This is a genomic window from Rhodococcus sp. HNM0569 (genome assembly GCF_012726205.1).
In the GTDB taxonomy this organism is placed as follows: domain Bacteria; phylum Actinomycetota; class Actinomycetes; order Mycobacteriales; family Mycobacteriaceae; genus Rhodococcus_F.
Genome location: NZ_JAASAE010000020.1, coordinates 1 through 53,793, shown reverse-complemented (window position 1 = coordinate 53,793; position 53,793 = coordinate 1). Strand labels below are relative to the sequence as shown.

Genomic DNA, 53,793 nt, shown 5'->3' with positions numbered 1-53,793 from the left:
ATCTCGCCGGATTCGGCGTCCAGGTCACCGCGCAGCGCGTATCGGCCGGTGAGCGTGCGTGAGAGGTCGAACCGGTTGAGGTCGGTGCGTTCACTGTGCCGGACTTCGCCGGTGTCGAACGTCGCGTCCAGGGTGTCCTTCACCCGCCGCATCCCACCCACGGTGCCGCGTACCCCGGAGGCGAGGAAAAACGCCTCGCGGCATTCCCGCCGCGCCTGCGCGAATGCCTCTGGCTCGTCCACCGCATTGGGGAACCCATCGGGTAGGTGTTCGAAGAACGAACACATGATCTGTGCGTGCCGCGTCGACACCGAGCCGGTGGCGACCGCGTCCGCGATCTCCGGCTCCCGCAACAGGCTCGCTGCAAGACTCACGATTGCGCGTGCTTCCCCGATCTCCAACAGGGTGTGCGCTGCCAACCACGCCGCACCGTCGCGATACCCGGCCTCGACCGCCGCGCGGCGGACCTCGACCTCCCCCATCACCGCAACACGCCGCGCCTGCAACCCCGCAATCACCCGCGACAACTCGACCGCCTCCGCGAGCAAGTCACCGTCGCTCAACTGCCACGGCTCACCGCCAGATGTGTCTACTACTGATTCCCCCGGCCCCATGAACAGAGTCTAGTTCGAATGAATGTTCGAAGTCAATGAATATCTCGTCTGGAATCTGCCCGAGTCACCTTGCCGGACCGTCGGTCTCATGATCGAGCGCCCACTCACCGTCGACGTCAGACGACGTCGACCTCTGCGTCGAACTCGAGGACGTCACGTGCTTCGGGACGGATCCGCCGCGTGCCCGGCGAGCCGAGTGCCTCACTGAGCGAACCGGTGCCGTACTCGGTGTCGAGTCCTTCACCGGTCCAGACGACGAGCAGTGCGCTCACGGCATGCTCGGCGGCGGAATGCGACAGCGAGTAGTGCGCGCACGCAGGCACTTCGGGGCTCGTGACCCACAGGTCGTAGCCCGTCATGAACAGGTCGAGGTCGAATTGCACGCTCAGACCGAGCAGTTCGGTGCGGCCGTTCTCGTCGACGCCTGCGAAGGCCTCGTCGAGCGCGAGTAGTCGCGGCGCGTGCGGGTCGGCGGAGTCGAGCATGACGTGTGCCGCCGCGAACAGCGGAAGATGCAGGGACACGGACTGCTCGCCGCCCGACAACGCGCTGTGTCGTGCGACGGTGAGCCGCTCCTCTTCGCCGTTCGAGTCGACGATCGCGAACGTGAACGTGCGCCACGTGCGGTAGTCGAGAGCACTCGACAGGATTTCGGGATACGACCGTTCCGGGTGTGCGGCGCGCTCGGTGCGGATCCGCGACGCGAAGTACGCGCGCATCGCCGCGAGGTCGTCCCCGCCGAGCGACGACGCGTCCCTGTCGAGCAGCTTCGCGACAGCGCGGCCACCGTCGTCGAGTCCGTCGGCGAGCGTCCATCGCAACCCGATCGTGGCGCCCGAGGACATGCGGCGCTCACGCATCTCCGATGCCATCTGGGCGATGAGCGACCGGGCGTCGACGGTCCGTTCGTGGATCTGCTGCGCGAGGCCGGTGAGCAGAGCGTCCTCGAGAATGCGCCGCTCGGAGTCGGTGAGCAGCAGTTCCTGATCGGCCCGGGCACGGGCGATGCGTGCTGCGAAGTCCGCGACCGACGACACCCCTTGTTCGTCACGGACTTCCGCGACGATCACCCCGTCGGGGGTGTCCCACGACAGCTGGTAGCCCTGGCCTGTCGACGACAGGTCCGACTCGAACTCCTGCAGTGCCGTGACGACATTGGTGCGGGTCGACTTCGCCGCGGACTCGCTGTGCCGGACGCCGTCGGTCGCCGCGGTCAGCGAGGCGTACAGCGCGGCGACGACATCCGGCAGGACCGGGTGGGTGTCCACGGGGCTGTCGGTGGCCCGCGAATTCTCGTCGGAAAGGTCGGTCTCGACGCGGTACGCGAGTTGTTCGGGCGTCAGCCACGCCTCCTCGCGTTCGGGCCAGTCGGCGACCGGCGTCGCGTCGAGCAGCGCGAGCACGTCGCGACGCGCGTAGGGGCGCAGCAGTTGTGCAGCCTTGTGCGCCTCGACGAACGCGGTGAGCAGCGTTGTCGCGGCCGAATCGCGTGCCTGCTCGGCGCTGCCGACGCGTTTCGCTGCGCTCCCGGTCGCGTCGCGCGCGGCACGCTCGACCGCCTGGCATTCGTCGATCCGCTGCCGTGCCCGCGCGAGGTCGGCCTCGATCTGTTCGGCATCGGCGCCGAGGTTCTCGCGCAGCGTGTCCAGGTGGGCGGCGCGGGTCGCGTGATTGCGTTCCGCGTCAGCGGTGTCGGACGCCGCTGCCTCGGCATCCCGCTCGGCCTCGGCGGCCAACATGCCCGCGCGCTCGGCGCGTTCGACGGCATTGGCGGTCTCCCTGCGGGCGGTGACCCAGGTGTCGGCACTGTGCGTGAAATGGGTGAGTGCGGCCCGTACGGCGTCGAGGGCTGTCGGATCGGGTGCGATGCCGCGGCCGCTCGCGACGCGGCGCACGTGCTCGTCCTGTGCGTTCGCGTCGACAACCGACCGGTCGTGGTCCTGGGCCGCGGCGTCGGCGCTCTCCGTGCGTGAACGCAGCGCGCCCGCGGCTTCCGCGACGCTCGCGAGCGCGGTGGACACCGGCGCTGCCCGTGGGAGCTCCTTCGCGGCACTCGCCAGAGCGGACAGCAGTTCGGCGGCTTCGGCGGCGGTGTGGTCCGCGCGGTCGCGTACCGCGCTCGCGTCGTCGATGTCCGCGTCGAGTTGCGCGAGCCGCGCGCGCCGCCGCCGTTCGCGTGCGGTGGCCCCGATGTACTCGGCGTCGGTCTTGTCGTGGCGTCCCGACAGCAACCCGTGCCGGAAGCGCCCGTCCACCGCGGTCGCGACGCCGTCGGCCTCGAGCGACAGGGCCACCGACTCGAGCACCGCCTGTACCCGTGGAACGTCCACGCCCGCTGTGTCGTCGCGGTTCGCTGTGCCCTCGGGCTCGAGCACGTCGGCGAGCGACGGTCCCTCGGCGCGCCGGCCCGGAGCGAGGAAGCGGTCCGCAACCTCGGACGGTATGTCGTGTCCCTCGGGAAGCACCCATGCGTCGAGCAGACCGGCCGACTCGAGGGCGGCCTCGACGCCGCCCGCGTCCGTGGGATCGATGTCGTCGCGGAACCGCACGAGCCGCCACAGCGGCGCCCCGGGGAGTACGTCACGCTCCGGGGAGTGCGGCACCGTGGTGGGCGGTGCATCGTCGTGTTCGCCTGCGACGCGTGCGCGTTCGGCCGTGAGCGTGTCGAGCCGTTCCTGCGCGAGACGGCTGTCGGCACGGGCGTCGTGCTCGCGGCGACGGATCGCATCGGCTGTCGACGCGGTGTGTTCGTGCACGATCGAGGTGAGCGTCGGTGCCTCCGACTGGCCGAGGCGCCGGGCGCCCTCGCACAGCACATCGAACATCTCCACCCCGACGTCGACCGAGGCGTACAGGCCGACTCGGCCGCTCCACCAGTCGCGCAACGCCCGCAGGACGCGTGAACGCGCGGCCTCGACGTCCGCCTCGGCCGCCGCGAGCGCGGCTTCCGCGTCCGTGCGTGCGGCGACGGCACGTTCGGCGAACTCGCCTGCGCGGACACGTTCGGCGTGTGCTTTCGCTTGCGCGTCGAGCGCTGCGGCGACGACCCGCACATCCTCGGACCGCTGCTCGGCCAGGGCACGGGCGCGGGTGGCGACGGCCTCGGCGCCGCTCCCGCGCGCCGGGTGCCGGTCGTCTCCTGCTGATTCCCACTCGAGACCGGCGTCCCGCGCGCTGTCGCGCAATGCGGCGTGCGCGCGCTCGGCTGCCGCGGTGGCCGATTCGGCGGCCGCGGTGGCCTCGTCGAGCTCGCTGCCGCGGCGCTCGGCCGCGGCGCGGGCGTCGTCCTCGCGTCGCGCGAGACCTTCGGCACCTCGACGGAGGTCGTCGACAACTCGTGCGAGAGCGTCGATCTGCTGTTTGTCCTCGTACGCGCCGGACTGGGCGAGCGCCTCGTGGTTCGCGCGTGCCGCGTCCAGCGCCGCGTCGGCCGCCTCGGCCTGCGCTCGCGCGCTGTCGTGCGCAGCGGTCGCCGCTGCGGTCTCGGCTGCCGCCGCCCGGACCGCGGCGACGGCCGACTCGACGGCCGTGAGGCGTTCGGCGACCTGGTCGACGGCGCCACGGGCGTGCTGGCGTAGGTACTTGCGGTAGACGTCGACGAAGGAGGCCGCGGCGGTGTCGGCGGCCGTGAGCGCGTCGAGTGCGCGCCCTACCTCCTCCATGTCGCTGAACGAGCGCGCGGCCTCGAGTACGAGTGCATCGTCGAGGGGACGCAGGCCGTCGGTGAGCGCCCGGGACAGTCCTTTGGGGTCGAGATTCTTCGCGAGCTGTGGTCGGCGCAACGTCAGCACGAGGTTGATCAGCTGGTCGTAGCGCTGCAGGCCGAGCCCGAACAGCCGGGCGTCGACCGCGGCCCGGTAGTCGATCGGCCGGTCGACCACGCTGTCCGTGCCGACCTCGTCGACGAGTTGCTTACGTGTGAACGGCCGGTCGTCGTCGCCGAGCAGCGAGAAGTCGATGCCGACCCGGCCGTCGACGACGAAATACCAGCGGCTCACCTTGTCGGTGCCGCGGCTCGCCCGCATCCCGATTCCGACGGTGACGGCCTCGGGATCGTCGTTGTCGCCACGGCAGAACTCCATCCACACGTACGAGTACGCCGTCTCCTGTCCGCGGTAGAGCAGGTTCGACTTCATCGTCCGCTCCTCGCCGGCGAACGGATTGAGCCGCCGCGGTTCGATGCGCCCGTCGAAGACGAAGGGGAACAGCACCTCGAGTGCCTTCGTCTTACCGGAGCCGTTGGGCCCGCGCAGCACGAGCCGGCCGTCGGCGAACGAGAATTCCTGATCGCGGTAGTCCCACAGGTTCACGATCCCGGCTCGGGTGGGCCGGAAGCGGGCGTTGGTCATGCGGTTCCTACCTGTTGCGTGTCGGGAGCGTGGGCAGCGGGTGTCTCACTGGTCGCCTCCTCGTTGCCTGGAGGCGGATCTTCCAGTGGCAGTTCGGCATCCGCGAGGGTGCGGACGTCGACGACGACCCCGCGGTAACGCGCGAGTGCGGGCAGTGCCACCACACCGTCGTGGGTGAACCGTACGAGCGAGAGCCGATCGAGCAGCGCGAGTGCCTCGCGTCGCAGGCCCGGCCCGTCGGCCTGCCAACGGGACGCGAAAGTGGTGCCGTAGCGGTCCGCGATGCGCTCGACAGTCTCGGCCAGCCACGCGTCGTCGACGAACGGATGACCAGGATCGTCGTGGGTCTCCACACCGGCGACCGGTTCCGTCGGTGCGGGATGCGCACCGCCCGGCAATGCCGCGTCGAGCGCACAGGCGAGCGCTGGGCCCGATGCCGTGGGCATCGGGCGCCGAGGCATGTCGTCGGCGCCGAGGACGCGCTCGGCGATTTCGCCTGCGAGCAGCAGAGCGACCTGCGCGACGGTGCCGGTCGCGGGGAACCGGACGTCGGTGAAACGTGCGGTGGGATCGATCATCGCGACGCCCTCGCGGCGCCGTTCGGGCACGAGGCCGGTGAGCGCGCGCACCGCATCGGCCGTGGCCGGCTTCGCGAGCACCAGGCGATCGGCGTCGTCGAGCTCGTCCGCATGGACGACAGGGCGCTCGACGAGCGCCCGCCGCACCCGCCGGGTCCGCGCCGTGGAGTCGTCGCGGGCGGTACGGACGTCACCCCTCGCGAGGAAGGTGTGCACGCCGTCGAACCGGTCGAGCAGGCGAGGTGGCCGGAACACGGCGACCACGACCGACCGGTCGACGTCGTACAGGGCCTCGCCGGTGTCCGGGTCGGCAGCCCACCCGGCGGCGTCGCCGTCGGCGAGAGTGAGCGCGCCCCGGTCGGTGAGCCAGCCCACCGCGTCGACGAAGGCGTCGCGGTGGGCGGCGCGTGCGGTGTCGAGCTCGAGGCCTTGCACGCGCCCCGCCTCGGACGACACCCGACGAGCGAGTTCACCGAGCACGATCTGACCACCGGCGCGGCCGAGTACCGCGAGACACAATGCGAGGTAGGCATACCGCCGCCGGTCGAACACGCGGTCGGTGGCGGTGCGCGCGGGCACGCCTGCGCCGACCTCGTCGCGCACCGTGAACAGTCGCGCCGTGGTCTCGGTGATCTCGAGGCGGTAGCCGAACAGTTCGGCGAGGTCGTCGCGCAACTCGGTCGCCCAGCGGCGGACGAGGGGGAACGCGACACGATCCGGATGGCCGGCCGTCACGAGATGGTGCGTGAGGATCGTGCGCGCGGCACGCTGGTAGGAGTCGAGATCGAGCGAGGAGCCGCGGTTCATCGCGCCACCGCCCGAGTCGGTCGCTCGCGCGTGACCGCGAGCTCCATGCCGTCGAGGTGCATGCGCCCCCGCGCCGTGTCGACCACCGTCGACGACCCGCCCAGTTGCACCGTCACCCGAATGCCGTCCGCGGTACCCGAGATCGACGGTGTACCGGGCCCCGTACGCACCGACATCGCGGTGTCCAGCAGGCGCAACAGGACGCCCGTCTCGGCGTCGTCGAGCGTGCGGTTGTACACGCCGTCGCCCGCGAGCGACGCGGCCGCGTCGGCGCGCACCTTCTGTTCCGCGAGCTGCCGCTCGCGCAGTCGCCGGATTCCGGCGTCGTCGCGGCCGAGCTTCGCGGGCGCGCCGGGCGACGGCGGCTTCCCGGACTCGGCCAGCGTGCGTGACAGCGCCACTGGCGGTGCGCTCCACCATGATTCGGTGTCCGACACCAGATCGGCCTGCGGGTGCACCGCGCCGAGATGGCGGGGCCTGCCGAGGTCGAAGGCCGCGTCGAACAGCGCGTGCGCGGCGTCGTCGGACGGGGCGGCCGCGAACCACGCGGCGAGGCTGCGCAACTGGGTCTCGCGACTCACCCCACCGCGACGCGCCTCGGTGACGCGGCGCAACAACCCGAGCACCGCGGTGATCGCGCTCATCGTGGCCTCGCGCAGACGCTCCGCCTCGCCCGGTGCGTCCGCGGACCCCGCGAACCAGTGCGTCACCGCATGCCATCGCGCGCGCCACGACGCCGCACGCTCGTCGGCCGCCAGCAGGACGCGTTCGTCACTCGCCGCCGCGAGTGCGACCATGCGGTCGAGGCCGTGCCGCTCGACCTCCTCGATCGCGGACGCGAGCTTGGGCGCGTAGCGGGTGAGATCGAAGGTGAACTCGCGCATGTGTGTGAGCAGCGCGTCTTTGTGTGCGAGAAACGACTCGGGCGTCGCCTCCGTGGTGCGCATCGTGTTGCCGATCGACAGATAGAAGCGCGCTGCGCGCTCGGCGAGTTCCTCGAGCGTCGCGTCGAGCCGTGTCAGTTTGCGGTACACGAGTTCGCCGTCGCCGGTGCGGACGGCCTCGGCGAGCTCGGTGAGATCGGTGAGCAGGTCCGGCAGCGCGAGGCGCGCGAGGGACACGTCGTCGGTGCGCACGTGCAGCACGTCGTCGACCGCGCGGTACGCGTGGTAGCCGATCTGGCTGAACTGGTACACGAAGTGCCGGTTGCGGTACTCGGCGAGCGTGAGCGCCCGTGTGCCGTCGTAACTGCGTTCGAGGACGCCCCACGCGTGCAACTGTTCGAGGAGGGGTGCGAGTTCGGTGGGTGAGAGCGTCGCGTCCGGGTCGCCGTCGCCGATCTCGGCGAGAATGCGGGTGAGCTCGCCCGCATGCAGGAGAACCGTGTAGTTGGACCGTGCGTGGTCGAAGGCACGCAGCACCCACAGGTATTCGAGCCGCTTGTCGGCGGTGGTGAACGCGAACGCCCGCAGCCGATCGGGTGCGGGCTCGGCCGGGGACCGCGGCGGTGCGGGTGCGGAATCGTTCACCGTGACAGGGTAGGCGGTGCCGCGTTACAGCAGGGCCACGGCCAGGACGATCACGACGATCACCGCCACGACGCTCGCCGCGGCGACCAGCGCCGTGCGGGGCGCCGCCGTGCCGCCGTCGGCGTTCGCGCCGGTGGGGTCCGCGGCGGCGGGGGCGGACTCGCGCGTGAGCACCGCCGAGCCCGTGCGATCGGCGGCAACCGCGCTCGCCTCGGCCGCACGTGCCGTCTGCACCGACGGTGCCGCCTGCGCCGAGCCTGGTTCGACATCGACGACGGCGTCGATGATCTCCGTGATGTCGTACGAAGGCGGCAGACCGATCGGGGTCTGCCGATGGGTCGTCGGATTGAAGCCGGTCGCACGGATCGCGGCGCCGAGGGCCGCGGTCTGTTCCGGGCCGGGGCCGATGACGCAGTGCACCGCGAGCCGAGTGCTCACCGCCTCCGCAACGGCACGGATCGCGGGTGCGTCACGCGCGATGAGGCCGTCGGCCGTGACGACGACGGCGTCGAGATTCTCGGGCAGCCAGCCGAATGCGCCGAGCGCGGTCGCGAGTTGCGATGCGGGAGACCCACCCGAACCGGGGAAGCGGAATGCCTTGCCCGCCGCGACACCCGAGCGGATCAGCGCGACCGTCGAGACCGTGTCGTCGATGTGGTAGATGCCGACCAGCTGCCCCGGCTTCTCCGCGATCTCCGACTCGAACCACGCGGACGTCGCCTCCGCGTCGGACACCAGCGACACCGACGACATCCCGGAGTAGTCGAGTGCGTCGCGCAGAGCAGCGACGGAATGGGTGTCCCATTTCGTGGGATAGGCGACCATGACGTCGGGCCTGCCGCCACCGGCTCCGCCGCGGTCGGGCAGCGGCTCGCAGTCGCGGAGAAGGCATCGGATCGATCCTGCGACAAGGTCTTCCGCCCGGTACATCGTGTCGCCGACGGGCACGCCTTCGGGTTCGCCCACGCGCGCGAGATAGCCGGACACGGATGCGACGTCGGGATTGCCCGTCGGCGCGGCGCCGCCGAAGAGTGCGGTGCCGTCGGGCGACATGTGCAGGACGGTGTCGCGCACGATCACGACGGGGTCGGGTGAGCCTGGATCGTTGGACGCCACGACGGCCGTCGACACGATTCCGCCGATTCTCAGTCCGACTCCGATGGTCATGAGCGCACCCCGTCTTCCTCCGACTGTCGTGTGCCGGGACCGGTCGAATCCCGGGCGCGGACAACCCTAGTCGGTGCCGGGGAGAGGGTCCGCCCGGTGGAAGGTCGACCCGCCTCGATGGCGGCGGCCGAGAGCGAAAAAGCGGTCACGCGACGGGGATTCGCCACTGCTGTTCGTGCTCGGCAAGCCACGCGAGCAGGTGGGCTGCTTCGTCGGGCTGTCGTCCGCCGCCGCTCAGAAGATCCGCGCACGCCTGCGCGGGCGCGACGGCGCGCGCACCCGAGTGTGTGCCGGTGCGCTCGAACACGACGGGGGAGCGGGGAGTGGCGATCACGACGTTCGCGCCGTCCTCGACGGGGCGCAGGCCGAGCGCGTCGCCGAGCGCTTCCGCATCGTCGGCGTAGATCTGGAGGGACTGCAACGGTGCGTACTCGGTGAAGGCTGCGGCCGCGGCCGAGCCGGTGACCGCGTACACGAGATCCTGCTGGCGCGCGAGTGCGTCGAGCACGGCGTCGATGCCCCCGGGGGAGTGGAACGACAGGGCCTGGCAGTCGCGGAAGGACGAGTCGCTGCTCCAGGCGCGGAGCATCGCCTGCCAGCGCACGCGGGTGATCGGGCCGCGCGGGATCCGTTCGAGCAGTTCGCGTTCGGCGAGAGTCTCGACCACGCGGTAGGTCGCGCCGGTGGACGCGCCGGACAGCTTCACGAGCTCGGGGACGGTGAGCTGCCCGGAGAAGTCGGCGAGCGCGCGCACGACGCGGGCCGCGGGGTCGCCGGTCAGCTGGGCGGGCGGACGGCCCGGGCCGCGCCACGGGTCGGCGTCGGCACCGCGGTCACGTACCCAGATCGCCGGGCGCGGCGCCGAGAGTGCGGCGTTGCCGGTGGCATCGGCATACGACAGGCCGCGCGCGTCGAGCTGGCGGCGTACGGGCTCGGACAGGTAGCGGGCGCACACGAATGCGAGGTCGGAGTCGGACAGTGAGTCCGCGAAGCGTGCGACGTCGCCGGCAAGAACCCCGCGGGCGGTGATGACCGAGAACGACGCGACCTCGCCGCTCGGTGCGGTGACCGTGAGCCGCTCGGGTGCGTCGACGAGCGTGCGTGCCTTGGCAGATGCGATCGTCCAGCCCGGGGGGAGTGCGGCGCGCAGTGTGCCGACCGCGCGGCGATAGAGGTCGATGTCGCGTTCGGGGCGCGGCGCGGCGTTCTGGGGAGCGAGGCGGGCGGGCTGGTCGACGGTCACGGGCAGGACGTTACGAGTCGGTCCAGTACGGAACCCGGAATTGCCCGATCCTCGGCGTGTTTCGGTAGATCGACTCCGAAGCAGACGGAACAGCGAGAAATCACGAATTCAGCGCCGTCCGCCGGACCGCCCACGGGTTCTCGGCATCGCCATCGGTGCCGCAACCGCCAGGAGCACGGCAGGCAGTACGAAACTCGCCGCGGGCGACCACCCGTACACCGGCGTGAGGGCGAGTGGGGCGAGAGCGTTGCCCGAGAAGCGGAACGCCTGTACGACCGAGACTGCGCCGCTGCTGTTGCGCGCCCCCGAGCCGAGCACCGCAGCGTTGACCGCGACGAGGACGAACTGCGCCGACATTCCCGCGAGGAACCACCCGGCGGCGAGTGCCGCGACACTCGGTACCGTGCCGACGACGGTCACGAGAGCCGCGCCGCTCAGTGCGCCGATCACGATCGCGCGATACGAGCCGACGCGATCGATCGCGCCGCCCACCGCGCGGGCCGTCACGATGCCCGCGATGCCGAACCCGGTGAGGACGAGGCCGCGTGTCGTGGGCGAGAGGCCGAAGACGTCCTCGGCGCGGAATGCGACGAGGAAGTTCAGGCCGCCGAGTGCGCCCCACCCGAGCAACGCGACGACGCCGGTGCGCAAGACCGGCAGGGTGAGCGCGTCGCGCAGGCGGGGAGTGGACGCCGCGCCCGGCTCGCGTGGCGTCGGCAGGCCGATCGCGCCCATCACCGCCGCGACGACCGCGATCACGGCGAACGCCAGCCGCCAGTCGATCTCGGCGGCGAGGCCGCCGACGAGTGGCGCGCAGGCCTGCCCCGCCGCCTGGAACGCGCCGAACACACCCAATGCGCGGCCGAGCCGCGCGCGTGGCGTCACGGCCGCGAGCGACGCCATCAGTAGCGGCGTCGTGAACGAATTCGCGGAGCCCTGCACCACGCGCGCCACCATGAACACCGCGAACGTCGGTGCGAGGACGCACGCCGCCGACGCTGCGAAGTACACGCCGTACGCGATGCGGACGGTGCGCACACGGCCCCACCGCGCACCGAGCGTGCCGGAAAACAACATGAGCGCCGCGAACGGCAGAAGGTACGCGGTGAGGCTCGACGCGGCGGCCGACGGTGATACCCCCAGATCGTCGCCGATCTCGGGCAGCACCGAGGCGACGACACTGCCGCCGAACGGGCCGAGGAACCCGCCGCCGTAGAGAACTGCACGCTGCAACCGGCCACGCATCCCGCGGCGTCGGTCCGCCCCGTCGCGCCCGGTGAGTGCACCGAGGCGGTGGCCGTTCGAGCGGAAGCCGGGATCGGATTCGGTCACGAACCGAAGCTGCCGGGACCGCGCCTGCGCAGGTACCGTTCGAACTCCGCGGCGATCGCGTCGCCGTCGATCTTCGCGATGACATCGGAGATGTCGGTCTCGGCATCGCCGCGCTCCTCGAGCGAGCGCACGTAGTCGCCGACCTCGTCGTCCTCGGCGGTCATCTCGCTGACCGCCTCCTCCCAGTCCTCGGCCTGCGCCGGCAACTCGCCGAGTGGAACCTCGATGTCGAGGACGTCCTCGACGCGGCGGAGCAGTGCCACCGTGGCCTTGGGATTGGGCGGTTGCGACACGTAGTGGGGGACTGCCGCCCAGAACGAGATGGCGGGAACGCCCGCCTTGACGCACTCGTCCTGCAACACTCCGGTGATGCCGGTGGGGCCTTCGTACCGGGTCTGTTCGAGGTGGAAGCGTGACGCGGCGTCGCTGCTGTACGCCGAGCCCGTGACCGGGACCGGCCGGGTGTGCGGAGTGTCCGCGAGCAATGCCCCGAGGATCACGACCGTGTCGACGGCGAGTTCGTCGATCATCTCGATGAGGGTCGCGCAGAAGCTGCGCCAGCGCATGTTCGGCTCGATGCCGCGGAGCAGCACGATGTCGCGCGGCGCGCCGGGCGGCGAACACACCGACAGGCGCGTCGCGGGCCACACGATCTCGCGCGTGACGCCCTCGACCTGCCGCACGGTGGGCCGGTTGACCTGGTAGTCGTAGTAGTCCTCGGAATCGAGTTCGGCGAGCGGTTGCGCGTCCCACACGAGCTCGAGGTGTTCGATCGCATCGCTCGCGGCGTCGCCCGCGTCGTTCCAGCCCTCGAACGCGGCGACGAGGATCGGGTCGCGCAGAGACGGCAATCCGGGCGAGGCGAGCTCCGCGGCGGCCGTGATCTCCGACACGTCCTCGGCGCGCTCGCCGGGCGTCGAGGCGCGATCGGTCGTCGACTCGGCGGCGTCGTCGCTGGTCGCGCGGCTGTTGTCGTCGTCGGGACCTTCGGCCCGGGGCGACGAGGAACGTGGGGAACTCACGACACCAGCCTACGACCAGGCGCGTCCACGCCGCCCGATAGGCTGGAGGGCATGTCTGCCCCATATGATTCGGCCCTGCTCGATGCGTTGAACAAGCGCGTTGTCATCGGCGACGGGGCGATGGGCACGATGCTTCAGGCGGCCGACCTCACGCTCGACGACTTCGCGGGCCTCGAAGGCTGCAACGAGATCCTCAACGACACCCGTCCCGACGTTCTCCGCACGATCCATCGCGCGTACTTCGAGGCCGGCGCCGACGCCGTCGAGACCAACACCTTCGGCTGCAATCTGCCCAACCTCGCCGACTACGACATCGCCGACCGTATCCGCGAGCTCGCCGAGAAGGGCACCGCCCTCGCGCGTGAGGTCGCCGACGAGATGGGGCCGGGCCGCGACGGCATGCCGCGTTTCGTGCTCGGGTCGATGGGGCCGGGTACCAAGTTGCCCACGCTCGGTCACGCGCCGTACGCCGCGCTGCGCGACGCCTACACCGAGGCCGCGAAAGGCATGATCGACGGCGGTGCCGACGCCGTGCTCGTCGAGACGTGCCAGGACCTGCTCCAGGTCAAAGCCGCGGTACTCGGCAGCAGACGCGCGATGGAGGATCTCGGCGTCCGCTTGCCGATCATCACGCACGTCACCGTCGAGACCACCGGCACGATGCTGCTCGGCAGCGAGATCGGTGCGGCACTCACCGCGATCGAACCTCTCGGTATCGACCTCGTCGGCCTCAACTGCGCCACCGGGCCGGACGAGATGAGCGAGCACCTGCGGCATCTGTCGAAGCATTCGGTGCTCCCGGTGTCCGTCATGCCCAATGCCGGTCTGCCGCAGCTCGGCGCCAACGGTGCCGAATACCCGCTCACCCCGGAGGAGCTCGCGGAGGCGCTCAGCGGCTTCGTCGGCGAGTTCGGCCTCTCGCTCGTCGGCGGGTGCTGTGGCACCACCCCCGAGCACATCCGTCAGGTCGCCGAGGCGGTCGCGCACGCCGAGCGTGCCGTGCGCCGCCCGCAGCCGGAGCCTGCGACGTCGTCGCTGTACACGGCGGTGCCGTTCGAGCAGGACGCGAGCATCCTGATGATCGGCGAGCGCACCAACTCGAACGGGTCGAAGGCCTTCCGCGAAGCGATGATCGCCGAGGACTACCAGAAGTGCCTCGAGATCGCGAAGGACCAGACCCGCGACGGCGCCCACATGCTCGACCTGAACGTCGACTACGTCGGCCGCGACGGCGCCGCCGACATGAGCGCGCTCGCGAGCCGCCTCGCGACCGCGTCGACGCTGCCCATCATGATCGACTCCACGGAGCCCGCAGTGCTGCAGGCCGGGCTCGAGCATCTCGGCGGCCGGTGCGCGGTCAACTCGGTCAACTTCGAGGACGGCGACGGCCCGAACTCGCGGTACCAGCGCATCATGCGGCTCGTGCGCGAACACGGCGCCGCGGTCGTCGCGCTCACGATCGACGAGGAGGGGCAGGCGCGCACCGCCGAGCACAAGGTGCGCATTGCGGAGCGGCTCATCGACGACATCACCGGAACGTGGGGGCTCTCGGAGTCCGACATCATCGTCGACGCGCTCACCTTCCCGATCTCCACCGGTCAGGAGGAGGTGCGTCGCGACGGTATCGAGACGATCGACGCCATCCGCGAGATCAAACGCCTGCACCCCGACGTGCACTTCACGCTCGGCATCTCCAACATCTCGTTCGGCCTCAATCCCGCTGCGCGACAGGTGCTCAATTCGGTGTTCCTGCACGAATGCACCGAGGCGGGCCTCGACACCGCGATCGTGCACGCATCGAAGATCCTGCCGATGGCGCGCATCCCCGACGAGCAGCGGCAGACCGCGCTCGACCTCGTGTACGACCGCCGCACCGACGACTACGACCCGCTGCAGAAGCTCATGCAGCTGTTCGAGGGTGTGTCGGCGGCGTCGGCCCGAGAGTCGAAGGCGCAGGAACTCGCGGCGCTGCCACTGTTCGAACGCCTCGAACAGCGCATCGTCGACGGCGACCGCAACGGCCTCGACGAGGACCTGACCGCCGCGATGGACGAGAAGCCGCCGCTGCAGATCATCAACGAGACCCTGCTGTCGGGCATGAAGACGGTGGGCGAGTTGTTCGGCTCCGGCCAGATGCAGCTGCCGTTCGTGCTCCAGTCCGCGGAGGTGATGAAGGCGGCCGTCGCCTATCTCGAGCCGCACATGGAAGCCACCGACGAGGACGGCAAGGGCCGCATCGTGCTCGCCACCGTCAAGGGAGATGTGCACGACATCGGCAAGAATCTCGTCGACATCATCCTGTCCAACAACGGGTACGACGTCGTCAATCTCGGTATCAAGCAACCGATCTCGACGATCCTCGACGCCGCCGTGGACAAGAAGGCCGACGTCATCGGCATGTCCGGGCTGCTCGTGAAGTCCACCGTGGTGATGAAGGACAATCTCGAGGAACTCAACGGCCGCGGAGTCGCCGACCAGTTCCCGGTCCTGCTCGGCGGCGCCGCACTCACCCGCTCGTACGTCGAGAACGACCTCGCCGACATCTACGACGGCGAAGTCAGCTATGCGCGCGACGCCTTCGAAGGCCTGCGGTTGATGGACGAGATCATGTCCACCAAGCGCGGCATGGGCCCCGACCCGGACAGTCCCGAGGCGATCGCCGCCCGCGAGAAGAAGGCCGAGCGCAAGGCCCGGCACGACCGCAGCAAGCGCATCGCGGAAAAGCGCAAGGCCGCGGAGACGCCCGTCGAGATCCCCGAGCGCTCGGACGTCGCGGTCGACGTGCCGGTGCCCGCACCGCCGTTCTGGGGCACTCGCATCGTCAAGGGCGTCGCGCTCGCCGACTACGCGGGGCTGCTCGACGAACGTGCACTGTTCCTCGGGCAGTGGGGCCTGCGCGGCCAGCGCAAGGGCGACGGTCCGTCGTACGAGGAGCTCGTCGAGACGGAAGGCCGTCCGCGCCTGCGCTACTGGCTCGACCGGCTCTCCACGGAAGGCATCCTCGCGCACGCCGCCGTGGTGTACGGCTACTTCCCGGTCGTGTCCGAAGGCGACGACGTCGTCGTGCTCGCCGAACCGAATGCCGACGCAGCCCAGCGGTACCGCTTCTCGTTCCCGCGGCAGAGCCGCGGCCGGTTCCTGTGCGTTGCCGACTTCGTCACCTCGCGCGAGCGCGCGCGGGAGACCGGCCGCGTCGACGTGCTCCCGATGCAGCTCGTCACGATGGGTCAGCCGATCGCAGACTTCGCGAACAAGCTGTTCGCCGACAACGCCTACCGCGACTATCTCGAAGTCCACGGGATCGGGGTGCAACTCACCGAGGCGCTCGCCGAGTACTGGCACCGGCGCGTCCGCGAAGAACTCGTGTTCCCCGACGGCCGCAGCGTGGCCGCCGAGGATCCCGACGAGGTCACCGAGTACTTCGACCTCGCCTACCTCGGCGCTCGGTACTCGTTCGGCTACGGCGCGTGCCCCGACCTCGAGGACCGCGGCAAGCTGGTCGCGATGCTCGACGCCGAACGCATCGGCGTCAAACTGTCGGAAGAGCTTCAGCTGCATCCCGAGCAGTCCACCGACGCGTTCGTCCTCCACCACCCGGAAGCGAAGTACTTCAATGTGTGACGGTGTCCTGTGGGACATGGACGGCACATTGCTCGACACCGAGAAGCTGTGGGACGTCGCGGTACGTGAGCTGTCCGAACACCTGGGTGGTCCCATGTCGGACGAGACGCGCGAGGCCACGATCGGCGCGTCGAGTGCGAACGCCCTTGCCGTCGTGTTCGATTCGCTCGGCCTGGACAAGAAGCCGGCTGCCCTCGCGGAGGCGAAGGCGTGGTTGTTCGCGCGGGTCGGTGAGCTCTTCGGCGCCGGACTCGAGTGGCGACCCGGAGCCCGGGACGCGCTGCAGGCCGCACGCGACCTCGGTGCGCGCACCGCACTCGTCACCAACACCGAGCGCGTCCTCACCGAGCCCGCGCTCGACGTCCTCGGTCGCGGCTTCTTCGATGCGACGGTGTGCGGCGACGAAGTGTCCGACGGCAAGCCGTCGCCCGAGCCGTACGCCCGTGGAGCGGCACTGCTCGGGCTGCGACCCGAGCAGTGCCTCGCGATCGAGGACTCGCCGACCGGTGCGGCGTCGGCCACCGCGGCCGGGTGCCGCGTGCTCGTCGTTCCGGGTGTTGCGCTCGTGGACGAAGCCCCGCGGCGGGTGCTCCGGACATCGCTGGTCGGCCTCACGACAGCCGAGTTCGCCCGGGTGTGGGAGTCCGCCGAGGCGGCGCGATGAGCACCCGAAAGGTGGTGCTGTTCTACGTCTTCACCCCGCTCGCCGATCCCGAGGCGATCCGGCTGTGGCAGCTCACGCTCGCCGAGGCCCACGGGCTCACCGGCCGGATCATCGTGTCCGAGCACGGCATCAACGCGACCGTCGGTGGCGACCTCGGGGCCGTCAAGAAGTACGTGCGAGGCACTCGCGCGTACGCGCCGTTCGCGCGGGCCGACGTCAAGTGGTCCGAGGGTGACGGGCACGAGTTCCCGAAACTCAGCGTCAAGGTGCGACCCGAGATCGTGACCTTCGGTGCGGCCGACGAACTGAAGGTCGACGAGCACGGCGTCGTCGGCGGCGGCACGCACCTCTCACCGCGCGAGGTGCACGAGCTCGTCGAAGCCCGCGACGACGTGGTGTTCTTCGACGGCCGCAATGCCTACGAAGCCGCGATCGGCCGCTTCCGCGGGGCGGTCGTGCCCGACGTGCGCACCACCCGCGATTTCGTCGGCGAACTCGACAGCGGCCGCTACGACCACCTCAAGGGCAAAGCCGTCGTCACGTACTGCACGGGCGGTGTCCGGTGCGAGGTGCTGTCGGCGCTCATGAAGGCCCGCGGGTTCGGCGAGGTGTACCAGATCGACGGCGGCATCGTGCGCTACGGCGAGACGTACGGCGACCGGGGGCTGTGGGAAGGCTCGCTGTACGTCTTCGACGGGCGGATGAGCGTCGACTTCGGCCCGCACACGGTGTCGCTCGGCGAGTGCACCGGATGTGGCGCACGGACGTCGCGCTATGTCAACGACGAGACGAACGACCGTGAGCTCGTGCTCGTGTGCGAGGCGTGTAGCTGACATGCGCGGTGCACCGCTGCCGGTCCGAGACGGCCTCGGGCCCGACCGCGTGCGCATGCCCGCGGGCACACACACGAGCACCGTCGCGCGCTTCCTCGACGTCACGTACCCGGGCGAGGACTGGCCGGCGCGGGTGGCGGCAGGCGAGGTCGTCGACGAGCACGGTCGCCGCGTCACGCTCGACACCCACTGCATGCCGACGCGTTTCGTGTACTTCTACCGGGATCCGCCGCCCGAGGTGCCGGTGCCGTTCGCGCTCGACGTGCTGTATCGAGACGACACACTCGTCGTGGTCGACAAGCCGCACTTCCTCGCGACCATCCCGCGTGGCAGGCACATCCGGGAGACGGCCCTCGTGCGGCTGCGCCGCGACCTCGATCTGCCCGACCTGATTCCCGCGCACCGGCTGGACCGGATGACGGCGGGGGTGCTCGTGTGCGTGACGCAACCCCGGCACCGCCGGGCGTACCAGGAGCTCTTCGCCGCCGCGCGCGTCGAGAAGGAGTACGAGGCGACCGCGGCGATCCGCAACGATCTGACGTGGCCTGCCGTCGTGCGCACGCGCATCGTCAAGGAACACGGCGTGATGACGGCCCGCCACGAGCCGGGCGAGCCGAACAGCGAAACCCACATCGAACTCGTCGACGAACTCGGCGACCGTGGCCGGTACCGGCTCCGGCCGGTCACCGGGCGTACTCACCAGTTGCGTCTGCACATGCTCGCGCTGGGTCTGCCGATCGTCGGCGACGACTTCTATCCCGAGTTCCGGTCCCGCAGACCGGACGACTTCACCGACCCGCTGCAGTTGCTCGCGCGCCGGCTTGCCTTCACCGACCCGCTCACCGGACGCGAGCGGGTGTTCGAGTCGCGTCGCGCTCTCGCGCCCGCTCCGTGCAGGGGACCGCGCTGCGGCGAGGGCGCGTCGGCGTGAGACAATGGCAACCCGTGAAGACCTTCGAATCGCTGTTCGCCGAGCTCACCGAGCGTGCCCAGACCCGTCCCGAGGGTTCCGGCACGGTTGCCGCGTTGGATGCCGGCGTCCACGCGCAGGGCAAGAAGGTACTCGAAGAAGCCGGTGAGGTGTGGATCGCCGCCGAGCACGAGACCGACGAGGCGCTGGCCGAGGAGATCTCGCAACTGCTGTACTGGGTGCAGGTGCTGATGGTGGGCAAGGGGCTGAGCCTCGACGACGTGTACCGACATCTGTAGATCGCGTACCGACCGGGCCGGGCACGTCGCCCACGGTTCGTCCCGACTCACTCGTCTCTCCGATCCATCACGCTCCGAAAGGAAGCAGCCGTGCTGCGCGTCGCAGTTCCCAACAAAGGTTCGTTGTCCGAGTCCGCCGCCGAGATCCTGTCGGAGGCGGGATACCGCAGGCGCACCGACTCGCGCGATCTGACCGTCCTCGACTCGGCCAACGACGTCGAGTTCTTCTTCCTCCGTCCCAAGGACATCGCCATCTACGTCGGTTCCGGCGAGCTCGACCTCGGCATCACCGGGCGCGATCTCGCGCGCGACTCGAAGGCGCCCGTCACCGAGCGGCTCGCGCTCGGCTTCGGCCGTTCGACCTTCCGCTACGCGGCCCCGGCAGGCAGGCAGTGGCGCGTCGAGGATCTCGCGGGCAGGCGGATCGCCACGTCCTACCCGAATCTCGTGCGCGACGACCTCTCCGCGCGTGGCCTCGAGGCCGAGGTCATCCGGCTCGACGGCGCGGTCGAGATCTCCATTCAGCTCGGTGTAGCCGACGCGATCGCCGACGTGGTGGGATCGGGACGCACGTTGCGTCAGCACGACCTGGTCGCCTTCGGTGACGTGCTGTGCGATTCGGAAGGCGTGCTCATCGAACAGGCCGGTTCGCGCGCCGACGACTCCGCACGCAACCAGCTCGCCGAGAGACTGCGCGGCATCGTGTTCGCGCAGCAGAACATCATGCTCGACTACGACTGCCCGAAGGAGATCCTCGACGCGGCGCTCGAGGTGACGCCCGGCACCGAGTCGCCCACGCTGTCGCCGATGGCCGACGAGAACTGGGTGGCGGTGCGGGCGCTCGTGCCGCTGCGTGGCCACAACGCCGTGATGGACGCCCTCGCCGACCTGGGCGCGAAGGCGATCCTCGCGTCCAACATCCGCTCGACGCGCGCGCTGTAACCCGCCGGGCAGAAAGGGCCCGCTCGCCGCAACCGGCACGCGGGCCCTTCCGCGTACTTCCTCTTCCTCTGTTCGTGCGACGTCAGCGAGGCCGCACGAGCACCGTCTGGGTGATGCGGCCGACCGCACCCGCCTCGTCGTACAGCACACCGGCGCACATGCCGACCCCGTCGGGACCGACCGACGTGTCGGCCGAGACACCGACCCACTCGCCGGTCGGGATGCGGTGCACGTGCACCGTGAGGTCGGTGTTCATGAACGTCCAGTGCGCCGGATCGAGCTTCGCGCCGATGCCGTTCGACACGTCGGCGACGCAGAAGAGCCGCTCGAGCGCCGTCGGCTCCTCACCTTCCACGAGAGCGGGCGTCGGCCGCGCCCACACCCGGCCCGGCTCGGTGCCTCCGGGCGCGGTGACCCAACTCCAGTCGAGGGTGTCGAGATAGCCCGAACCCCAGCTGGGCCACATGTCGGTGGGTGCACCCGCGCTGCCCGGCGCGAGCGGCGCGTCGACGGTGCGTGCCACCGCACTCGTGTCGAGCGTCGCCATGCGCCACCCGTGGGCGCGGGCGACGGGGCGTGGGTCGTCGCCCACCGTCCAGAGCTCGGCGGTGAGCAGCTCGATCTGCTTGCCCGGCCGCACCGTCCGGCAATGCACGTCGAGCTCGGCCACGGGCACCGCGCCGAGGATCTCGACCACGACGCGCGTGAGCCGAGTGTCGGGACGGGCGTCGTGCCGCTCGAGCGCGCGCACCAGCAGTGCGGACGGTGGTGCGCCGTGCTGCATCGTGTCCGCCCACACGCTGACCGTGGCGGGAGTGGACGCGAAGCGTTCGCCGTCGCCGTGGGCCCCGGGCGGTGCCTGCCGGGTGGGTGCGGGCAGTGGGACGTAGTAGGCGACGTGCGACGTCATGCAGGAAGAACCTCCGTGGGTGTGGACGCGGACGGTGCCGCCTCGCCGCCTGCAGGCCGGCCCGGGTACGGCGGGGGAGTGCCGCCGAACGCCGGGCACAGTGCGCGATGGCTGCACCACCGGCACATTCTGCTCGGCGACGGCTCGTACGCGCCTGTCGCCCCCGTGTCGACGATCGCGGACCACATCGCCGCAAGCGTGCGCTCGACGCGTGCCAGGCGTTCCGCGTCGGGTCGGTATGTGAGGACGGTGCCGGAGCCCAGGTACATCAGCCGCAGTTCGCTCGGCACGGTGCCGCGCGTCCGGGCCAGCATCGCGGCGTAGAACTCGAGCTGGAACAGCGCCGCGGACTCCGCGCGCTCGCTCGGCGCCCGGCCCGTCTTGTAGTCGACGACCCGCACCTCGCCGGTGGGCGAGACGTCGAGCCGGTCGACGATGCCGCGCAACGGCACGGTAGGCAGGTGGCGGGTGACCTCCGATGCCGCGCCGGGTTCGATTCCCGCGACGCGGAGGGACTGTGCCGGGATCTCGGTCTCGACCAGCATCTCGCACAGGGCCGCGTCGACGGCGGTGGGGTCTTCGAGCGTGAAGTAGGTGTCGAGCAGGGTGTGCGCGTCGCGCAGCATGCCCTCGTGCTCGGCGGGCGGCACGCACTCCGCCACCGCGGCGTCCTCGGCCACGATGCGCTGCCACACGTCCACGGCGAGCGCATGCGCGCGTGCCGGGACCCGCTCCTGCGCGGGCAATGCGAACAGCGCCTCCAGCACGGCGTGTACGAGCGTGCCCCGCACCTGCGCGCGGCTGACCGGCTCGGGTAGTCGATCGACGGCACGGAAGCGGTACAGCAGCGCGCACTGCGTGAAGTCTTTGGCCCGCGACGGCGACAGTGCGGGCGTGCGACGCGCCGCCGCCGGCGAGCGTGCCGGATCAGGACGTGACCCGTGACTCGGCCGGGCGGGGCCAGGTGGTCCTGCGATACTCACGCCTGGCACGCTAGGCGAGCGGTGCGACATTCTTCGTGGCACCCGAATCGTGCGGGCCGCTCAGGTGGCACGCACCCGCCGGATCGAGGAGAGGCCCACGTATGCAAGCCCGTGAAGAGCGTCCGAGCGGACCGTTCCGTGTCGGAGACCGCGTCCAACTCACGGACGCGAAGGGGCGCAAGTACACGGTCGTTCTCGAACCCGGCAAGGAGTTCCACACGCACCGCGGCGGCATCCTGCACGACGACCTGATCGGCACGCCCGAGGGCAGCGTCGTCACGTCCACCAACGGCACGCCCTATCTCGCCCTGCGGCCGCTGCTCGTCGACTACGTGATGTCGATGCCGCGCGGCGCCCAGGTCATCTATCCGAAGGACGCCGCGCAGATCGTGCACGAGGGGGACATCTTCCCGGGCGCACGGGTACTCGAGGCAGGCGCCGGATCGGGCGCCCTCACGTGTTCCCTCCTGCGCGCGGTCGGCCCGGGTGGCTCCGTCGCGTCGTGGGAGATCCGCGAAGACCACGCCGAGCACGCGGTGCGCAATGTCGAGACGTTCTTCCGCGAGCGTCCGGCCAATTGGACGTTGACGATCGGGGACGTCGCCGAGTACGACGCCGACGCGCACGGCCAGGTCGATCGCGTCGTCCTGGACATGCTCGCCCCGTGGGACGCTCTGCCCGCAGTGTCGCGTGCGCTCGTCCCCGGCGGTGTGCTCGTCGTCTACGTCGCCACCACCACCCAGCTCTCCCGCGTCGTGGAAGCGATGCGCGAGCAGGAATGCTGGACCGAGCCACGCTCGTGGGAGTCGATGGTCCGTGGGTGGCACGTAGTCGGTCTCGCGGTGCGCCCCGAACACCGCATGCAAGGCCACACGGCCTTCCTCGTGAGTGCGCGACGGCTCGCCGAGGGCACCGTGACGCCGAAGCCGCAGCGCCGTCCGAGCAAGGGCTGACGGGAAAGACGGCACAGACGACGCTGCCCGCTCTTCCTCGGAAGAGCGGGCAGCGTCGTACGACGGAGTGCGACGGGGATCAGCAGGCGGCGCGGGCCATCCCGAGCAGTGCGCATGTGCTGGCGTCGGACAGCTTCCAGGTGCCGTCGACGTTCTCCCACGTCCACGGGGTGGGCGCCGCGGTGCCGTGCGGCGACTGGATCGCGACGTCTGCAGTCGCGGTGGTGCCGTCGACCTGCACATTCGTGACGTCGAAGCCGACCTGGTAGTTCGCCGTCGCGGCCGTCATCGCCTCGATGTTCGGCTGGCGCTGGTCACCCTCGACGACGACGGCCTGCTTCGCGTCCACCGGCTGCGCGGGATCCGCGAGGAGGACGAGCGTGGCCTTCAGGTCGTCGGCAGTGGGGGCGTCGGCTGCCTCGGCGTGATCCGACTCGTGTTCGGTGCCGCCGGACTCGGCCGCACCGGTTTCGGTGGCGGACGCGGCAGTCGCCGACGTCGTGTCGGCCGAGTCGGACGTGGAGTCGTCGTTGCTGCACCCGACGAGGGCGACGAGCAGCGCGGCGGAGACTGCGACCAGTGGCTTGCGAACTTTCACGGAAGTTGCCTTTCTCGCTCCGAGCACGGGGAACGTGCCCTGCATAGGTGAGGCTAACATAATCGAGGTCGGCGTCTGGGTAGTGTCGCGGCCGCCCGAATCGACGGAATCTCGTGTCGAAGCGGCACATCCGTCACCGGGCCGGTAGCGTTGATAGATCTTCACTGGGAGGAGACGCACATGAGCTCGACAGAGAATCCGGATCCCGTGGCAGCAGCAAGAGAGCTCGAGGCGTTGCGTGCAGAAACGCTTGCTCTCCGACGACAACTTGCGGAGTCACCCGAAGAGGTCCGTGAGCTCGAATCGCGTGTCGATTCCCTCACGATCCGCAACACCAAACTCATGGACACGCTCAAGGAAGCGCGTCAGCAACTGGTCGCGCTGCGCGAAGAGGTCGATCGTCTCGGTCAACCACCCAGCGGCTACGGCGTGCTGCTCACGGTGCACGACGACGACACGGTGGACGTGTTCACCTCGGGTCGCAAGATGCGGCTCGCGTGCTCGCCGAATGTCGACGCGGCGGCGATGGAACTCGGGCAGACCGTGCGGCTCAACGAGGCGCTCACGATCGTCGAATCGGGCGGCTTCGAACGTACCGGCGAGATCAGCACGCTGCGCGAGGTCCTCGACGACGGGCTGCGCGCCCTCGTCGTCGGGCACGCGGACGAAGAGCGCATCGTGTGGCTGTCCCAGCCCCTCGCGGCGGGCCACGCCGAGGCGCTGTCCGAGGACACGAGCCTCGAGGAGGACTCGGGCCGCCGCCTGCGGCCGGGTGACTCGCTGCTCGTCGACGCGAAGGCGGGTTTCGCATTCGAACGCATCCCCAAGGCCGAGGTCGAGGACCTCGTCCTCGAGGAGGTGCCGGACGTCGGCTACGAGGACATCGGCGGCCTGGGCCGGCAGATCGAGCAGATCCGGGACGCGGTCGAGTTGCCGTTCCTGCACAAGGACCTGTTCCACGAGTACGCGCTGCGCCCGCCCAAGGGTGTCCTGCTGTACGGCCCGCCCGGGTGCGGCAAGACGCTGATCGCGAAGGCCGTCGCGAACTCGCTCGCGAAGAAGATCGCCGAAGCGCGCGGCGAGGACACGCGCGAAGCGAAATCGTTCTTCCTCAACATCAAGGGCCCCGAGCTGCTGAACAAGTTCGTCGGCGAGACCGAGCGGCACATCCGGCTGATCTTCCAGCGCGCCCGCGAGAAGGCGTCCGAAGGTACCCCGGTGATCGTGTTCTTCGACGAGATGGATTCGATCTTCCGCACCCGCGGATCGGGGGTGTCGTCCGACGTCGAGACCACGGTGGTGCCGCAGCTGCTCGCGGAGATCGACGGCGTCGAGGGGCTCGAGAACGTCATCGTGATCGGCGCGTCCAACCGTGAGGACATGATCGATCCTGCGATCCTCCGTCCCGGCAGGTTGGACGTGAAGATCAAGATCGAGCGCCCCGACGCCGAGTCGGCGCAGGACATCTTCTCGAAGTACCTGACCGATTCGTTGCCGGTGCACGCCGACGACATCGCCGAGTTCGGTGGCGACCGCTCGCTGTGTGTCAAGGCGATGATCGACCGGGTCGTCGCGCGCATGTACGCGGAGAGCGAGGAAAACCGCTTCCTCGAGGTCACCTATGCGAACGGCGACAAGGAAGTGTTGTACTTCAAGGACTTCAACTCGGGCGCGATGATCCAGAACATCGTCGACCGGGCCAAGAAGTATGCGATCAAGTCGGTCCTCGACACGGGTGCTCCGGGCCTGCGGGTGCAGCATCTGTTCGATTCGATCGTCGACGAGTTCGCCGAGAACGAGGACCTGCCCAACACCACCAATCCGGACGACTGGGCGCGGATCTCGGGTAAGAAGGGCGAGCGGATCGTCTACATCCGTACGCTCGTCACCGGCAAGAACGCGAGCGCGTCGCGCGCGATCGACACCGAATCCAACACCGGTCAGTACCTGTAGACCACCACCACGCCTGTCGAGCACGACACCGAACGGTGTGCGGGACGCCGTCCCGCACACCGTTCGGTGTTTCCGGGTCTGTCTCTCGACGACTCGGCGTTCACATTCCCGAGGCGTCCCACAATGCGCGTGAGTCCGGTGCGAACGGCCATTGCGGATCCGCGAGGTGCTCGCGCAGCTCGCGCGTGGTCCACCACCACCCGTCCTCGATCTCGGTGGGCTGGTGCACTATCGGTCCGTCCCAACGAGTTTCGTATGCGAACAGGTGCACGCGGAGGGTCCGCCCGTTCGACGTGCCCTCCCACGCGGTGTGTGCGAGCGGCAGGATCTCGGTGCCGGTGACGCCGAGTTCTTCCGCGAGCTCCCGGCGCGCGGTGTCCTCGGGGCTCTCGCCGGGATCGACGACGCCGCCCGCGAGACAGTCGTGCATGCCGGGGAACACCGATTTCGTCGCGGTGCGGCGGTGCACGTACACCCGCTCGCCGTCGAGTGAGCGGACGAGCACTCCGGAACTCGCGTGCCACAGGCCTTCCGCGTAGACCCGCTCGCGCGCAGCCGTACCGATCTGCGTACCGCGCGCGTCGTACACGGCGACCACTTCGTCCATGACGCCATCTTCGCACCGCGTCGGCGCGTTCATTCCTGCGGGCGGTCGACGCCGGACTTTCGCGCGCGGGCCGCCGAGATCGCGGCGGCGGTGGCTGCCACCGTGCGGTCCGAGTCGCGCGCGAGCCGGGTGAGGACAGCGAGCGCCTGCGGTCCGGGGATCTCCGCGAGCGCCTGCGCGATACGCAGCCGGACGGAGGTCTCGGCCCCATTGTCGAGGACGAGTTCGAAGGCCTCGGTCGCACGGTCGCCCGGTGCGTCGTTCGCCGTCAGCACCCCCAGCACCTCGGCTGCCTCGACGTCGAGGTGTCCCTCCACGATCATGGCGACGAGGACGGGCACCGCGTGCGCGCTGCCGCGTGAGCCGAGGGCGAGTGCGGCGCGCGTACGCACCGACATGTCGACGTCGTCGAGAGCCCGCGTGAGCAACTCGCGTGCCTGCGCCGAATCTACGGCCGCGATCGCGGCGGTCGCCCGGCGGCGGACGTCGGCGTCGGACGAGTCCAAGCCGGCGGCCAGCACCTCCAAGCCGCGTCCATCGGCGCGGGCGAGCGCCCAGCGCAGCGCGCCCAGGACGTTGAGGTCGTCCTCGGTCAGGGCCGCTTCGGCCAAGGCGTCGACGGGCAGCGACGCCGAGCGATCGCGGGACAGGACCGCCTGCTGACGACGTGCCGCCGACTCCGATCCCAATTCCTGCAGCAAGGTCACGATGCCCAGCGTGTCCCTCCAGCCGGCGGGAGCGGCTGCGGCGACATGCTCGAGCCGCGTGAGCAATTCGGCTTCGGCCGCGATGCGCCGTCGCGTGTGGGTGATCAGTTCGTCCACGAGATCGACAGGCGCGAACGCCGGTTCGTCGAGAGCCCGCTTGACCTCGTCGAGGGACAGGCCGAGGGTGCGCAGGCTCTCGACGTGGAACAGCCGCCGAAGGTCGTCGGTCGAGTACTCGCGATAGCCGCCCGACGTGCGACCGGTGGGTGCCACCAGGCCGAGCGCGTCGTAGTGCCGCAACATGCGCGCACTCACCCCGGAGCGGCGCGCGACCTCACCGATCAGCACGGGGACTCACCGGTCGGCACCGGTCTGCTCCTCGTCGGACCCGGCGACCGCGACGCGCTTGGCTACCTCGAGCGAGAGTGCGAAACCGCTGTCGGGATCGGCCGACAGCGCTCGGGTCGCGTCCGCGTGCGCGCGGACGGCCGCGTCGACGCTCGTCGCGGCGGTGTCGAGAGCAGGCAGTATCGACTCGCCGAGTGTCACGAGCGCGCGACTGAGACTGAGCTGCAGGTCCCGGTCGCCGCGGCCGAGTTCGGCTGCCAGGTCGGTTGCGAGAGCGGCATCCTCACCGGGCGGTACGAGCGCGACCGCGGCACGCCACGCACTGCGGGCGACGTCGTCGTCGGCATCGTGCACCGCCTCGGCCACCGCGGGCCATGCGCTGCCGTCACCGATCTTCGAGAGTGTGTGCAGTGCTTGTGCTCGTGCCTGCGTGCACCCGGACGCAAGCTCGGTGACCAGACGGGGCACCACGGAGTCGACCGGTAGACGGCACAAGGCCCAGGTGAGCATGTCGCGGACGAAGAAGTCCGGTTCGACGGCGCAGCGCGCGACGAGAGCCTCGGCGGCTCGGGGGTCGGCCCCGGTGCCGACCTCGAGGGCGGCGCGCAGGCGATCGGATGCGCGAGCGGCGGACAGGGCGTCGACGAGTTCGGTCGTGGTCACGGCAACCACCTCCCCTTTTTCGATCATCCGGCTGTCGACCATCCGACACCTTCTCACTGTGTCAGGGTCAAGTCGTGCACACGCGCGAGTCGGGCGGGGACTTCGCAGGCGCGTCGGCAGGGTGCACCGCTCACGTGAACGTGATCGCATAGGCTCGGGGCATGAAGCGGATCATCGGTGTCGAGGTCGAATACGGCATCTCCTCTCCGGGGGAGCCGTCGGCGAATCCGATCCTCACCTCCACGCAGGCCGTGCTCGCGTACGCGGCGGCCGCGGGTGTGCCGCGTGCGAAGCGCACGCGATGGGACTACGAGGTGGAGTCGCCGCTGCGCGACGCGCGCGGATTCGATCTGGGTCGGCTGAACGGGCCCGCGCCGGTCATCGACGCCGACGAGGTGGGCGCGGCAAACATGATCCTCACCAACGGTGCTCGGCTGTACGTCGACCACGCGCACCCGGAGTACTCGGCTCCCGAGGTCACAGATCCGCTCGACGCCGTCATCTGGGACAAGGCGGGCGAGCGCGTCATGGAGGCGGCGGCGCGTCACGCCTCGAGTGTGCCGGGCGCACCGCGACTTCAGTTGTACAAGAACAACGTCGACGGCAAAGGCGCGTCGTACGGCACACACGAGAACTACCTCATGTCGCGGGACACGCCGTTCACCGACGTGATCACCGGCCTCACGCCGTTCTTCGCGTCGAGACAGGTGATCTGTGGGTCCGGCAGGGTCGGGATCGGGCAGTCGGGAGACGAGCCGGGCTTCCAGCTGTCGCAGCGTGCCGACTACATCGAGGTCGAGGTCGGACTCGAGACGACGCTCAAACGCGGCATCATCAACACGCGCGACGAGCCGCACGCCGATGCCGACAAGTACCGGCGCCTGCACGTCATCGTGGGCGACGCCAACCTGGCCGAGACCGCAACCTATCTCAAGGTCGGCACCACCGCGCTCGTGCTCGATCTGATCGAGGCCGGCGTCGACCTGACGGATCTGCAGCTTGCCAGGCCGGTCACCGCGGTCCACCACATCAGCCACGATCCGACGCTGCGGGCGACCGTCGCGCTCGCCGACGGCCGCGAGCTCACGGGGCTCGCGCTGCAGCGCGAATACCTCGACCGGGTCGACAAATTCGTCACCGCGCGAGGCGACGACGACCCACGCGTCACCGATCTCCTCGACAAGTGGGCCACGGTCCTCGACCTGCTCGAGCGCGATCCGATGGAGTGCGCGCACCTGCTCGACTGGCCCGCGAAGTTGCGCTTGCTGGAGGGCTACCGCAACCGCGAGAGCCTCGGCTGGGCGGCGCCGAAGCTGCACATGATCGACCTGCAGTACTCGGACGTCCGACTCGACAAGGGCCTGTACAACCGGCTCGTCGCGCGCGGTTCGATGGAGCGGCTGGTGTCCGAACAGCAGGTGCTCGACGCGGTCACGACCCCGCCCGCGGACACCCGTGCCTACTTCCGCGGCGAGGCTCTGCGCAAGTTCGGCGCGGACATCGCCGCGGCCAGCTGGGACTCGGTCATCTTCGACCTCGGTGGCGACTCGCTCGTCCGGATTCCCACGCTCGAGCCGCTGCGCGGCAGCAAAGCTCATGTGGGCCGGTTGATCGAGGAAGCGGAGTCCGCCGCAGAACTGGTCGATTCACTCACCAACTGAACGAGACCCACGATTGTGCCGACGGCGAACATGCGGGCTCGTCGTCGCCCGTAACCGACGTCACCTCGGTAGGGTGAGGGTCCGAGCAGCGAGCAGGTGCTGCGGTGCCCACTCGTCTCGGACGCGTAGCGAGGGAAGACCGTGCGGCGCCGCATGTGCACGCCGCGGGCTCCCGTGAACGAGGAGGTCGGTCACATGGCTCAGGAGCAGACCACACGCCCGGGCGGCGGAGACGACGACGATCAGGTCGGTGACGGCGCTGCCGGTCAGGAACGCCGCGAGAAGCTCGCCGAAGACACCGACGACTTGCTCGACGAGATCGACGACGTCCTCGAAGAGAACGCCGAGGACTTCGTGCGCGCCTACGTTCAGAAGGGCGGCCAGTGACGGCGGAGCTGCCCGGACTACGCATCGACGGGGGAATCCACGCGGGAGGGGGTGCGCAGCTGTCGTCGTTCGCCGAATACCTGCGCGCCTACGCGCCCGACATGCTGCCGGGCAACCGTAGTCGATCCTCGATCGTGGGAAGGGGAGACGCCATGGACGGCGGCGACATCGCTCCGCACGGCACCACGATCGTCGCGCTCACCTACCGCGGCGGCGTCCTCATCGCGGGCGACCGGCGGGCCACGCAGGGCAACCTCATCGCCAACCGCGACATGGACAAGGTGTACGTCACCGACGACTACTCGGCGACCGGCATCGCGGGCACCGCAGGCGTCGCGATCGAGCTCGTGAAGCTGTTCGCGGTCGAACTCGAACACTACGAGAAGATCGAGGGCGTCCAGCTCACGTTCGACGGCAAGGCCAACCGCCTCGCCTCGATGGTGCGCGGCAACCTCGGCGCCGCGATGCAGGGCCTCGCGGTCGTACCGCTGCTCGTCGGCTACGACATCGACGCGCGCGAGGGCGAACACGCCGGGCGCATCGTGTCGTACGACATGGCAGGCGGGCGCTACGAGGAACGCGCCGGCTACTACGCGGTCGGGTCGGGTTCGCTGTTCGCGAAGTCGTCGCTCAAGAAACTCTACGATCCCGACGGCGATCAGGACGCGGCACTGCGGGCGGCCGTCGAGTCGCTCTACGACGCCGCCGACGACGACTCGGCGACCGGCGGTCCCGACCTCACCCGCGGCATCTATCCGACGGCGATCACGATCGATGCCGACGGTGCGGTCGCCGTTCCGGCACAGCGGATGTCCGACATCGCGCGGACCGTGGTGACCGCGCGTACCGAGAGGGAGGGGGATCCGCGATGACCATGCCGTACTACGCGTCGGCCGAGCAGATCATGCGCGACCGATCCGAGTTGGCGCGCAAGGGCATCTCGCGTGGACGCAGCGTCGTCGTGCTCACGTACCGCGACGGTGTCCTGTTCGTTGCGGAGAATCCGTCGACGGCACTGCACAAGATCTCCGAGTTGTACGACCGGCTGGGCTTCGCGGCCGTCGGCAAGTACAACGAGTTCGAGAATCTGCGTCGTGCGGGCATCGTGCACGCGGACATGCGGGGCTACTCGTACGATCGCCGCGACGTCACGGGCCGCTCGCTCGCGAACGCGTACGCGCAGACACTCGGCACGATCTTCACCGAGCAGCCGAAGCCCTACGAGGTGGAGATCTGCGTCGCGGAAGTCGGCCGATACGGGTCCGATCCGCATCGTCAGCTCTACCGCATCACCTACGACGGGTCGATCGTCGACGAACGCGACTTCGTCGTCATGGGCGGCAGCACCGATCCCATCGTGGCGGCCATGAAGGAGTCCTTCGCACCCGGCCTCGAGTTGCGTGACGCGCTCGCCATCGCCGTGCGTGCGTTGCAACGCAGCAACGGAGACGGCGACGTCCGTCCGCTCGACGCGCTCGAGGTCGCGGTGCTCGACCAGAACCGGTCGCGGCGGGCGTTCCGGCGCATCGGATCGGCGCGGATCGCCGAGTTGTTGCCCGACGGTGTCGACGGATCTTCGGGTGCGGCGGGATCGGGTGGCTCGGGCTCCGCATCGCCGGAGGAGTGACCACCTTGCAGGCGCGGTGACGATCGCGCGCCTCAGGATCGGTAGACGGTCAGTGCGCCCGGCTCGCTGCGGAAGACGAATCGCGACGCGTCGCCCACCACCTCGCCGTCGGTGGCCAGCGCGACGGGCGCACCGGCCACACGCACGTCCAGTTCGGGTACCAGACCGCGGTGGTACACACGTGATCGCCCCAGCGTCCCGGTCGCGGCAGCGAACAGCAGCCGCGACCGGGACGCCGTTCGGTCGGCGCGCAGATAGCGCACGTCCAGATACCCGCCCGCGAGCGACGGCCGCGACATCGGCACCTGGTCGCCGGGGGAGTAGGTGCCGTTACCGACGAACAGCATCCAGATCCGCATCGGTTCGCCGTCGATCGTGACGTGCAAGGGTTCCGCGTCGGCGAGCACGCGGATCATCGCCCATGCCGCGGCCGGCCATTTGCCCGTCCGCGTCTCCCACTTCTCCCGCATCCGGACCGCGTCCGGATAGCCGCCCAGGCTCGCGGTGTTGACGAAGGGTGCCTGCGGTGTCGTATCGGTGTCGATGCGGGCGCGGTCGACGGCGACCGCTCGACCTGCACGGAGCGCGTCGAGCGTGTCGTCGAGAGCGTCGGCGCCGACGTCCCGCGCGAAGTGGTTGAGTGTGCCGCCGGGAAAGACGGCGAGCGGAAGGCCGTGACGCACCGCGGCGTCGGCGACCGCCCCGACCGTCCCGTCGCCTCCGCACACTCCGAGCGCGCGTGGTGCGTCGCGGCCCACGACACGGTCGATCTGCTCGGCGAAGTCGGTATCGGTGTCGAGGTAGCGGATCGAGGAGCCGGGCAGTACCTCCTCGAGACGGTCGAGGAGGTCGTTCTCGCTGCCTGCGTCGTTGTTCGCGAACACAGCGAGCCCGGCACCGTCGGCGAGCGCGGGAGCGGACCGAGCCGCTCCGGGTTCCGCGGGCTCGTCGACACGCACCGCCCACCAGCGTCGTGTGGCGAGGGCGACGCCGGTGCCGAGTGCCGTGCCTGCTACGACGTCGCTTGGCCAGTGGACGCCGTTGTGCACGCGCGAGTACGCGACGGCGACGGCGAGCGGGGCGACGACGGCGCCCGCGACCGGTGACTCGAGAGCGACACCGGTCGTGAACGCGGCGGCCGAGGCCGAGTGCCCGGACGGGAAGGACGACGATCGCGGGCTACGGACGCCGCGGTGGGGTGTGAGCCATGTCCGCACGGGTGGCCTGCGGCGCGGGAACAGCGGTTTGAGCACGCCGTTGGCGAGGGCGCTCGAGAGGGCGACCGATGCCGCACCGCGCACCGCGGCACGACGCTGCCCGGCGAGCGACAGCACGACCGCGACGGCGACCCACAGCGCGCTGCGATCGGCCGCCCGGCTGAGCCCGCGCAGTGCGCGGTCGGCGCTCGGCGAGCGCAGTGTGGCGGTGTAGTCCATGACCGCCCGGTCGAGTCCGTTCGCGCGCCGCCGAAGATTCGTCACGACGTCAGCGTATGCGCCCGCGAGGCCCTGCGGCGTGGCGCACGTTTCCGGCGGTCACGCGAGCACGGATGGTTGTAGTGTCGAGGTGTGCAGCGACGAATCATGGGAATCGAGACCGAGTTCGGTGTCACCTGCACCTTTCACGGTCACCGGAGGCTGAGCCCCGACGAGGTTGCCAGGTACCTCTTCCGCAGGGTCGTGTCGTGGGGCCGTAGCTCCAATGTGTTCCTCCGTAACGGTGCCCGGCTGTACCTCGACGTCGGCTCGCACCCCGAGTACGCCACCGCAGAGTGCGACGACCTCGTCCAGTTGGTCAATCACGACCGCGCGGGCGAGCGCGTGCTCGAAGACCTCCTCGTCGACGCCGAGCAGCGGCTCGCCGAAGAGGGCATCGGCGGCGAGATCTACCTGTTCAAGAACAACACCGACTCCGCAGGCAACTCGTACGGCTGCCACGAGAACTATCTCGTGGGCCGATCGGGCGAGTTCTCCCGCATCTCCGATGTGCTGCTGCCGTTCCTCGTGACGCGTCAGTTGATCTGCGGCGCAGGCAAGGTGCTGCAGACGCCGAAGGCGGCGACGTTCTGCCTGTCGCAGCGTGCCGAACACATCTGGGAAGGCGTGTCGTCGGCCACCACGCGATCACGGCCGATCATCAACACGCGCGACGAACCGCACGCCGACGCCGAGAAGTACCGGCGGCTGCACGTCATCGTGGGCGATTCGAACATGGCCGAGCCCACCACCATGCTCAAGGTCGGCACCGCGGCCCTCGTACTCGAGATGATCGAGGCGGGTGTGCCGTTCCGCGATTTCGCACTCGACAACCCGATCCGCGCGATCCGCGAAGTCAGCCACGACATCACCGGCAGGCGACCGGTGCGGCTCGCGGGCGGGCGGCAGGCGAGTGCACTCGACATCCAGCGCGAGTACCACGCGCGCGCGGTCGAGCATCTGCGCACCCGCGAGCCGGATCCGCAGATCACACAGGTCGTCGACCTGTGGGGGCGCATGCTCGACGCGGTCGAGGAACAGGACTTCGCGAAGGTCGACACCGAGGTCGACTGGGTCATCAAGCGCAAGCTGTTCCAGCGTTACCAGGATCGCTACAACTTCGAGCTGTCCGATCCGAAGATCGCGCAACTCGATCTCGCGTATCACGACATCAAGCGTGGCCGCGGTGTGTTCGACCTGCTGCAACGCAAGGGTCTGGTCAAGCGTGTCACCGAGGACGAAACCATCGACGAGGCCGTCGACACGCCACCGCAGACCACGCGCGCCAAGTTGCGGGGCGAGTTCATTGCTGCTGCGCAGGACGCGGGCCGCGATTTCACGGTCGACTGGGTGCACCTCAAGCTCAACGACCAGGCGCAGCGCACGGTGCTGTGCAAGGACCCGTTCCGTAACGTCGACGAGCGCGTCGATCGTCTGATCGCCTCGATGTGAGCTCGTCTGATCGCGTCCATGTGAGCTCGTCTGATCGCCTCGATGTGACTGTGTTTCCGTCGGAGGGGTTGCTGCGCGGGCGTTCGCGGCGGTAGCGGCTAGGCTTCGCTCGTGTCGATTTCCAAGATCGAGCGGTTGATGAATCTCGTCATCGCCCTGCTCTCGACGCGGCAGTTCCTCACCGCCGAGAAGATTCGCCAGTCCGTTGCCGGATACGACGAGTCGGCGAGCGACGAGGCGTTCAGCCGCATGTTCGAGCGTGACAAGAACGAGTTGCGCGACCTGGGTGTGCCGCTCCAGACGGGGCCGTCGTCGGGCTACTCGTCGGTCGAGGGCTACCGCATCGATCGCAGTGCGTACGAGCTGCCGGACATCGGTTTGACGAGCGAGGAGTCGGCGGCAGTTGCCGTCGCGGTGCGTATGTGGGACTCGCCCGAGCTGATCTCGGCTGCGCAGAGCGCACTGCTCAAGTTGCGGGCAGCGGGGGTGCAGGTGGAGTCGTCGTCCGGATTGGGCACGGTGACCGCGGTGCCCACGCGCACCCGCGGTTCCGAGCCTGCGTTGGGGGCGTTGCTCGCCGCGGTCGAGGCAGGGCAGACGGTCCGATTCCGGCATCGCAGCACGCTCACCGATCCGTTCAGCACCCGCACCGTGCAGCCGTGGGGTGTCGTCACGACGCGCGGACGCTGGTATCTCGTGGGCCACGACGTCGATCGCGATGCGACGCGGACCTTCCGGTTGTCGAGGATCGGCGAGGACATCACCGTGCTCGGTCCGCGTGGCGCCGTGCGCAAGCCCGAGGGTGTCGACCTGCGGGCGGTGGTCGAACGTGCCACGAGTACGCCCCTGGTCGACGGTGTGGGCCGCGTGTGGGTGGCGCGCGACCGGGCACACGAGTTGCGGCGCCTCGGCGCCGTGGTGGCTGATCTCGCACTCGCCGGCCGTCCGGGCAGCGTGCTCGAGATCCCGGCGGAGACGTGGGGCTGGCTCGCGCGTCTGGTCGCCGGGCACGGCGCCGACGCGGCCGCACTCGAACCCAGGGAGTTGCGTGACGAGGTGCTGACGAGATTGCGGGGCGCACTCGCGACGGAACAGGGGGAAGGCCGATGAGCAGCAACCGTCTGTCCGCGCGGTTGTCGCGGCTGTTGAACCTGGTGCCGTACTTCATCGCGAACCCGGGGATCAGCGCGGCGGAGGCGGCGGACGAACTCGGCGTGAGCGTGCCGCAACTGATGACCGACCTCAACCAGCTGTGGGTGTGCGGCCTGCCCGGCTACGGTCCGGGCGATCTCATCGACCTGTCGTTCTCGGAGGACAGCATCGAGGTCACCTTCTCGGCCGGCATCGACCGGCCGTTGCGGTTGACTTCCACCGAGGCGACGGCGCTGCTGGTGGCGTTGCGTTCACTCGTCGACATGCCGGGCACGGCGGACCCCACCGCCGTCGAGAGTGCGATGGCGAAGATCGAGGCCGCGGCGGGCGAGGCGGCCGCCGCGCGACTGGGCACGGTCGCGCCGTCCGGCGACGGCATCCGCGCCGAGGACCCGGTTGCGGCGACGGTCCGCTCGGCGCTGCAGCACCGCCACGCATTGCGCATCACCTACTTCTCGGCGTCGCGGGACACCGTCAGCGACCGCGTGGTCGACCCGCTGCAACTCGTCGCAGTCGAGAACCGCAGCTATCTCCACGCATGGTGCCGTTCCGCCGACGGTGTGCGGCTGTTCCGTCTCGACCGCATCGACGCCGCGACCGAGCTGGACGAGCCCGTCGCGGCGCCCGACCGCGCACTCGCGTCCCGGGCGCACCTCGAACTCGTGACGGGCACCGAAAGCCACGAACCGTTCGGCGACCCGGCGTTGCCGCGCGCGACCCTGCGGGTGACGAAGGCCGCGATGTGGGCAGTGGACTACTACCCGATGGACATCCTCGCGGTCGATCCGGACGGCAGCGTTCGCGTCACGATGCCGTTCGCGAGCCCGGAATGGATGGCCCGGCTGCTGCTCGGTTTCGGTGCCGACGTCACGGTGCTCGATCCTCCCGACCTCGCGGCCGCGGTGCGGCGCGGAGCCGAACAGGCACTCGCGCTCTACGACGACAGCGACTCCACGGTCTGACGACTCGCTCCGCCGGGGTTGGATCAGGCCTCGCTCCGCCGGGGTTGGATCAGGCCTCGCTCCGCCGGGGTTGGATCAGGCCTCGCTCCGCTCGAGGGCAACGTGGAGGAAACGCTCAGGTCGACGCCGGCGCAACGGGGCATACTGGGTGTTGCGTGACCGAGAACGAGGGCGGTTCGTCCGGTACCATCACGCACACCTGATCTTTTGGAGGTTTCATCATGGGAGCCATGAGCCCCTGGCACTGGGCCATCGTCGCGATCGTCGTCGTGATCCTGTTCGGCTCGAAGAAGCTGCCCGACGCCGCGCGCGGTCTCGGACGTTCGCTCCGCATCTTCAAGAGCGAGGTCAAGGAGATGCAGAACGAGGACACCCCGCCCACCCAGAGCCGGCCGGCTCAGGCGCCGTCGGAGCTGTCGGCCTCGCAGCCGCAGCCCGAGCCGCACGACCAGCCGCAGGATCACAGCAGGCCCGCCTAGCACGTTCCCTCCACCACCGTGGTGTCGCGGCGACACCACGGTGGCGTCGTCGATCGGCGTGTGCCGGTCGCGTCGCCGAACGTCGTCTCCACCCATCGCCTGAGCAAGACTGGGGTCACCACTGTGCGCATTCCGTTCGACCCGCGTAGAAGCCGGAGGAGGACGAATCCCGACGGCACGATGTCGTTGGTCGATCACCTCTACGAACTGCGCACGCGGCTGCTGCTCTCGGTGCTCGCGATCTTCGTCACCACGCTGCTCGGATTCTTCTGGTACTCGCACTCGATCCTGGGCATCGAAAGTCTGGGCGAGGTGCTCCGCGGCCCGTACTGTTCGCTGCCTCCCGAGAGTCGCGCCGATCTGAGCAACGACGGCACGTGCCGTCTGCTCGCGACGGGCCCGTTCGAACAGTTCATGCTGCGGTTCAAGGTCGCGCTCACCGCGGGCGTCGTGCTCGCGTGCCCGGTGTGGCTGTACCAGCTGTGGGCGTTCGTCACGCCGGGCCTGTACTCCAACGAGCGGCGCTACGCGGTCGGATTCGTGGTGTCGGCGGCGGCGCTGTTCGTCGCGGGCGCAGTGCTCGCATACCTCGTCGTCGCGAAGGCTCTGCACTTTCTGCTCACGATCGGCGACAACGTCCAGATCACCGCGCTCGGCGGCGCCGAATACTTCGGTTTCATCATCAACCTGCTGATCATCTTCGGGGTCAGCTTCGAGATCCCGCTGCTCATCGTCGCGCTCAACTTCGTGGGCGTGTTGTCCTACGAGCGGCTCAAGGCGTGGCGTCGCGGATTGATCATGGCGCTGTTCGTGTTCGCGGCCATCGCCACCCCTGGCCAGGATCCGTTCTCGATGCTCGTGCTGGCGCTCGCGCTCACGGTCCTGTTCGAGTTCGCCGTCCAGGTCGCGCGGCTCAACGACCGCCGTCGCGCCCGCATCGCCGCCGAGGGGTGGGCGGCGCTCGACGACGACGAAGCCTCCACGATCTCTGCACCGTCGGATCTCGACGAGGAGTTCGACGTGGTCGCGGCAGGCCGGGCCCAGTCGGGTAAGGCCGAGTCGGGCAGGAGCCGCAAGCGCCGCAGATCGGCGGAGGCCGCCGCGGCGGACGAGCCACGCACGCACACCACCGGCGACCCGGGGCAGGATTTCACCGACACCCTCTGATTCGCCGAGGCCGTCGGGTTCCCGACACTCCGACGCGGCACGCCCCGGCGCACGTCACGTGGCGGTTCGTGACAGGCTCGAAGACGTGAGCAATGAATCTCGCCCGTCCACCGTCGAGTTGGACACCTTCTCGGCGCAGCTGGGCTTCGCGCTCGACCCGTTCCAGACCGCCGCGTGCCGTGCGCTCGAGGGCGGGCACGGTGTCCTCGTGTGTGCTCCCACGGGTGCGGGCAAGACGGTCGTCGGCGAGTTCGCGGTGCACCTTGCGCTCGCCGAGGGCCACAAGTGCTTCTACACGACACCGATCAAGGCGCTCAGCAACCAGAAGTACGCCGATCTCGTCGAGCGATACGGTCCCGACACCGTGGGTCTGCTCACGGGGGATTCGAGTGTCAATGCGTCCGCTCCGATCGTCGTCATGACGACCGAGGTGCTGCGGAACATGCTGTACGCGGATTCGCCCGCACTCGCGGGTCTGTCGCACGTGGTGATGGACGAGGTGCACTTCCTCGCCGACCGGTTCCGCGGTGCGGTGTGGGAGGAGGTGATCCTGCACCTGCCTCCCGAGGTGAAGCTCGTGAGCCTGTCGGCGACGGTGAGCAACGCCGAGGAGTTCGGGGCCTGGATGGAGACGGTGCGCGGCGACACGACCGTCGTGGTCGACGAGCACCGGCCGATCCCGCTGTGGCAGCACATTCTGGTCGGCACCCGGTTGTTCGATCTGTTCGACGCGCGGGCGCAGCCGCCCGGCTCGCCCGGTTCGGACGAGCGCGGCCTGGTGGTCGATCCCGAACTGGTGCGGCACGTCCGCAGACGCGAAGCGCTCGGCGCAGGCGACCGGCGCGGATTCGGAGGTGGTCGCGGGTCCGGCTTCCGGCCACCGTCGCGCCCCGACGTGCTGGCGCGACTCGACCGCGAGGGCCTGCTGCCCGCGATCGCGTTCATCTTCAGCCGTGCGGGGTGCGACGCGGCGCTCGCCCAGTGCGCCCGGTCGCCACTCGACCTCGTGTCGCCCGACGATCGCGCCGAGATCCGCCGGATCGTCGACGAGCACACGGGTGACCTGCCGCGCGAAGACCTCGAGGTGCTCGGTTACTGGGAGTGGAGGCGAGCGCTCGAACGTGGGCTCGCCGCGCATCACGCGGGCATGCTCCCGGCATTCCGGCAGACCGTCGAAGAACTGTTCGTGCGCGGCCTGGTTCGCGCGGTCTTCGCGACGGAGACGCTCGCGCTCGGTATCAACATGCCGGCGCGCACGGTGGTCCTGGAACGGCTCGTGAAGTTCAACGGCGAGACGCACGCCGAACTCACGCCGGGGGAGTACACCCAGCTGACCGGGCGCGCAGGCAGGCGCGGCATCGACGTCGAGGGCCACGCGGTGGTGCTGTGGCAGCCGGGCATCGAGCCGACGGAAGTCGCGGGCCTCGCGTCGACCCGCACGTTCCCGCTGCGCAGCTCGTTCCGTCCCGGCTACAACATGTCGATCAATCTCGTACATCGCATGGGTACCGAGCGTTCCCGCTCGTTGCTCGAGCAGTCGTTCGCGCAGTTCCAGGCGGATCGCTCCGTCGTGGGCGTCACGCGCGGCATCGAACGCAACGAACGCGACATCGCCGCGCTGCTCGAGCAACTCGGTGGGCCGGACAGCGAATACCTCCAGTACGCGCGGCTTCGCGACGCTCTCTCGCGGCGCGAGAAGGAGATCGAACGCAAGGGCCGCGCGCAGCGGCGGGCCGCCTCGGTCCGCGCACTGACGCGATTGCGGCGCGGCGACATCGTCGGCATCGCGGTGGGCAGGCATCAGGGCATCGCCGTGGTCCTCGAACCGGACCGTGACCCCGACGATCCGCGACCGCTCGTGATCACGGAGACCAAATGGTCGGGCCGGTTGTCCGCGGGGGACTTCCCCGAACCGGCGTCGGCCCTCGGGCACCTGCGCTTGCCGCGACACGTCGACCAGCGCACGGCACGTGTCCGGCGGGACATCGCGTCGGCGCTGCGCTCGACCGGCATCACGGTACCTCGGCGCAAGCGTCGCAAGGGCCGCGGCGCGGGCGACGACGCCGAGGTCACGCGCCTGCGCAAGGAACTGCGTCGGCATCCGGTCCACGCCGACCCCGAGCGGGAGCGGCTCTCGCGGATCGGCGATCGCTACAACCGGCTCGTACACGAGACGGAGAGCATGCGCAGCAAGTCCGCGGCCACCACCAACTCGCTGGCACGCACATTCGACCGCATCGTCGCGTTGCTGTCCGAACGCGGCTACATCGCACCTGTCACGCGCGAGGACGGGGAGCGCGAACCGAAAGCGACCGAGGACGGGGAGCGGCTCGCGCGGATCTATGCCGAGAGCGACCTGCTCGTCGCCGAATGCCTGCGGAGCGGTGCGTGGTCCGGTCTCGACCCCGCAGAACTCGCGGCCGTCGTCTCGACCGTCGTGTTCGAATCGCGTCGCGAAGGCGAGGGCGCGCAGCCCGCCACGAGCGGCGCGCTACGCCACGCGCTGACCGAGACGATGCGCACGTGGTACGACCTGCGGGCCGACGAGTTGCGGCACAAACTGCCACCCACGCGCGAACCCGACCTCGGGTTCGTCAGCGCGGTACACGAGTGGGCGAGTCACCACTCGCTCGTCGATGCACTGGCCGCGGACCACGGGCGCGGGCTGTCGGCGGGCGATTTCGTGCGTTGGTGCAGGCAGGTGATCGATCTCCTCGAGCAGGTGCGCGGAGCGGCGTCCGATCCGGACCTTTCGGCGACCGCGCGCCGCGCGGTCGCCGCCATTCGCCGTGGAGTCGTCGCGGTGGACGCCGCGTGACGCGTCGGCGCGGGCACGGCGCACGGGACCCGCGCGTGTGATTGGATCGCACCAAGCGTGTACAGCAACGTTTCGCATGGGAGGCGACGATGACCGGCCCCAACGGCCCCGAGGATCCGAACGCGCAGTGGGCCAGGAACGGCGGCGGGCCGGATCAGGGCTCCACCGACCGCGACGGCGATGCTGCCGGGCAGGGCGGGGGTCCGCAGCATCCGGCGGGCGAGCAGGGGGCCGGTGACGCGCAGTACGGTCAGCAGCCCCCGCAGTACGGTCAGCCGCCTCGATACGGCCAGCCGCCGCAGTACGGGCAAGCGCCTCAATACGGTCAGCCGCCGCAGTACGGTCAGCCGCCGCAGTACGGGCAGCCCGGCCAGTACGGCCAACCGCAGCCCGGTCAGTACGGGCAGCCGCAGCAAGGCCAGTACGGGCAGCCGCAGCCCGGTCAGTACGGGCAGCCCATGTGGGGCGCGGCACCGGGCCAGACCGGCCAGCCGTCACCGGGCGCCGCGGGCTGGGGGCCGGGCCCGCAGCAGTGGGGAGAGGGTGGTGGCGCGCAGCCGTGGGCGCCGCCCGGCGGCGGGTCGAAGGGGAAGTCCACGCTTCCGCTGCTGATCATCGGCGGGGTCGTGCTGGTCGTCGCGGTCATCGGTGTCGTCCTCGGTGTCGTGCTCGGCGGCGGCGACACGCTCGATTCCGACGCCGCCGAGAAGGGTGTCGAGCAGATCGTCACCGGCTCCTACGGCGCGTCCAGCGTCACCGACGTCGACTGTCCGTCAGGCCAGAAGGTCGAGCAGGGCACGAGCTTCGACTGCACGCTCGTCGTCGACGGCGAACCGAGCACCGTGACTCTCACGTTCACCGACGACTCGGGCACGTACGAGGTCGGCAGGCCCCGCTAGATCAGCCGGCCGCTCACTCGCGGGCCAAGGCCTGCACGAGACGGTCGACCGAGCTCGTCACCCCGTTCAGTTCGCCGAGTTGCGCCAACCGTGCGGGTTCGTCCGGTACCGAGGGCAGCGCGTCGTCGCGTGAGAACGTCACGTCGGCGTCGCGGCGCACCTGCACCACGGGCAAGGCCGCGTCGAGGTATCCGGCTGCGGCGTCGAGCTTGGCGCGCACGCCCTTGGCCAGGGTGGGATCGCCGTCGTCCACGGCGCGGCGCAACTCCGCGAGCGACCCGAAGCGCTGCAGCAGCGCCGCTGCCGTCTTCTCGCCCACGCCTGTGACGCCGGGCAGTCCGTCGGACGGGTCGCCGCGCAGCAACGCGAGCTCGACGTACGCGTCGCCTGCCCGCTCGGCGGGCAGCGCGTACTTCTCCGCCACCTCGGTGGGACCGAGCAATTCGGCCTTCGCGAGACCGCGACCGACGTAGAGCACGCGCACCGGCGGAGCGTCGTCGCGCACCACCTGGATGAGGTCGCGGTCGCCGCTCACCACCACAGTGACGTCGCGGGCCTCACGGGCCGCGAGCGTGCCGAGGACGTCGTCGGCTTCGCAGTCGGGCGCACCCGCGGTCGCGATGCCCGCCGCTGCCAGGATGTCCATGATGACGTCGACCTGTGCGGGAAGCGCCTCGGGCACGTCCTCGACCGTGCCGTCCGAGCCCGGCAACACGCGGTGCGCCTTGTATCCGGGCACGGCCGTCACCCGGAATGCAGGCCGCCACGCGACGTCGAGACACACCACGAGCCGAGCAGGCCGGGTGCGGGTGACGAGCGAGGCCACCATGTCGACGAATCCGCGCACCGCGTTGACGGGACGGCCGTCGGGCGACGTGATCGACTGCGGCAGCGCGTGAAACGCGCGGAACCACAAGCTCGCGCCGTCGAGGAGCAACAGGGGGTGGCCGTCGGCTGAAGAATCGCCCGGCGCGACCGGGGCGGCGGAAGTCATGGCGTTCATCCTGCCAAACGGGGGATTAGCCTGGGCGCATGAGCGCATCACGCACACCCGCATCGAGGTTCCCGTCCGACGTCTACGAGCGTCGTCTCGCACGCGCTGCCGCGCTCGGCCGCGACAGTGGGCTCGACGCCCTGCTGATCACGCCGGGGCCCGACCTGCAGTACCTGCTGGGTTCACGCGCAGCGTCGTTCGAGCGGCTCACCTGTCTCGTCGTGCCGACGACCGGCGACCCCGCGACCGTCGTCGTGCCGCGACTGGAACTCGCAGGCCTCGCCGACTCGGCGGTCGACGAGCTGAATCTGCACGTGCGGGACTGGGTCGACGGCGTGGACCCGTACGCGCTCGTGGCAGGTCTGCTGCCGCAATCGGCGCGCACCGCCGTCACCGAGGCGATGCCCGCGCTGCACCTGCTGCCGCTCGCCGATCGGCTGCGCTCGTTGCCGATCCTTGCGACGGAGGTCGTGCGTGAGTTGCGCATGGTCAAGGATGCCGCCGAGATCGACGCGCTGCGGCGCGCGGGCAGTGCGATCGACCGCGTGCACGCCCGCATGCCCGAGCTGCTCGTCGTCGGCCGCACCGAGGCCGAGGTCGCGGACGCGATCACCGCGGCGATCGTCGAGGAAGGGCACACGGGCGCCGAATTCGTGATCGTCGGCTCGGGGCCGCACGGCGCCGACCCGCATCACGAGGTGTCCGACCGTGTCGTGGCGGAAGGCGACGTCGTCGTGATCGACATCGGCGGCCCCGTCGAACCCGGCTACAACTCCGACTCGACCCGCACGTACAGCATGGGTGAGCCGAGTGCAGACGTCGCCCAGCACTATGCCGTACTCGAACGCGCACAGCAGGCAGCCCTGGACGCGGTGCGTCCCGGTGTCGCGGCGGAGACAGTGGACGCCGCGGCACGCGACATCCTGGTCGACGCCGGGCTCGGTGATGCCTTCGTGCACCGGACCGGTCACGGTATCGGGCTGTCGGTCCACGAGGAGCCGTACATCGTGCGTGGCAACACCATTCCTCTCGCGGTGGGGATGGCGTTCAGCATCGAACCCGGCATCTACTTCCGCGGCGAATGGGGCGCGCGCATCGAGGACATCGTCGTGGTCACCGAGGACGGCTGCGAGCCGATGAACCTGCGACCGCATTCGCTGACGGTGCTGCCGGTGTGACCCCCGGGGGACTCAGCTGCCCTCGTCCTCCTGGCGCTCCTGCTCGCGTTCCACCGCACGTCGGCGATCGAGTTCGCGCTGGCCGTAGGTGGCGCGCAGGATCTCGCTGCGGTCGGAGGTCGACGAGCCGACCGCCCCGGCGACGGTGCCCAGTGACGCGGCGAGCCAGGCGAGTTTGACGTAGCCGACGACGGTCGCAGGTTCGCGCAGTTGCTGTTCGAAGAACGACGTCGGCACGATCATCGCCGCGGCGGCGAGGACCGCCGCCGACAACAGTGCATACATGCACAGCACCCCCGTCACCACGGTGGCGACGGTTGCCGCGTTGTAGAAGGCGCGATCGCGGGAGGATTCGCGGAAGCCGCTGCGCTCCCACAGGCCGTTGGGCACGATCAGCCACAGGGCCATCGCGCACACGGCGACCACCGTCACGAGCGCGAGGCGCAGCACACTCATCGCCGACGCCATCTGCCAGATACTCGCGTAGAAGATGCCGAACGCCGACGCGGCACTCGCGGCGCCCAGGGCGCCCGAGAGTGTCGGGATCAACCGCCACGGCCGGTTGCTGCGCACCATTCCCGCGAGCAGGCGCAGTCGGCCGAGCCCGGTCCGGGAAACCAGGGTGTAGGTGCCCGGCGGGGCGTCCACACGCTGCCCCTCGTCGGCGTCGTCGGCGTCGTGGCGCTCGTCGGCGTCGAGGTGCGGGCCTTCCCATCCGGCGTGCCGCGGCGCCGCCCGTAGGTCGGCCATCGTGCCGCGTGCGAGCGCGGGAAGCACGTGGTGGGCGATCTCGCGGGCGCGACGACGCGCCCCGACGACGCCGAAGGCCGGCGTGTACAGCACGAGCATCCGGTCGCGGTACACATCGGCGAGCACGGTGCGGCCCGCGCGGCGATGCGGTATCTCGGACACGATGATCGTCAGGTCATGGCCCGTACCGACAGCGGCGTACCACTCCGCGAGCGCGGGTTTCCCGTGCCGGGTGGGTGGCAGCGGCCTCCTCGACGATTCGATCTCGACCTCGATGGCATCCCCGTTCAGGGTGTCGACGCCGTCGAGCGCGCGCGGGACGGACCGCGCGAGCTCCCGGGCGATCTGCGCGGGGAACCCGTCGTCGGTGACGATGGAGACCTTCATGGTCGCCGTCCACGCGCACGCCCGGGTCGGCGGGCACCTCGCGTCGACCCGGGGAACAGGGCTGTAGTCGTCATCACGCAGAACTGTGCCACTGCGCGGCGTCGGCGTGGGGTGGAGTCGCGCGAACGGCCGGGTCTCGGACCCTCGCCGTCCCGGAGACCAGGGACCTGCCTGGTTCCGCACGCGCACCCCGGGGTACCCGTTCGACGGGAAACGTTCCGTCGACGAGGGAGAGTTCTCCGTGAAGGCAGTCACCTGGCAAGGCAAACGCACCGTGACCGTGACGGAGGTTTCGGATCCCCGGATCGAGGAGCCGACAGATGTGATCATCCGGGTCACGAGCACCAACATCTGCGGGTCCGACCTGCACCTGTACGAGGTCCTCGGGCCGTTCATGCATCCCGGCGACGTACTGGGGCACGAACCGATGGGCATCGTGGAAGAAGTCGGGTCGGAGGTGCGAGAGCTCGCAGTGGGGGACCGGGTGGTCGTCCCCTTCCAGATCGCGTGCGGCCACTGTCACATGTGCGGCGAGGGTCTCATGACGCAGTGCGAGACCACGCAGGTGCGTGAACAGGGAATGGGTGCCGCCCTGTTCGGCTATTCCGAGCTGTACGGCAGCGTGCCCGGCGGCCAGGCCGAGTACCTGCGTGTGCCGCTCGCCGACTTCAACCACGTCACGGTGCCCGAAGGCCCGCCGGATCAACGGTTCGTCTACCTGTCCGACGTGCTCCCGACCGCGTGGCAGGCTGTCGAATACGCGGGGGTGCCCGACGGTGGCTGCGTCGCGGTACTCGGTCTCGGCCCGATCGGCGAGATGGCCGCACGTATCGCGCACCATCGAGGTCTGCGCGTCATCGGGGTCGATCTCGTCACCGAACGACTCGAGCGCGCACGCAGCCGCGGGATCGAGGTCGTGGACCTGCGCGAGGCCGGTGACGACCTCGGCGACCTGGTGCGGGACCGGACCGACGGGCGCGGACCACACAGCGTGATCGACGCGGTCGGCATGGAAGCGCACGGATCGCCCGTGGCCAAGACGTTGCAGGACTTCACCGGTCTGCTGCCCACCTTCCTGAGCAAGCCGATCATGGAAAAGGCGAGCATCGACCGTCTCGGGGCGCTGCACAGCGCGATCGACCTCGTGCGCCGCGGCGGCACCCTCTCACTGAGTGGCGTGTACGGCGGCGCGGCGGACCCGTTGCCGATGCTGACGCTGTTCGACAAGCAGATACAGCTGCGCATGGGTCAGGCGAACGTCAAGCGCTGGGTACCGGAGCTCCTGCCGCTGCTCACCGACGACGACCCGCTCGGCGTCGAGTCCTTCGCGACGCACACGCTGCCACTCGACAGTGCCCCACACGGGTACGACATCTTCCAGCGCAAGGCCGACGGCGCGATCAAGGTCGTGCTCGAGCCGTGATCGCCTGCCTCGACACCGGCTGTCCCGGACACCGAGATCGGTAGCCCGGGACAGCCATTCGGTTCGACGGTGTGCGTCACTCGCGCGACTGCCGAGCCTCCTGGCGCTGCTTCTCGAGTTCGGCTTCGCTGCGGGCCTTTTCGGCCTCGGCTTCCTTTTGCGCTACCTCGCGCTGCGCCTCGGCCTTGTCCTGCTGCGCGCGACCTTCCTGCGTCAGGTCGTCCTGACCGCTGAGCGCGCCCGCCGCTTCCTTCACCTTGCCCTTGACGCCTTCGACGACGCCCTTCACGCCTTCGGCGGGGCCGGTGTTCTTGTCGTCTGCCATGTCGATCTCCTTCGTGTGATTCGGATGTCGCTGCGGGTCACGCCGCGAGCGCGGCGTCGACGGCGCCGAGAAATGCGTCGAGGTCCTTCGGGGTGCGGGACGTGACGAGGACGTACCCGCCTGCGTCGTCGGTCACTTCCTCGCGGTCGACCCACGATGCCGCCCCCGCATTGCGGATGTCGGTGCGCAGCGAGGGGTACGACGTGAGCGTCTTGCCGCGGACGACGTCTGCTTCGACGAGTGCCCACGGGCCGTGACAGATCGCGGCGACGGGACGCCCACCCGATGCGAACGCCTTGACGATGCGCTGTGCGTCGTCGTTCAGGCGCAGCGAGTCGGCGTTGAGGGTGCCACCGGGCACGACGAGCAGGTCGTAGCCGGAGGGGTCGACCTCGGCGAGTGTCGTCGTCGGGTCGACGGTCGTGCCGGGATCCTTGTCGCTCACGAGCGTCCGGATGGGATCGCGTGAAACCGCGGCGATCGTGACGTCGGCTCCCGCATCCCGGAAATGATCGACCGGGACGACGAGTTCGTCCTGTTCGACGCCGTAGTTGGTGACGATCGCGAGTACGCGGCGCCCCTTCAGGTCCGGTGAGGCCATGAGCCGTCCTTTCGTCGGAGACGAGAACCCTGCGCGCCGCCCCGTGGACGGACGGCGCGTTCCCGGTCGCCCGGGAGGGTCTGTCGAACGACTACCCAGAACCCGGCTCTTCCGACACATCGCCGGGCCGCCACGGCGCTGTGAACTCGATCTCGTCGGCGGGACGCACGCTTTGTCGATACTGATCGGCGAGCCACGACAGCGTGGAGTCGTGGTAGTCGCCCGACGTCGTGGCGACCGCGTCGCTCACGATCGTGACGCGGATGTCGTAGGCGTATGCGGACGCGGCCGTGAGTGCGACGCACGCCTCGGTCTGGACGCCTGCCAGCGCGAGTGCGCGGACGCTGTGCTCGGCGAGGATCGAGGCGAGGTCGGTGCGGACGAAGGCGTCGTCGCGGGTCTTGGTCACCTCGACCGACGTCGGGGTATCGAGTGGGCCGAGGTCGAGTTCGTCGAGCATTTCGGCGCCCTCGGTGCCGTCGATCACCACACCCTGGCCGTCGTCGCGCATGTCGAGCGCCCACGTCGACCGGTCGGGCGCGTGCACCGTGCGCACGTTCACCACGAGCGCGCCGGCCGCGCGCGCCCGCGCGGCGGTGGCGTTGACCGCCGCGACGATCTGCGCCTTGCGCCGAGCGAGCGGCTCGGGCGCGAAGAAGTCCTTCTGCATGTCGACGACGACGAATGCCGTGCACGTTTGCTCGTCGGGCAGCTCGCGCGTCACTTCGCCCCCACGATGTGCTCGACAGCCGCCAACGGCAGGGCGATCCAGTGCGGACGATTGCGTTTCTCGTAGGCGGCCTCGTACACCGCCTTGTCGAGCATGCAGGCGTCGAGCAGGACACGGTGAGTGCGTGGGTCGGAACCGTACTCGGCGGCATAGCCGTCGCAGAACGCCGCCGAGTTGCGGTCGGACCACTCGCGGGCGCGGAACTCGCGGTTCAGGTCGGGTTCGCCGACGGGGAAGTGCGCGGCGTAGTCGAACGAGCGCAGCATGCCGGCGACGTCGCGCAGCGGACTGTCCGGTGCGCGCCGCTGGGCGAGCGATTTTGCCGGTTCGCCCTCGAAATCGATCAGCAGCCACCGTTCCGGGGTGCGCAACACCTGACCGAGGTGCAGGTCGCCATGGATGCGCTGGGTCTCGACCGCGCCGAGGGTGTCGACCGCGTCGAACCGAGCACGGATCGCGGAGTCGAGGGGAGCGAGCTCCGGGACGACGAGGAGTGCGTGCTCGAGGCGGGTACGCATGCCGTCGGCGATGTCGACGGCATGCGCCGTCGAGGTGCCGAGTACGCGGGCGAGCGTCGCGTGCACGGACGCCACGGCCGCGCCCATCCGGTGCGACTCGGCGGCGAAGTCGGTGCCCACTTCGTCCGCATACAGGTCGGCTTCGAGCATCAGGTCGCGCACGCTGCCGAGCGCGGTGGTCCACCCGTCGGCCGCGTTCTTCTCGAAGTCCTGCACCATCGCGAGCGTGGTGGTGCCGCCGTCGACGTCGGCTTCGATCCAGGCATGCACGCGAGCGACGCAGGGGCTCTCGGCGCGTCCGAGCGCGAGGTGCAGCTCGACATCCGGGTTGACGCCCGCTGCGAGCAGTCGGAAGACCTTGAGCAGCAGCGTGCCGCCGAGGACGACCGACGTGTTGGACTGTTCGGCACCGAGCGCGTGCCCGTACGGCTCGACGTGCACCGGCGTGTCGTCGACCGTGCGCACGCGGACGGTGGCCACCGCCCGCTGCTCGGACAGCGCCCGGGCGTACACCGCGAGCGTGGCCGGGTCGCGGAGCGCGTCGTAGGCGACGACGTCGCGGCCGACAGGATCCGAGAGCGCCCACTGCCCGAGTTCCGGGGGCAGTGTGTCCCGGAATCCGAGCGGTACCTGATACAGCTGCGGCGCGTGGTCGGTGAACTCCGTGCGCACCACGATGTGGTCGACGACGGGCTCGTCACCCCGGGACAGGGTCTCGCGCACCATGATTCGCGTGGCGGTCAGCTCGGCGCCCTTTGCCGCGAACCATCTCTGGTGCGGTAACCATGCCACGAGCAGGGTTTCGAGTGCGTCGTCGGGCAGTGTCGGCGTCATGACCGCACGGCTCCTTCCGCTTCGCTGCTGACCGCCAGGTCTGCTGCCGCGGCGTCGACGTCCGGATCCGGCTGCAGGGAGAACCAGTAGAAGCCGTGGCCGGGCAACGTCAGCATGTAGTCGTCGTCGCCGATCTTCGGGAACGGTACCGACCCGGTCAGCTCGACGGGGATGCGACCGCGATAGCGCGAGAGGTCGAGCAGCACCGCCTGCGGGTACCGCGAGAGGTTGTTGACGCACAGGATGACGTCGGAGTGCGCGTCGCTGCCGTCGACCGCGAGCTCGCGCAGGTAGGACAGGATCGCGGGATTGGCACCGCCGATCTCGGTGAACGACGCCCTGCCGAATGCGGGGTGCTGCTTGCGCACCTGGATCATCCGGCGGGTCCAGTGCAGGAGCGAATTGGTCGAGTTCAGTTGGGATTCGACATTGACCGCCTGGTAGCCGTACGTGTGGTCCATCACGACCGGCAGGTACATGCGTGCGGGGTCGGCGCGTGAGAAGCCGGCATTGCGGTCGGGTGTCCACTGCATCGGTGTACGCACCGAATCGCGGTCGCCGAGCCAGATGTTGTCGCCCATCCCGATCTCGTCTCCGTAGTACAGGATCGGCGAACCCGGCAGGCTCAGCAGCAGCGCGGTGAACAGTTCGAGCTGGTTGCGATCGTTCTCGAGCAGGGGTGCGAGCCTGCGGCGGATGCCGATGTTCGCCTTCATCCGCGGGTCCTGCGCGTACTCGGCGTACATGTAGTCGCGCTCTTCGTCGGTGACCATCTCCAGGGTCAACTCGTCGTGGTTGCGCAGAAAGATGCCCCACTGCGCGGTCTGCGGGATGTCCGGTGTCTGCGCGAGGATCTCCGAGATGGGGAAGCGGTTCTGGCGACGCACCGCCATGAACATCCTCGGCATGAGCGGGAAGTGGAACGCCATGTGGCACTCGTCGCCCACGTCGGGTTCGCCGAAGTAGGCCACCACGTCGCTCGGCCACTGGTTCGCCTCGGCGAGCAGCACGCGACCGGGGTACTCGGCGTCGACCACGGCTCGGCACCGTCTGAGAAAGGCGTGCGTCTCGGGCAGGTTCTCGCAGTTCGTGCCGTCGCGTTCGAACAGATACGGCACCGCGTCGAGCCGGAAACCGTCGATGCCGAGGTCGAGCCAGAACCGCAGCACCGCGAGCATCGCGTCCTGGACCTCGGGATTGTCGTAGTTCAGATCGGGCTGGTGCGAGAAGAACCGATGCCAGTAGTACTGGCCCCGCACCGGGTCCCACGTCCAGTTGGACGTCTCGGTGTCGACGAAGATGATCCGGGCCTCGGGGTATCCGTCCTCGGTGTCGGACCATACGTAGAAGTCGCCGTACGGGCCGTCGGGCTCCGAACGTGACGCCTGGAACCATGCGTGGGTGTCCGACGTGTGGTTCATGACGAGATCGGTGATGACGCGGATGCCTCGCTTGTGTGCCTCGTCGAACAGGCGGACGAAGTCGTCGACCGTGCCGAATTCCGGGAGGACCGCGCGGAAGTCGCGGATGTCGTATCCGCCGTCGCGCAGCGGCGAATCGTAGAACGGTGGCAGCCACAGGCAGTCGACGCCGAGCCACTTCAGATAGTCGAGCTTGTCGGCGAGGCCGGCGAGGTCGCCGATGCCGTCGTTGGTCGAGTCGAAGAAGGCACGCACGAGTACTTCGTAGAAGACGGCCGTCTTGAACCAGTGGGTGTCCTCGGGAAGTTCACGTGCGTGCGCGAAGTCGTCCGCCTGGGCCTCGATCACGTGGCCTTCGGCGTCGGTTTCCGGGGTGGCGGCCGACGGATCGACGGCGAGCTGGTCGTTGGTCGTGCGGGGATCTGCCATGCGTACCCCTGTCCCGGATCGACTGTCGGTGAAGCGGTGACTCGATCCTAGGACGCTGTGGCGCCGCGTGCCGGGCGCTCGCTCACCACGCGACGGGCACGCGGGTGAGCCCGCCGACGAGCAGACCCTCGGTCTTGCGCAGGTCCTCGACCGGCGTGGCCAGGTGCAGGGTGGGGATGCGGTCGAGCAAGGTGTCGAGAACGACCTGCAGTTCGGTGCGCGCGAGTGCCTGGCCGAGGCACGAATGCGGACCGGCCCCGAACGTCAGGTGCGGGTTCGGCGCGCGACCGAGGTCCATCGCGTCGGCGTCGTGGTACGCGGCGGTGTCGCGGTTGGCGGCCGACAGGCTGCACACGACGGTGCTGCCGCCCGGGATCGTGTGACCGTCGATCTCGACGTCCTCGGTGACGAACCGGCGGGTACCGAAGCTGAAGTTCGCGTCGAGGCGCAAAGTCTCCTCGACGGCGGTGCGCACGAGGCTGCGGTCGGCGAGCAGCCGCTCCCAGCGCGAGCGATCGGCGAGCAGCATCGAGACGGTCTTGCCGATCATGTTCGCGGTGGTCTCGTGACCGGCGACCAGAAGTCCCATACCGGTGAACAACAGTTCCTCGTCCGTGAGCCCCGCGCCCTCGTCGGCGCTTTCCGCGACGAGCATGCTGAGGATGTCGTCGGCCGGGTCCGCGCGCTTGGCCCGGATGTGCTCGGTCATGTACTGCTCGAACTGCTCCTGTGCCGCGGCGGCCTCGTCGCTCGAGTAGCGGGAGACGTTGAGGAAGCTGTCAGACCAGTGCGAGAAGCGCGCGCGGTCGGCCGCAGGCACGCCGAGGACGTCGCAGATCACGTAGACCGGCAGCGGAAAGCCGAGGTCGGCGCGGATGTCGGCGGGCGCGCCTCGCTCGAGCATTCCGTAGACGAGTTCGTGCGCGAGCGCGGCGATCTCGGGTCGCAGCGCGGACATCCGCTTGGCCGTGAAGTATTTGCCGACGAGGCGACGCCACCGAATGTGCGACTCGCCCTTGCTGATCGTGTCGGTCCGTCTGCCGTCGGCGACGACTCCCCCTGCACCCGCGGGAGCGAGGCGCGCCGCGGCGTCGTTCGCGGTCGGTCGCGCGAAACGCGGATCCGACAGCAGCGTGCGTACGTCGTCGTAGCGCGTCAGGTACAGGGCGGTGTCGCCGCTCGGGAGCTCGGCGACCGCGACGGGGCAGCGGTCGCGGAGTTCGCCCCATTCGGTCGGCGCGTCCAACGGACCGTCGGTGTGCAGCGGCAGGGTGACGTCCGGTTGGGGCGCGTGCATGTCGGTCATCGCTGAATGTCCTTTCGCCCGTGGGGATGTGGTGCGAGCGCGGCGGGCGCGCGCACGCCCGCATCGGTGACGCACGCTACAACTGGATTGCATCATGCACAAGCAATGCATGATGCTCGTTCGCTGCGTGATGCAAACAGTGGGTAAAATGTGCAGGCCCGAACGCCGAGGAGATCGCCGTGGACGCACACACCCCCCGAAATCGCCGCCGCGACGTCCGCGCCGCCGGAGGGATCGAGCGCGAGCTGCTGATCCTCACCCGGCACGTCGACATGACGTCGCCGCGCGGAACCGACCGTCTCGAGCGCAGCGCCCGGGTGATCCTCAGCCGGCTCGACGCGCAGGGCCCGATGTCGGTCACCGAACTCGTCGACGCATTCGGGCTCGCGGCGTCGACGCTCAACCGCCAGACGTCGGCGCTCCTGCGTTCCGGACTCGTCGAACGCATCCTCGACCCGGCAGGCACCATCGCGCGCAAGTTCCGCATCACCGACGAGGGCGCGCGGCGACTCGCCGACGAGCGGGCGCTCGTCACCGAGGGGCTCGCAGCCGTCGTCGCGGACTGGCCCGCCGCCCGTATCGAGCGGTTCGTCGACGACCTCCGTCAGTTCAACGTCGACATCGAGCGGCTCACCGGACGGCCCTGGCCGCGGCCGTGAGCGCGCACGCGTGCGAGCAGCTGGTCAACTCCGCAGCGACGGCGACGCGAGCACCCGCCGCACCGTGATCTCGAGGGCGACCCGCGTCGGGTTCTCGCGCGGCGTCCGGTAGCGGCGCGTGTACCGGGCCACGGCGCCCTCGACGGAATCCGCATCCGACCGCACGCGCGCGGGACCCTCGAGCGTGAGCCAGCGCGCCCCCTCCACCTGACACAGCGACGCGTAGCCGTTCCGCTCGACATTGCGTGCCTTCTGCGTCGACCCGCCCGTGATGACGCGGGCGATACCGTCCTCGGCGTCCCATGTGAAGCCGATCGCGACGACGTGCGGCGTGCCGTCCGCCCGCAGCGTCGTGAGCGTCGCGAGGTGGCGCTCCTGCACGAAGTCGAGGGCCGCCGCACCGAGGTGGATCGGGAAAGGGGAGGAGGGCGAGGGGGTACCGGGCATGGCCCGACCGTAATCCAGGACACTGGAGCCATGAACGCCACGTCGACAGCGCAGCGCGGGAAACGATCGCGCGAGGACGG

Annotated in this window: 46 protein-coding genes; 22 read left to right on the top strand and 24 right to left on the bottom strand. The window is 69.8% G+C overall.

From position 1 onward, the window contains the following. From HCA44_RS19325 to HCA44_RS19290, 8 genes are all read right to left on the bottom strand, one after another. Positions 1–563, bottom strand: a 563-nt coding sequence (locus HCA44_RS19325) for a DUF222 domain-containing protein (RefSeq protein ID WP_169650950.1), incomplete at its 3' end; no start/stop codon positions are given. A 167-nt stretch (positions 564–730) separates the two neighbouring features. Continuing rightward, a complete protein-coding gene (locus HCA44_RS19320; protein ID WP_169650949.1) occupies positions 731–4,963 on the bottom strand; it encodes a TIGR02680 family protein in 4,233 nt (1,410 codons plus the stop codon). Beyond that, positions 4,960–6,348, bottom strand: a complete 1,389-nt coding sequence (locus tag HCA44_RS19315; RefSeq protein WP_169650948.1) for a TIGR02678 family protein — start codon at positions 6,346–6,348, stop codon at positions 4,960–4,962. The genes HCA44_RS19320 and HCA44_RS19315 overlap by 4 nt, the downstream gene beginning before the upstream one ends. Beyond that, a complete protein-coding gene (locus HCA44_RS19310; RefSeq protein WP_169650959.1) occupies positions 6,345–7,820 on the bottom strand; it encodes a TIGR02677 family protein in 1,476 nt (491 codons plus the stop codon). The genes HCA44_RS19315 and HCA44_RS19310 overlap by 4 nt, the downstream gene beginning before the upstream one ends. Before the next feature lie 81 nt (positions 7,821–7,901). Continuing rightward, positions 7,902–9,044, bottom strand: coding sequence for a hypothetical protein (locus HCA44_RS19305; protein WP_169650947.1), 1,143 nt, complete (start codon positions 9,042–9,044; stop codon positions 7,902–7,904). A gap of 145 nt (positions 9,045–9,189) precedes the next feature. Beyond that, the gene (locus HCA44_RS19300) at positions 9,190–10,287 is read right to left on the bottom strand and encodes a helix-turn-helix domain-containing protein (protein ID WP_169650946.1); all 1,098 of its coding nucleotides are present in this window, start codon (positions 10,285–10,287) and stop codon (positions 9,190–9,192) included. A gap of 108 nt (positions 10,288–10,395) precedes the next feature. After that, the gene (locus HCA44_RS19295; protein WP_169650958.1) at positions 10,396–11,532 is read right to left on the bottom strand and encodes an MFS transporter; all 1,137 of its coding nucleotides are present in this window, start codon (positions 11,530–11,532) and stop codon (positions 10,396–10,398) included. Positions 11,533–11,615: 83 nt separating this feature from the next. Continuing rightward, positions 11,616–12,512, bottom strand: a complete 897-nt coding sequence (locus HCA44_RS19290) for a PAC2 family protein (protein WP_346764804.1) — start codon at positions 12,510–12,512, stop codon at positions 11,616–11,618. Positions 12,513–12,692: 180 nt separating this feature from the next. Here HCA44_RS19290 and metH point away from each other — a divergent pair, with 180 nt between their 5' ends. The 6 genes from metH (at position 12,693) to hisG (ending at position 19,910) form a co-directional block, all read left to right on the top strand. After that, the gene (gene metH / locus HCA44_RS19285; protein ID WP_169650945.1) at positions 12,693–16,262 is read left to right on the top strand and encodes a methionine synthase; all 3,570 of its coding nucleotides are present in this window, start codon (positions 12,693–12,695) and stop codon (positions 16,260–16,262) included. Then, positions 16,255–16,926: an HAD family phosphatase gene (locus HCA44_RS19280; protein WP_277350850.1), complete on the top strand. Its 672-nt coding sequence runs from the start codon at positions 16,255–16,257 to the stop codon at positions 16,924–16,926. The genes metH and HCA44_RS19280 overlap by 8 nt, the downstream gene beginning before the upstream one ends. Further along, positions 16,923–17,759: a rhodanese-related sulfurtransferase gene (locus HCA44_RS19275; RefSeq protein ID WP_169650943.1), complete on the top strand. Its 837-nt coding sequence runs from the start codon at positions 16,923–16,925 to the stop codon at positions 17,757–17,759. Before HCA44_RS19280 ends, HCA44_RS19275 begins: the two co-directional genes overlap by 4 nt. Position 17,760: 1 nt before the next feature. Then, positions 17,761–18,690, top strand: a complete 930-nt coding sequence (locus tag HCA44_RS19270; protein ID WP_169650942.1) for a pseudouridine synthase — start codon at positions 17,761–17,763, stop codon at positions 18,688–18,690. Further along, positions 18,687–18,968 (top strand): phosphoribosyl-ATP diphosphatase, encoded by a 282-nt coding sequence (locus HCA44_RS19265; protein WP_346764803.1) that lies wholly within the window; start codon positions 18,687–18,689, stop codon positions 18,966–18,968. The genes HCA44_RS19270 and HCA44_RS19265 overlap by 4 nt, the downstream gene beginning before the upstream one ends. Positions 18,969–19,058: 90 nt before the next feature. Beyond that, positions 19,059–19,910: an ATP phosphoribosyltransferase gene (hisG, locus tag HCA44_RS19260; RefSeq protein ID WP_169650940.1), complete on the top strand. Its 852-nt coding sequence runs from the start codon at positions 19,059–19,061 to the stop codon at positions 19,908–19,910. An 82-nt stretch (positions 19,911–19,992) separates the two neighbouring features. Here the strand turns inward: hisG and HCA44_RS19255 are convergent, their stop codons facing one another. Both HCA44_RS19255 and HCA44_RS19250 read right to left on the bottom strand, forming a co-directional pair. After that, positions 19,993–20,820, bottom strand: coding sequence for a thioesterase family protein (locus HCA44_RS19255; RefSeq protein ID WP_169650939.1), 828 nt, complete (start codon positions 20,818–20,820; stop codon positions 19,993–19,995). Beyond that, positions 20,817–21,707: a PD-(D/E)XK nuclease family protein gene (locus tag HCA44_RS19250; protein WP_240945664.1), complete on the bottom strand. Its 891-nt coding sequence runs from the start codon at positions 21,705–21,707 to the stop codon at positions 20,817–20,819. Before HCA44_RS19250 ends, HCA44_RS19255 begins: the two co-directional genes overlap by 4 nt. Before the next feature lie 197 nt (positions 21,708–21,904). On the opposite strand from HCA44_RS19250, the gene HCA44_RS19245 reads away from it, so the two are divergent. Next, positions 21,905–22,756, top strand: coding sequence for a tRNA (adenine-N1)-methyltransferase (locus HCA44_RS19245; RefSeq protein ID WP_169650937.1), 852 nt, complete (start codon positions 21,905–21,907; stop codon positions 22,754–22,756). Between the two features lie 79 nt (positions 22,757–22,835). On the opposite strand, the gene HCA44_RS19240 is transcribed toward HCA44_RS19245, so the two are convergent. Further along, entirely contained in the window at positions 22,836–23,354 is a 519-nt protein-coding gene (locus HCA44_RS19240; protein WP_169650936.1) for a hypothetical protein, read from the bottom strand. Positions 23,355–23,534: 180 nt separating this feature from the next. Here HCA44_RS19240 and arc point away from each other — a divergent pair, with 180 nt between their 5' ends. Next, positions 23,535–25,307 (top strand): proteasome ATPase, encoded by a 1,773-nt coding sequence (gene arc / locus HCA44_RS19235; protein ID WP_169650935.1) that lies wholly within the window; start codon positions 23,535–23,537, stop codon positions 25,305–25,307. 100 nt (positions 25,308–25,407) lie between these two features. Here arc and HCA44_RS19230 read toward each other — a convergent pair whose 3' ends face one another. From HCA44_RS19230 to HCA44_RS19220, 3 genes are read right to left on the bottom strand one after another with little or no spacing between them, the layout of a single operon-like run. Then, positions 25,408–25,914, bottom strand: a complete 507-nt coding sequence (locus HCA44_RS19230; RefSeq protein ID WP_169650934.1) for an NUDIX domain-containing protein — start codon at positions 25,912–25,914, stop codon at positions 25,408–25,410. 29 nt (positions 25,915–25,943) lie between these two features. Next, on the bottom strand, positions 25,944–26,969 hold the full coding sequence (locus tag HCA44_RS19225; protein ID WP_169650933.1) for a HEAT repeat domain-containing protein: 1,026 nt from the start codon (positions 26,967–26,969) through the stop codon (positions 25,944–25,946). A gap of 6 nt (positions 26,970–26,975) precedes the next feature. Beyond that, entirely contained in the window at positions 26,976–27,632 is a 657-nt protein-coding gene (locus HCA44_RS19220; protein ID WP_346764802.1) for a HEAT repeat domain-containing protein, read from the bottom strand. A gap of 161 nt (positions 27,633–27,793) precedes the next feature. Between HCA44_RS19220 and dop the strand changes: the two genes are divergently transcribed. From dop to prcA, 4 genes are all read left to right on the top strand, one after another. After that, positions 27,794–29,293, top strand: coding sequence for a depupylase/deamidase Dop (gene dop, locus HCA44_RS19215; protein WP_169650932.1), 1,500 nt, complete (start codon positions 27,794–27,796; stop codon positions 29,291–29,293). A 195-nt stretch (positions 29,294–29,488) separates the two neighbouring features. Then, positions 29,489–29,680: a ubiquitin-like protein Pup gene (locus HCA44_RS19210; RefSeq protein ID WP_169650931.1), complete on the top strand. Its 192-nt coding sequence runs from the start codon at positions 29,489–29,491 to the stop codon at positions 29,678–29,680. 101 nt (positions 29,681–29,781) lie between these two features. Then, complete coding sequence (prcB, locus tag HCA44_RS19205) at positions 29,782–30,552, top strand: proteasome subunit beta (protein ID WP_169650955.1); 771 nt, start codon at positions 29,782–29,784, stop codon at positions 30,550–30,552. Then, entirely contained in the window at positions 30,549–31,307 is a 759-nt protein-coding gene (gene prcA, locus HCA44_RS19200; RefSeq protein WP_169650930.1) for a proteasome subunit alpha, read from the top strand. Before prcB ends, prcA begins: the two co-directional genes overlap by 4 nt. Positions 31,308–31,339: 32 nt before the next feature. On the opposite strand, the gene HCA44_RS19195 is transcribed toward prcA, so the two are convergent. Further along, positions 31,340–32,743 (bottom strand): phosphatase PAP2 family protein, encoded by a 1,404-nt coding sequence (locus tag HCA44_RS19195; protein ID WP_169650954.1) that lies wholly within the window; start codon positions 32,741–32,743, stop codon positions 31,340–31,342. A 132-nt stretch (positions 32,744–32,875) separates the two neighbouring features. Between HCA44_RS19195 and pafA the strand changes: the two genes are divergently transcribed. From pafA to HCA44_RS19160, 7 genes are all read left to right on the top strand, one after another. Further along, positions 32,876–34,234: a Pup--protein ligase gene (gene pafA / locus HCA44_RS19190; RefSeq protein ID WP_346764801.1), complete on the top strand. Its 1,359-nt coding sequence runs from the start codon at positions 32,876–32,878 to the stop codon at positions 34,232–34,234. Between the two features lie 111 nt (positions 34,235–34,345). Beyond that, complete coding sequence (locus HCA44_RS19185) at positions 34,346–35,344, top strand: YafY family protein (RefSeq protein ID WP_169650929.1); 999 nt, start codon at positions 34,346–34,348, stop codon at positions 35,342–35,344. Further along, positions 35,341–36,348, top strand: a complete 1,008-nt coding sequence (locus HCA44_RS19180) for a YafY family protein (RefSeq protein WP_169650928.1) — start codon at positions 35,341–35,343, stop codon at positions 36,346–36,348. Before HCA44_RS19185 ends, HCA44_RS19180 begins: the two co-directional genes overlap by 4 nt. A gap of 221 nt (positions 36,349–36,569) precedes the next feature. Beyond that, the gene (tatA, locus tag HCA44_RS19175; protein WP_169650927.1) at positions 36,570–36,827 is read left to right on the top strand and encodes a Sec-independent protein translocase subunit TatA; all 258 of its coding nucleotides are present in this window, start codon (positions 36,570–36,572) and stop codon (positions 36,825–36,827) included. Positions 36,828–36,950: 123 nt separating this feature from the next. Beyond that, on the top strand, positions 36,951–37,994 hold the full coding sequence (gene tatC / locus HCA44_RS19170; protein ID WP_169650926.1) for a twin-arginine translocase subunit TatC: 1,044 nt from the start codon (positions 36,951–36,953) through the stop codon (positions 37,992–37,994). Positions 37,995–38,079: 85 nt separating this feature from the next. Continuing rightward, positions 38,080–40,812: a DEAD/DEAH box helicase gene (locus tag HCA44_RS19165; RefSeq protein WP_346764800.1), complete on the top strand. Its 2,733-nt coding sequence runs from the start codon at positions 38,080–38,082 to the stop codon at positions 40,810–40,812. An 89-nt stretch (positions 40,813–40,901) separates the two neighbouring features. Continuing rightward, positions 40,902–41,711: a DUF4333 domain-containing protein gene (locus HCA44_RS19160; protein ID WP_169650925.1), complete on the top strand. Its 810-nt coding sequence runs from the start codon at positions 40,902–40,904 to the stop codon at positions 41,709–41,711. A 13-nt stretch (positions 41,712–41,724) separates the two neighbouring features. Here the strand turns inward: HCA44_RS19160 and HCA44_RS19155 are convergent, their stop codons facing one another. Then, positions 41,725–42,705, bottom strand: a complete 981-nt coding sequence (locus HCA44_RS19155) for a 5'-3' exonuclease (protein ID WP_240945660.1) — start codon at positions 42,703–42,705, stop codon at positions 41,725–41,727. A gap of 38 nt (positions 42,706–42,743) precedes the next feature. Between HCA44_RS19155 and HCA44_RS19150 the strand changes: the two genes are divergently transcribed. Further along, positions 42,744–43,883, top strand: a complete 1,140-nt coding sequence (locus HCA44_RS19150; protein ID WP_169650923.1) for a Xaa-Pro peptidase family protein — start codon at positions 42,744–42,746, stop codon at positions 43,881–43,883. 12 nt (positions 43,884–43,895) lie between these two features. Here the strand turns inward: HCA44_RS19150 and HCA44_RS19145 are convergent, their stop codons facing one another. Then, entirely contained in the window at positions 43,896–45,020 is a 1,125-nt protein-coding gene (locus HCA44_RS19145; RefSeq protein WP_169650922.1) for a hypothetical protein, read from the bottom strand. Positions 45,021–45,261: 241 nt separating this feature from the next. On the opposite strand from HCA44_RS19145, the gene HCA44_RS19140 reads away from it, so the two are divergent. Beyond that, positions 45,262–46,443: a zinc-dependent alcohol dehydrogenase gene (locus HCA44_RS19140; protein WP_169650921.1), complete on the top strand. Its 1,182-nt coding sequence runs from the start codon at positions 45,262–45,264 to the stop codon at positions 46,441–46,443. A gap of 76 nt (positions 46,444–46,519) precedes the next feature. Here the strand turns inward: HCA44_RS19140 and HCA44_RS19135 are convergent, their stop codons facing one another. The 6 genes from HCA44_RS19135 to HCA44_RS19110 form a co-directional block, all read right to left on the bottom strand. Then, the gene (locus tag HCA44_RS19135) at positions 46,520–46,768 is read right to left on the bottom strand and encodes a CsbD family protein (RefSeq protein ID WP_169650920.1); all 249 of its coding nucleotides are present in this window, start codon (positions 46,766–46,768) and stop codon (positions 46,520–46,522) included. A gap of 37 nt (positions 46,769–46,805) precedes the next feature. Then, positions 46,806–47,369: a type 1 glutamine amidotransferase domain-containing protein gene (locus HCA44_RS19130; protein WP_169650919.1), complete on the bottom strand. Its 564-nt coding sequence runs from the start codon at positions 47,367–47,369 to the stop codon at positions 46,806–46,808. 91 nt (positions 47,370–47,460) lie between these two features. Next, positions 47,461–48,093 (bottom strand): isochorismatase family cysteine hydrolase, encoded by a 633-nt coding sequence (locus HCA44_RS19125; RefSeq protein WP_169650918.1) that lies wholly within the window; start codon positions 48,091–48,093, stop codon positions 47,461–47,463. Continuing rightward, entirely contained in the window at positions 48,090–49,451 is a 1,362-nt protein-coding gene (locus HCA44_RS19120) for a phosphotransferase (RefSeq protein ID WP_169650917.1), read from the bottom strand. The genes HCA44_RS19125 and HCA44_RS19120 overlap by 4 nt, the downstream gene beginning before the upstream one ends. Continuing rightward, complete coding sequence (gene treS / locus HCA44_RS19115; protein ID WP_169650916.1) at positions 49,448–51,301, bottom strand: maltose alpha-D-glucosyltransferase; 1,854 nt, start codon at positions 51,299–51,301, stop codon at positions 49,448–49,450. The genes HCA44_RS19120 and treS overlap by 4 nt, the downstream gene beginning before the upstream one ends. An 82-nt stretch (positions 51,302–51,383) precedes the next feature. After that, positions 51,384–52,607, bottom strand: a complete 1,224-nt coding sequence (locus HCA44_RS19110) for a cytochrome P450 (RefSeq protein ID WP_169650915.1) — start codon at positions 52,605–52,607, stop codon at positions 51,384–51,386. A 179-nt stretch (positions 52,608–52,786) separates the two neighbouring features. Between HCA44_RS19110 and HCA44_RS19105 the strand changes: the two genes are divergently transcribed. Further along, complete coding sequence (locus HCA44_RS19105) at positions 52,787–53,266, top strand: MarR family winged helix-turn-helix transcriptional regulator (RefSeq protein WP_346764799.1); 480 nt, start codon at positions 52,787–52,789, stop codon at positions 53,264–53,266. Positions 53,267–53,290: 24 nt separating this feature from the next. Here HCA44_RS19105 and HCA44_RS19100 read toward each other — a convergent pair whose 3' ends face one another. Further along, positions 53,291–53,713 (bottom strand): PPOX class F420-dependent oxidoreductase, encoded by a 423-nt coding sequence (locus HCA44_RS19100; RefSeq protein WP_169650914.1) that lies wholly within the window; start codon positions 53,711–53,713, stop codon positions 53,291–53,293. Positions 53,714–53,793: the final 80 nt, after the last annotated feature.

What these genes read in the sequence shown, in the direction of transcription:
- HCA44_RS19320 (WP_169650949.1), bottom strand. Translation starts at nt 4,963, where the DNA reads ATGACCAACGCCCGCTTCCGGCCCACCCGAGCCGGGATCGTGAACCTG.
- HCA44_RS19315 (WP_169650948.1), bottom strand. Translation starts at nt 6,348, where the DNA reads ATGAACCGCGGCTCCTCGCTCGATCTCGACTCCTACCAGCGTGCCGCG.
- HCA44_RS19305 (WP_169650947.1), bottom strand. Translation starts at nt 9,044, where the DNA reads ATGACCATCGGAGTCGGACTGAGAATCGGCGGAATCGTGTCGACGGCC.
- HCA44_RS19295 (WP_169650958.1), bottom strand. Translation starts at nt 11,532, where the DNA reads ATGCGTGGCCGGTTGCAGCGTGCAGTTCTCTACGGCGGCGGGTTCCTC.
- metH (WP_169650945.1), top strand. Translation starts at nt 12,693, where the DNA reads ATGTCTGCCCCATATGATTCGGCCCTGCTCGATGCGTTGAACAAGCGC.
- HCA44_RS19280 (WP_277350850.1), top strand. Translation starts at nt 16,255, where the DNA reads ATGTGTGACGGTGTCCTGTGGGACATGGACGGCACATTGCTCGACACC.
- HCA44_RS19275 (WP_169650943.1), top strand. Translation starts at nt 16,923, where the DNA reads ATGAGCACCCGAAAGGTGGTGCTGTTCTACGTCTTCACCCCGCTCGCC.
- HCA44_RS19270 (WP_169650942.1), top strand. Translation starts at nt 17,761, where the DNA reads ATGCGCGGTGCACCGCTGCCGGTCCGAGACGGCCTCGGGCCCGACCGC.
- HCA44_RS19255 (WP_169650939.1), bottom strand. Translation starts at nt 20,820, where the DNA reads ATGACGTCGCACGTCGCCTACTACGTCCCACTGCCCGCACCCACCCGG.
- HCA44_RS19245 (WP_169650937.1), top strand. Translation starts at nt 21,905, where the DNA reads ATGCAAGCCCGTGAAGAGCGTCCGAGCGGACCGTTCCGTGTCGGAGAC.
- arc (WP_169650935.1), top strand. Translation starts at nt 23,535, where the DNA reads ATGAGCTCGACAGAGAATCCGGATCCCGTGGCAGCAGCAAGAGAGCTC.
- HCA44_RS19230 (WP_169650934.1), bottom strand. Translation starts at nt 25,914, where the DNA reads ATGGACGAAGTGGTCGCCGTGTACGACGCGCGCGGTACGCAGATCGGT.
- dop (WP_169650932.1), top strand. Translation starts at nt 27,794, where the DNA reads ATGAAGCGGATCATCGGTGTCGAGGTCGAATACGGCATCTCCTCTCCG.
- HCA44_RS19210 (WP_169650931.1), top strand. Translation starts at nt 29,489, where the DNA reads ATGGCTCAGGAGCAGACCACACGCCCGGGCGGCGGAGACGACGACGAT.
- prcB (WP_169650955.1), top strand. Translation starts at nt 29,782, where the DNA reads ATGCTGCCGGGCAACCGTAGTCGATCCTCGATCGTGGGAAGGGGAGAC.
- prcA (WP_169650930.1), top strand. Translation starts at nt 30,549, where the DNA reads ATGACCATGCCGTACTACGCGTCGGCCGAGCAGATCATGCGCGACCGA.
- HCA44_RS19195 (WP_169650954.1), bottom strand. Translation starts at nt 32,743, where the DNA reads ATGGACTACACCGCCACACTGCGCTCGCCGAGCGCCGACCGCGCACTG.
- HCA44_RS19180 (WP_169650928.1), top strand. Translation starts at nt 35,341, where the DNA reads ATGAGCAGCAACCGTCTGTCCGCGCGGTTGTCGCGGCTGTTGAACCTG.
- tatA (WP_169650927.1), top strand. Translation starts at nt 36,570, where the DNA reads ATGGGAGCCATGAGCCCCTGGCACTGGGCCATCGTCGCGATCGTCGTC.
- HCA44_RS19160 (WP_169650925.1), top strand. Translation starts at nt 40,902, where the DNA reads ATGACCGGCCCCAACGGCCCCGAGGATCCGAACGCGCAGTGGGCCAGG.
- HCA44_RS19155 (WP_240945660.1), bottom strand. Translation starts at nt 42,705, where the DNA reads ATGACTTCCGCCGCCCCGGTCGCGCCGGGCGATTCTTCAGCCGACGGC.
- HCA44_RS19150 (WP_169650923.1), top strand. Translation starts at nt 42,744, where the DNA reads ATGAGCGCATCACGCACACCCGCATCGAGGTTCCCGTCCGACGTCTAC.
- HCA44_RS19145 (WP_169650922.1), bottom strand. Translation starts at nt 45,020, where the DNA reads ATGAAGGTCTCCATCGTCACCGACGACGGGTTCCCCGCGCAGATCGCC.
- HCA44_RS19135 (WP_169650920.1), bottom strand. Translation starts at nt 46,768, where the DNA reads ATGGCAGACGACAAGAACACCGGCCCCGCCGAAGGCGTGAAGGGCGTC.
- HCA44_RS19130 (WP_169650919.1), bottom strand. Translation starts at nt 47,369, where the DNA reads ATGGCCTCACCGGACCTGAAGGGGCGCCGCGTACTCGCGATCGTCACC.
- HCA44_RS19120 (WP_169650917.1), bottom strand. Translation starts at nt 49,451, where the DNA reads ATGACGCCGACACTGCCCGACGACGCACTCGAAACCCTGCTCGTGGCA.
- treS (WP_169650916.1), bottom strand. Translation starts at nt 51,301, where the DNA reads ATGGCAGATCCCCGCACGACCAACGACCAGCTCGCCGTCGATCCGTCG.
- HCA44_RS19110 (WP_169650915.1), bottom strand. Translation starts at nt 52,607, where the DNA reads ATGACCGACATGCACGCGCCCCAACCGGACGTCACCCTGCCGCTGCAC.
- HCA44_RS19100 (WP_169650914.1), bottom strand. Translation starts at nt 53,713, where the DNA reads ATGCCCGGTACCCCCTCGCCCTCCTCCCCTTTCCCGATCCACCTCGGT.